Consider the following 57,001-nt stretch of genomic DNA (forward strand, 5'->3'; position numbering starts at 1 on the left):
CAAGGACACGTCCCCCGTCCGGCTGCTCGACGCGATCAGGGTGGTCGCCGCGGGCGAGGCGCTGCTGGCACCCAGCGTCACCCGTCGGCTCATCGCCGAGTTCACCCGGATGCCGGCGGCCCGACGGGTGCCGGGACGGCTCGACGGGGTGACCCCGCGGGAGCGGGAGGTGTTGACGTTGATCACCCGTGGGATGTCCAACACCGAGATCGAGCAGCACCTGCACCTCAGCCGGGGCACCGTCAAGACGCACATCGGCCGGTTGCTGACGAAGCTGGGCGTCCGCGACCGGGCGCAACTGGTGATCGCGGGCTACGAGTCGGGGCTCGCCGACCGGTGAGGTGACGTCGACCGTCGCGCACGCCGCGCCGGCCCGGCGGGGTCGGCGTCCGATCCCGTCGCGTTGACCTGGGGACCGGGGGTGTGGCAGCATTCGCGGCCTGACGGCAGTGAAGGAAGCCGGTGTGATTCCGGCGCGGTCCCGCCACTGTCACCGGGGAGCGATCCCCCCTCGTGAGTCACGGCCGTGCGTGCGCGGTTGGAAGACCGGGGGTGAGCGTCGATCCGGGAGCCAGGATACTTCGGCCGTCGGGAGTGACCCCAGGGCGTGGATACCCGAGGAGGACCCGATGACGCACCGCGTCTCCGCCATCGACGATCATCGTCGCATCGTGCCCGGCCGCGCCAGCGCGCCGGCGAGCAGCCGCGTTTCCGTAGCCCCGTCCGGCCGCCGCGCCGCGCGTCCGGCCGGCCGTGGTGTGCCCGCCCCCGGCCGCCCCGCAGCGGTCGGACGCGTCGCCCGTCCCTGACGCCCGCACCGCGCCGCCCGATCCCGCCGGCCCGCCGGTGAGCCGCTTCCCGGCCCGCCGTACCCGCTGAACCGCGCCCACCCCTCGTACCGCCCGATCGTCCTCGCGTCGATCCGGGCGTCACTCTCCGGAGCCGTCCGTGCGCATCCTGCTGCTGTCCACCGCCGACACCGACCTGCTCGCCGCCCGCGCCAGCGGCGCCGACTACCGCCTCGCCAACCCCGCCCGGGTCGCCGCCGACGCCGTGCCCGCGCTGCTCGACGGCGTGGACCTCGCGGTCGTACGCCTGCTCGGCGGCCGGCAGGCGTGGCCGGACGGGCTCGCCACGGTGCTGGCCTCCGGCGTGCCCACGGTCGTGCTCAGCGGCGAGGCCCTGCCGGACGCGGAACTGATGGCGGCCTCCACCGTCCCCGCCGGGGTGGCCACCCAGGCGCTGGCCTACCTGGTCGAGGGTGGCCCCGGGAACCTCGCCCAGCTCGCCCGGTTTCTCTCCGACACGGTGCTGCTCACCGGGGAGGGGTTCGCCCCGCCCGCGCCGACCCCGACGTACGGCGTCCACGGTGACCGTCCCGTGCGGCCCGACCGGCCGACCGTCGGGATCGTCTTCTACCGGGCGCACGCCCTCGCCGGCAACACCGGCTTCGTCGACGCCCTCGCCGACGCCGTCGACGCGGCCGGCGGCAACCCGCTACCGATCTTCTGCGGCTCGCTGCGCGGCCTCACCGCCGGCGCGGGACCGCTCGGGCTCTTCGGCCGCTGCGACGCCCTGCTGGTCACCGTGCTCGCCGCCGGCGGCACGGTCGCCGCCGACGCCTCCGGCGGGGGCGACGAGGACGCCTGGGACGTGGGGGCGCTCGCCGCCCTCGACGTGCCGGTGATCCAGGCGCTCTGCCTCACCAGCACCCGCGAGCAGTGGGCCGGCAGCGACGCCGGACTGTCCCCGCTGGACGCCGCGATGCAGGTGGCCATCCCCGAGTTCGACGGCCGGATCGTCACCGTGCCGTTCTCGTTCAAGCGGATCGACGCCGACGGGCTCTCCAGCTACGTCGCCGACCCGGAGCGGGCCGCCCGGGTGGCCGGCATCGCCGTGCGGCACGCCCGGCTGCGGCACGTGCCCAACGCCGACAAGCGGCTCGCGGTCGTGCTCAGCTCCTACCCGACGAAGCACTCCCGGGTCGGCAACGCCGTCGGCCTGGACACCCCGGCCTCGGCCGTCCGGCTGCTGGCCGCCCTCGCCGAGGCCGGCTACCACCTCGGCGACGCCCCGGTGCCCGACGACGGGGACGCGCTCATCCACGCCCTCATCGCCGCCGGGGGACACGACGTCGAGTGGCTCACCCCGGAACAGCTCGCCGCCGCCGAGGCGCGGGTGCCCGGGGGGACGTACCGGCGCTGGTTCGACCAGGCGCCGGCGGAACTGCGGGAGCGGATGCTCGCCCACTGGGGGGAGCCGCCCGGCGGGCTCTACACCGACGGCGGGGACATCGTGCTGGCCGGGCTGCGCTTCGGCAACGTGGTGCTGCTGATCCAGCCGCCGCGCGGCTTCGGCGAGAACCCGATCGCCATCTACCACGACCCGGACCTGCCGCCCAGCCACCACTACCTGGCCGCGTACCGCTGGCTGGCCGCGCCCGCCACCGACGGCGGCTTCGGCGCGGACGCGGTGGTGCACCTGGGCAAGCACGGCACCCTGGAGTGGCTGCCCGGCAAGGGTCTCGGGCTGGCCGCCGACTGCGCCCCCGACGCCGTCCTCGGCGACCTGCCGCTGGTCTACCCGTTCATCGTCAACGACCCCGGCGAGGGCACCCAGGCCAAGCGCCGCGCGCACGCCGTCGTCGTCGACCACCTGGTGCCGCCGATGGCCCGCGCCGAGACGTACGGCGACCTGGCGAAGCTGGAGCAACTCCTCGACGAGTACGCCACCGTGCAGGCGCTCGACCCCGCCAAGGTGCCCACCGTGCAGGCGCAGATCTGGGCCCTGGTGCGCGCCGCCGAGCTGCACCACGACCTGCACGCCGAGGACATGCCGGCCGCCGAGGACTTCGACGACTTCGTGCTGCACCTCGACGGGTACCTCTGCGAGGTCAAGGACGTGCAGATCCGCGACGGCCTGCACATCCTCGCCGCCGCGCCCACCGGCGAGCCCCGGGTCAACCTCGTCCTCGCCGTGCTGCGCGCCCCGCAGGTCTGGGGCGGCGCCCGCGCCCTGCCCGGCCTGCGCCAGGCCCTCGCCGCCGCGTACGGGCTCGACGAGCAGGCGCTGCTCGCCGCGCCGGGCCAGCGGCTGGCGCTGCCCGAGGCGCTGACCGACACCGTCGACGGGCCGGCCGGCACCGCCGCCGACGCCGTCGACCTGATCGAGGCCCTCGCGCGCCGGCTGGTCGTCGGCATGGAGACCCTCGGCTGGGACGCCGACAAGGTCGACGCCGTGGTCGAGGAGGTCACCGGCCGGGCCGTCCCGGACGCCGCCGCCGTGCTCCGCTTCGCCGCCACCGAGCTGGTGCCCCGGCTGGACCGCACGACCGACGAGATCGACCGGGTGGTGGGCGCGCTCGACGGGCGGTTCGTGCCGCCCGGCCCGTCCGGCTCGCCCACCCGGGGCCTGGTCAACGTGCTCCCCACCGGCCGGAACTTCTACTCCGTCGACCCCAAGGCGATCCCCAGCCGCAACGCCTGGGACGTCGGGGTGGCCCTGGCCGACTCGCTGCTCGCCCGGCACCTCGCCGACACCGGCGAGTACCCGCGCTCCGTCGGCCTGACCGTCTGGGGCACCAGCGCCATGCGCACCCAGGGCGACGACGTCGCCGAGGTGCTCGCGCTGCTCGGCTGCCGCCCCACCTGGGACGACCGCTCCCGCCGGGTCACCGGCGTCGAGGTGGTGCCGCCGGCCGAGCTGGGCCGCCCCCGCGTCGACGTCACCGTGCGGATCTCCGGCTTCTTCCGGGACGCCTTCCCGCACGTGGTCGCGCTCATCGACGACGCGGTGCGGCTGGTCGCCGCCCTGGACGAGCCGGCCGAGCAGAACTTCGTCCGCGCACACGTCGCCGCCGACCTCGCCGAGCACGGCGACGAGCGGCGGGCCACCGCCCGCGTCTTCGGCTCCAAGCCGGGCGCGTACGGGGCCGGGCTGCTGCCGCTGATCGACTCCCGTAACTGGCGCAGCGACGCCGACCTCGCCGAGGTGTACGCCGTCTGGGGCGGCTACGCCTACGGCCGGGGGCTGGACGGGCGGGAGGCGCGCGCCGACATGGAACGCTCCTTCGCCCGGATCGCGGTGGCGGTGAAGAACCAGGACACCCGCGAGCACGACATCGTCGACTCCGACGACTACTTCCAGTACCACGGCGGGATGGTGGCGATGGTCCGTCACCTCACCGGCGCCGCCCCGGCCGCGTACGTGGGGGACTCGGCGATGCCGCACGACGTGCGCACCCGCACCCTCGGCGAGGAGACCCGGCGGGTGTTCCGGGCCCGGGTGGTCAACCCGAAGTGGATCGCCGCGATGCGCCGGCACGGCTACAAGGGCGCGTTCGAGCTGGCCGCGACCGTGGACTACCTGTTCGGCTACGACGCCACCGCCGGCGTCGTCGACGACTGGATGTACGAGCACCTCGCCGCCGCGTACGTCTTCGACGAGACCACCCGGGAGTTCCTGGAGCAGTCGAACCCGTGGGCGCTGCGCGGCATCACCGAGCGGCTCCTCGAGGCGGCCGACCGGGGCCTGTGGGCCGCGCCCGAGCCGACCACCCTGGACCGGCTCCGCGAGACGTACCTGGCCAGCGAGGGCGACCTGGAGGACCGCTCATGACCACCTACCCGTTCAGCGCGGTGCTGGGCATGGACGACATGCGGCTCGCCCTGCTGCTCAACGCGGTCTCCCCGGCGATCGGCGGGGTGCTCGTCCGCGGCGAGAAGGGCACCGCCAAGTCGACGGCCGTGCGGGCCCTGGCCGCGCTGCTGCCGCCCGTGGACCGGGTGGCCGGCTGCCGCTTCGCCTGCGACCCCGCCGCCCCCGACCCGTCCTGCCCGGACGGCCCGCACCCCGACGGGCCGGCCGCCGAGCGGCGTCCCGCCCGGCTGGTGGAGCTGCCGGTCGGCGCGGCCGAGGACCGGGTGGTCGGCTCGCTCGACCTGGAGAAGGCGCTCGGCGAGGGCGTCCGCGCCTTCGAGCCGGGCCTGCTCGCCGCCGCCCACCGCGGCGTGCTCTACGTCGACGAGGTCAACCTGCTCCACGACCACCTGGTGGACCTGCTCCTCGACGCCGCGGCGATGGGCCGTTGCCACGTGGAGCGGGAGGGCGTCTCGGTCAGCCACGCGTCCCGGTTCCTGCTGGTCGGCACGATGAACCCGGAGGAGGGGGAGCTGCGCCCGCAGCTGCTGGACCGGTTCGGGCTGACCGTGGAGGTCGGGGCCAGCCGCGACCCGGCCGTACGCGTCGAGGTGGTCCGCCGCCGGCTCGCCGCCGACGCCGACCCGGCCGGCTTCGCCGCCCGCTGGGCCGACGCCGACGCGCAGGTCGCCCGCCGGGTCGCCGCCGCCCGGCAGCGGCTGGAGCGGGTGCTGCTGCCCGACGCCGCACTGCGCCGGATCGCCGAGGTGTGCGCGGCGTTCGACGTGGACGGCATGCGCGCCGACATCGTCACCGCCCGCACCGCGCTGGCGCACGCCGCCTGGCACGGCCGGGACGTGGTCACGGTGGAGGACGTCCGGGTCGCCGCCCGGCTGGCGCTGCCGCACCGCCGCCGCCGCGACCCGTTCGACACGCCCGGACTGGACGAGAAGCGCCTCGACGAGGCCCTGGACCGGGCCGGCGACGACGATCCCGACGACCCGGGCGGCCCCGGCGGTCCCGGCGACGGCCCGTCCGGCGGACCCGACGGTCCCGGCCCGCACGGCGGCCGGGGCGGCCCCGGCCGCACCCCGGACGACGGCGGCTCCGGCGGGACACCGCCGGCCGGTCGCGACGAGCCGGCCCCCGGGCGCGGCGAGGCCGCCGACGGGGACGGCGGCGACGGCCCGGTGCCCGACAGCGGCGACCCGGCGCAGGGCCGGTACGACGACGACCCGCCCGGCCCGGCCGACGGAGGCCCGGTCGACGGCGGCGGTCCCGGGCCGACCGGCTCGGCGGACGGCCGGCCCGGCGCCGGCGGGCAGGCGGTGGCCGTACCCCGGCAGGGGCTCAAGGCACGGCTACTGACCGCGCCCGGGATCGGCGACGGGGTGCCCGGCCGACGCTCCCGCGCCCGCACCGGGCGGGGCCGCACCACCGGGGCGCGGGTGCCGGCCGGCCGGGCCGGCGTGCTGCACCTGCCGGCGACCCTGCGGGCCGCCGCCCCGCACCAGGGCGCCCGGGGGCGCGTCGCCGGGCCGCTGCGGCTGCGCCCCGACGACGTCCGCGAGGCCGTCCGCGAGGGACGCGAGGGAAACCTGGTGCTCTTCGTGGTCGACGCCAGCGGCTCGATGGGCGCCCGGGCGCGGATGGCCGCCGTCAAGGGCGCCGTGCTCGCCCTGCTCACCGACGCCTACCAGCGCCGGGACAAGGTCGCGGTGGTCGCCTTCCGGGGAGCCGCCGCACAGACCCTGCTGCCGGCCACCTCCTCGGTGCTCGCGGCCTCGACGCGGCTGGCCGAGCTGCCCACCGGCGGGCGTACGCCGCTGGCCGAGGGGCTGCTCGCCGCCGCCGACCTGCTGCGGGTGGAGCGGCTGCGCGATCCGCGCCGCCGCCCCCTGGTACTGGTCGTCACCGACGGCCGCGCCACCGCCGGGGAGCGCCCGCTCGACCGGTCGGCCCGCGCGGCGGCCGTGCTCGCCGCCACCGGCGCCCCCTGCGTCGTCGTGGACTGCGAGAGCGGCCCCGTCCGCCTCGGCCTGGCCCGCCGCCTCGCCGCCCAACTCGGCGCCGACCACCACCGGCTCGACGAGGTCGCCACCGCCCCCCTCACCGACCTCGCCGCCGCCACCGCCGTGGCGCAGAACAGGAGTGTTGCCTGATGCCGCAGGGAAAGCCGTCCCACGTGCCCGCCGACGGGTTGACCACGCGGCAGCGACGCAACCGGCCGCTGCTGCTGGTCCACACCGGACAGATGAAGGGGAAGTCGACCGCCGCGTTCGGGCTGGCGCTGCGCGCCTGGACCGCCGGGCTGCCGATCGGGGTGTTCCAGTTCGTCAAGAGCGCCAAGTGGCGGGTGGGCGAGGAGAACGCCTTCCGCGCCCTCGGCGAGGTGCACGAGCGCACCGGGCAGGGCGCCCCGGTGGCCTGGCACAAGATGGGCGAGGGCTGGTCCTGGATCCAGCGTGGCGGCGAGGCCGACCACGCCGCCGACGCCCTGGAGGGCTGGCGGCAGATCCAGCGCGACCTGGCCGCCGAGCGCTACGGCCTGTACGTGCTCGACGAGTTCACCTACCCGATGAAATGGGGCTGGGTGGACGTCGACGAGGTGGTCGACACCCTCGTGAACCGCCCCGGGTTCCAGCACGTCGTCGTCACCGGCCGCGACGCCGACCCGCGCCTGGTCGACGCCGCCGACCTGGTCGCCGAGCTGACGAAGGTCAAGCACCCGATGGACGCCGGCCAGAAGGGCCAGAAGGGCATCGAGTGGTGACGGTCGAGCCGGGGGCGCCGTGGGCGCTGCCCCGGGTGGTGGTCGCCGCACCCGCCAGCGGGCACGGCAAGACCACCGTCGCCACCGGGCTGCTCGCCGCGCTGCGCCGCCGTGGCCTGGCCGTCAGCCCGCACAAGGTCGGCCCGGACTACATCGACCCCGGCTACCACGCGCTCGCCGCCGGTCGCCCCGGCCGCAACCTCGACCCGTGGCTGGTCGGCGAGGAGCGGATCGCGCCGCTGCTGCGGCACGGCGCCGCCATCCCCACGCCCGCCGACATCGCCGTGGTCGAGGGGGTGATGGGGCTGCACGACGGCGCGGTCGGCCGCCGCGGGTACGCCTCCACCGCGCACGTCGCCCGGCTCGTCGACGCGCCGGTGCTGCTGGTGCTGGACACCACCGCGCAGGGCCGTTCCGCCGCCGCGCTCGCCCTGGGCATGGCCGCGTTCGACCCCGGCGTGCGGATCGGCGGGGTGATCCTCAACCGGGTCGGCTCTCCCCGGCACGAGTCCCTGCTGCGCGACGCCCTCGCCGAGGTGGGCGTGCCGGTGCTCGGGGCGGTCAGCCGCGCCGCCGAGGTCGCCGCCCCGGCGCGCCACCTCGGGCTGGTGCCCGTCGCCGAGCGGGCGCCGGAGTCGCTGGCCATCGTGGCCGCCCTCGCCGATCTCGTGGCGTCCACCGTGGACCTCGACGCGGTGCTCGACCTGGCCCGCACCGCCGGGCCGCTGACCGCGCCCGCCTGGGACCCGGCCGCCGCCGTCGGCGGCCCCGCCGGCGGCGAGCGTCCGGTGGTCGCGGTCGCCGGTGGGCCCGCCTTCACCTTCTCCTACGCCGAGACCGCCGAGCTGCTCGCCGCCGCCGGCGCCGCCGTCGTCCCCTTCGACCCGCTGCGCGACGCCGGCCTGCCCGCCGGCACCCGCGCGGTGGTCGTCGGCGGCGGCTTCCCCGAGGCGTACGCGCCGCAGCTCGCCGACAACGCCACGCTCCGCGCCGAGCTGGCCGGTTTCGACGGACCGGTCGTCGCCGAGTGCGCCGGGCTGCTCTACCTCGGCCGGTCCCTCGACGGCGTGCCCATGTGCGGCCGGCTCGACCTCACCGCCCGGATGACCGACCGGCTCACCCTCGGCTACCGGGACGCCGTCGCCGTCACCGGCTCCCCGCTGCACCGTCCCGGCGACCCGGTACGCGGCCACGAGTTCCACCGCACCGCCACCGACCCGGGGCACGGCGACCGGCCGGCGTGGCGCTGGGACGGCGCCGACCACGGCTTCGTCGCCGGCCGGGTGCACGCCTCCTACCTGCACACCCACTGGGCCGGGCACCCGCACGCCGCCCGCCGCCTGGTCGAGGCGGCGAGCCGGTGAGCGCGCAGGATCACGGCGAGCGGGTGGCCGGGCACGACGGCGGCGAGCCGGTGTGCGCGCGCGGCGGGACGCCGGGCGGGGACGGCTGCACCGCGACGCTGACCGGGGTGGGGGTCGGTCCCGGCGACCCGGAACTGCTCACCCTCCGGGCGGTCCGGGTGCTGGCCGAGGCCGACCTCGTGTTCGTACCGGTGATGGACCGTCTCGCCGCGGACGGCGACGCGCCGCCCGGGCGGGCCGAGACCACCGTGGCCGCGCACGTCGCGCCGGACCGGCTGCGCCGGCTGCCGTTCGCCCTCGACGACCGGGGCGGGGTGACCGCGCGCCGGGAACGGGCGTGGGACGAGGCCGCGCGGGCCGTGGTGGAGGCGGTCGACGGCGGCGCCCGCGCCATCGCCTTCGCCACCATCGGCGACCCGAACGTCTACTCCACCTTCGGCTACCTGGCGCAGACCGTCCGCGCCCGCCGCCCGGCGGTCGAGGTGCGCACGGTCCCCGGGATCACCGCCATGCAGGACCTGGCGGCGCGCAGCGGCGTCCCGCTCTGCGAGGGACGGGAGCCGCTGACCCTGCTGCCGGCCACCGCCGGGCTGGCGCTCTTCGCCGACGCGCTCGCCGGTCCCGGCACCGTCGTGGCCTACAAGGGCTGGCGGCGGCACGCCGATCTGGTCGCCGAGCTGCGCCGGCAGGGCCGCCTGGGCGATGCCGTGCTGGGCCGGGGCCTCGGGCTGCCCGACGAGCGGATCGGCCCCGTCGCCGACGCCGCCGACGACCTGCCGTACCTGTCGACGCTGCTGGTCCCCGCCCGCCGGGACCGTAGGGGAGGAAAGCTTTGACCACCGAGCCGATCACGGACCGCGCCGACGACGGCGGGCCGACCAGCACGGGCAAGGTGTGGTTCGTCGGGGCCGGCCCCGGCGCGGCCGACCTGCTGACCCTGCGCGCCGCCCGGGTGATCGGCGCGGCCGACGTGGTGGTCTGGGCGGCCAGCCTGGTGCACGCCGACGTGCTCGCCCACGCCCGCCCCGACGCGGAGATCGTCGACTCGTCGCGGCTGCCGATCGAGGGGGTGCTGCCGCTCTACCGGCGGGCCGCCGCCGAGGGGCTGACCGTGGCGCGGATCCACTCCGGCGACCCGGCGCTGTGGGGCGCGGTGCAGGAGCAGCTCGACCTGTGCCGGGCGCTCGGGCTGGCCGTCGAGATCGTCCCGGGCGTCTCGTCGTTCACCGCCGTCGCGGCGATCGTCGGTCGGGAGCTCACCATTCCCGAGGTCGCCCAGTCGGTGATCCTGACCCGGCTCGAGGGCGGCAAGACCCCGATGCCGCCGGGCGAGCGGGTCCGCGAGTTCGCCCGGCACGGCACCACCATGGCGCTGTTCCTCTCCGCCGCCCGCTCCGGGCAGGCGCAGGCCGAGCTGCTGGCCGGCGGCTACCCGCCCGACACCCCGGTCGTGGTGGCGTACCAGGCGACCTGGCCGGACGAGTTGGTGGTGCGGTGCGCCCTCGGCGACCTGGAGGCCACGGTCAAGGAGCACAAGCTCTGGAAGCACACCCTCTTCCTGGTCGGCCCGGCGCTCGCCGCCGCCGGCACCCGCTCGCACCTCTACCACCCCGGCCACTTCCACACGTTCCGGCGGGCCGAGCCGGCCGCCCGCGCCGACCTGCGCCGCGCCCGGGCCACCGGCGGGACGGCGGGGGACGGACACGCCGGATGACGTACGCCGAGCCGCCGCTGCGCGAGCCGGACCTGCCGCGTACGGCGAAGGTCCGGCCCACCGCGCTGCGCACGGGCTGGACCACCGGCGCCTGCGCGACGGCGGCGGCGAAGGCGGCGGTGACCGCCCTGGTCACCGGCGTGCCGCAGCGGGAGGTGGAGATCGGGCTGCCCGCCGGCCGCCGGGTCCGCTTCCCGGTGGCCCGCTGCGAGGTCCACGCCGGCACGTCGGCGGAGGCCGTGGTGGTCAAGGACGCCGGCGACGACCCCGACGTCACGCACGGCGCCGAGCTGACCGTCACCGTCGGCTGGCGGGACGTGCCCGGGCTGCGGCTCGACGGCGGGCCGGGCGTCGGCACGGTCACGAAGCCGGGTCTCGGGCTGCCCGTCGGCGGGCCGGCGATCAACGAGACCCCGCGCCGGATGATCGGCCAGGCCGTCGCCGAGGTGGTCGACCTGGCCGAGGTGGGCGTCCGGGTGGTGGTCAGCGTGCCGCGCGGCGAGATCATGGCCCGCAAGACCACCAACCGGCGGCTCGGCATCCTCGGCGGCATCTCCATCCTCGGCACCACCGGCATCGTGCGGCCGTTCTCCACCGCCTCCTGGCGGGCGAGCGTGGTGCAGGCGGTGCACGTGATGGCCGCCCAGGGGGAGCGGACGGTGGTGCTGTGCACCGGCGGGCGTACCGAGCGGGCCGCCCGCGCGCTGCTGCCGGAGCTGCCCGAGGTGTGCTTCGTCGAGGTCGGCGACTTCACCGGCGCGGCGGTCACCGCGGCCGTCGGCGACCGGATGACCGGGGTGGTCTTCGTCGGGATGGCCGGCAAGCTGGCGAAGCTCGCCGCCGGCATCCTGATGACCCACTACACCCGGTCCAAGGTGGACCTGTCCCTGCTCGGCGACGTCACCGCCGAGGCGGGCGGCGACCCCGACCTGGTGGCGGCGGTCGCCGCGGCGAACACCGGGCGGCACGCGTACGAGCTGTGGGAGGCCGCCGGGTTGCTCGATGCCGCCGGTGACCTGCTCTGCCGGCGGGTACGCCAGGTGCTGCTCCGGTTCGCCGGGAACGCGGTCACCGTCGACGTGGCGATGGTGGACTTCGCGGGCGACCGGGTCGTCGCCTCGTCGGGCCGGTGGGCGGCGTGACCGGAAGCCCACCCGCCGGGGGCACCGGGCCGGCCGTGACCGTGGTGGGGATCGACGCCGGAGGGGGGCCGCCGCACCCCGCCGCCGCGCCCGCGCTCGCCGGGGCCCGGCTGGTGGTGGGCGCGGCCCGGCACCTGGCCGCCGTACGCCTGCCGGCCGGCGCCGACACCGTCGCCCTCGGGCCGCTCGCGCCGGCGCTGGACCGGCTGGCCGCCGCCGTCGCCGCCGGAACGGACGCGGTCGTGCTGGCCAGCGGGGATCCCGGGCTGTTCGGCGTCGTCCGGCGGCTGCGGGCGGCCGGGCTGCCGCTGCGGGTGCTGCCGGCCGTGTCCAGCGTGGCCGCCGCGTTCGCCCGCGCCGGGCTGCCCTGGGACGGCGCGGCCGTGGTCACCGCCCACGGCCGGGACCCGCGACCGGCGCTGAACGCCTGCCGGGCGCTGCCCGCCGTCGCGGTGCTCACCGCCCCCGGCGCCGGGGCCGCCGAGCTGGGCGCCGGTCTGGACGGCTGGGCCCGCCGGCTGGTCGTCGCCGAGCACCTCGGCACCGACGCCGAGCGGCTCACCGAGACCACCCCCGAGATGGCCGCCGCCCGCGCCTGGGCCGACCCGCACGTGCTGCTCAGCCTCGCCGGGGAGCCCGGGGCCGCCGGGATGCGGGCGGACAACCAGCCGGCCGCCGCGCCGGCCGGCGGGTGGGCGCTGCCCGAGTCCGCCTACGCGCACCGCGACTCGATGATCACCAAGTCGGAGGTACGCGCCCTCGCCGTGGCCCGGCTGCGCCCCCGCCTCGGCCGGCTGGTCTGGGACGTCGGCGCGGGCAGCGGCTCGGTCGGCATCGAGTGTGTCCTGCTCGGCGCGGCCGTGGTCGCCGTCGACCGCGACCCGGCGGCGCCGGTCCGCGCCAACGCCGCCCGGCACGGCGTCGACGTCAGGGTGGTGGTCGGCGCCGCCCCCGGGGCGCTGCGCGGGCTGCCCGACCCGGACGCCGTCTTCGTCGGGGGTGGCGGCACCGACGTGCTCGCCGCCGTGGCGCACCGCCGGCCGGACCGGGTGGTGGTGACCCTCGCCGCCGTCGACCGGGTCGCCCCGGCGGTCGGGCTGCTGCGCGCCGGCGGCTACGCCGTGGAGGGCGTCCAGCTCTCCGCCGCCCGCCTCGCCGACCTGCCCGGCGGATCCATTCGACTCGCGGCCACCAACCCGGTGGTCGTCCTCACCGGGGAGCGCCCGTGAACCATCCGACCACCACCACGGACCAGCCGACCCGGATCGGCCTGGTCGCCGCCACCGCCGCCGGGCGGCGGCACGCCCGTACCCTCGCCGACGCCTGGCCGCAGGCCCGCCTGGTCACGGCGGACACCGTCGCGGACGCGCTGCGCGCCGCCTGGGCCGAGTGCGACGCGGTGGTGGCGTTCCTGGCCACCGGGGCGGTGGTGCGCATCCTCGCGCCGCTGCTCGGCGACAAGCACACCGACCCGGCCGTGGTGGTGGTCGACGAGGCGGCCCGGCACGCGGTCGCGCTGCTCGGCGGGCACGCCGGGGGCGCCAACGACCTCGCCGGGCGGGTCGGCGCGGTGCTCGACGCGCGGCCGGTGGTCACCACCGCCAGCGACGCCGTCGGCCTGCCCGGGCTGGACACGCTCGGCTGGCCCGTCGAGGGCGCCGTCGCCGCCGTCGGCCGCGCCATCCTCGACGGCGAGCCGGTCACCCTCGTCGCCGACGCCGCCTGGCCGCTGCCCGCCCTGCCCGACAACGTGCGCCCCGCCCCGGCGCCGGTCGCGCCCGCCGACCCGGCCCCGCCGGCCGCCCCGCCCGGCCCCGGTGCGCCGGTCGGCCCGGCCGGGTCAGGGGAGGCGGCCGGCGGCGGGTACCGCCTGCTGGTCACCGACCGGGTGGTGCCGCTCGACGACCGAACGGCCGTGCTGCGGCCCCCGTCGCTGGTCGCCGGGGTGGGGGCCAGCCGGGGCGTGCCCGCCGCCGAGGTGCGCGGCCTGCTCGACCGGGTGCTCGCCGAGGCCGGCCTCAGCCCGGCCAGCCTGCGGCACCTGGCCAGCGCCGACATCAAGGCCGACGAGGCGGGCATCCGGGCGACCGCCGACGCGCTCGGCGTACCCCTGGTGACGCATCCGGCGGCGGAGCTGGCGGCGGTCGACGTGCCGCACCCCAGCGAGGTGGTCCGCGCCGCCGTCGGCACCCCCAGCGTCGCCGAGGCGGCGGCGCTGCTCGGCGGCGACGCCGCGCTGCTGGTGCCGAAGACCGCGACGGCGATGGCCACCGTGGCGGTCGCCCGGCACGCCCCGCGCGGCCGGCTGGCGATCGTCGGCCTCGGGCCCGGCGCGCCCGACCTGCGCACCGCCCGCGCGGTGGCCGAGCTGCGCCGCGCCGCCGTGGTCGTCGGCCTCGACCAGTACGTCGACCAGGTCCGCGACCTGCTCCGCCCCGGGACCCGGGTGCTCGCCAGCGGCCTGGGCGCCGAGGAGGAACGGGCCCGGGCCGCCGTCGCCGAGGCCGTGGCGGGTCACGCCGTCGCGCTGGTCGGCTCCGGCGACGCCGGCGTGTACGCGATGGCCAGCCCCGCCCTGGAGTACGCCGACGAGCGGATCGACGTGGTCGGGGTGCCCGGGGTGACGGCCGCCCTCGCCGCCGGCGCCCTGCTCGGCGCGCCGCTCGGCCACGACCACGCCTACCTGAGCCTGTCCGACCTGCACACCCCGTGGGAGGTCATCGCGCGCCGGGTGGCCGCCGCGGCCGAGGGCGACTTCGTGGCGCTGCTCTACAACCCGCGCAGCCGCGCCCGCGACTGGCAGCTCGGCGCGGCGCTGGAGGTCTTCGCCGCGCACCGGCCGCCCGACACCCCGGTCGGGGTGGTGCGCAACGCCAGCCGACCCGACGAGCGGGTGCACCTGGCCACCCTGGCCGACCTCGACCCGGCGCTGGTCGACATGTACAGCGTCGTGGTGGTGGGCAGCAGCCAGACCCGGGTGGTCGCCGGCCGGATGGTCACCCCTCGGGGGTACCGGTGGCGGCGGTGACCATCGGCGCCTGCCAGGGCTGCGGCGCCTGCCTGCTCACCTGCCCGACGCACGCCATCCGACCGGTGCCCGGCGGCCTCGCCGTCCGCGCGGACCGCTGCACCGGCTGCCTGGAATGCCTGGAGATCTGCCCGGTGGACGCCATCCGCGCCACCGGCACCGACGAACGTGGAGGAAGCCGATGAGTTCGACCGCGGTCAGCGCCGCACCCCCGGCCGGCCGGTGGAGCCGCGCCGAGCGGGTACGCCTCGGCGGCATCGTGCTCGCCGTCGCCGTGCTGCACGTCGCCGGCTGGAGCCTCTACCTGTACTGGAACAACCAGCCCGCCGCGGCCGGCGGCCTCGCCGGGGCCGGCACGCTGGCGTACCTGCTCGGGGTGCGGCACGCCTTCGACGCCGACCACATCGCGGCGATCGACGACACCACCCGGCTGATGCTGCTGCGCGGTCGGCGCCCGGTCGGCGTCGGCTTCTTCTTCGCCCTCGGGCACAGCGGGGTGGTGCTGCTGCTGGCGCTGGTCGTCGGCCTCGCCTCGGCCAACCTCGCCGGCCCCGGGCTGGCCGAGGCCCGCGAGGTGGGCGCGACCGTCGCGGTCCTCACCGCCACGCTGTTCCTCGCCCTGGTCGCGGTGCTCAACGCGGCGGTGCTGGCCGGCCTGGCGCGGCTGTGGCGGCGGCTGCGCCACGGCGACCTGGACGAGCGCGAGCTGGACCTGCACCTGCTCAACCGGGGGCTGGTGCAGCGGGTGCTCGGCTCCCGGGCCCGCGCGCTGGTGCGCTCCTCCTGGCACATGGCGCCGGTCGGGTTCCTCTTCGGTCTCGGCCTGGAGACGGCCAGCGAGGTGACCCTGCTCGCCCTGTCGGCGAGCACCGCCGCCGCCGGCGGGCTGCCCGTGCTCGCCCTGCTCACCCTGCCGCTGCTCTTCGCCGCCGGGATGTCCGCCATGGACACCGCCGACAGCCTGCTGATGAGCCGCGCCTACTCGTGGGCGTACCGGCACCCGGCCCGGCGCCTCTACTACAACCTGGCCACCACGGCGGTGACCGTGCTGGTCGGCGGTCTGGTCGCCAGCGTCTACGCCGCCGGCCTGCTGGTCGACCACCTCGGGCTGTCGGCGCTGTCCTGGTACGCGGGGATCGCCGACCACTTCGAGCAGCTCGGGTACGCCGTCGTGGCGCTCTTCGTCTTCGCCTGGGCCGGCGCGGTGGCGCTGTGGAAGCTGCGCCGCTACGACGAGCGCTACGGTGCCGGGGCGGTGCGGCCGTGAGCCGGGTCGTGCACCCCATCGAGCGGGAGTCGTACCGGATCCTGCGCTCCCGGGTGGACCTCGCGCACCTGCCGCCGCTGACCCGGGCCGTCACCGAGCGGGTGGTGCACGCCAGCGCCGACCTCGACTACGTCACCGACCTGGTCTGCGACGAGGCGGCCCTGGCCGGCGGGCTGGCCGCCCTGCGCGCGGGCGCGCCGGTGGTCACCGACGTGGCGATGGTGGCCGCCGGCATCACCGGTCGGCAGACGGTCTGCCCGGTCGCCGAGCCGGCCGCCGCCGACCTGGCCCGCGCGGCCGGGATCACCCGGTCGGCGGCGGCGGTGCGGCTCGCCCTGGAGCGGGTCGGCCCCGGCGCGGTGTGGGTGGTCGGCTGCGCACCGACCGCGCTGGAGGAACTGATCACCCTGGACGCCCGGCCGGCGCTGGTCGTCGGGTTGCCGGTGGGCTTCGTGGGCGCCGCCGAGTCGAAGGCGGCGCTGCGGGCCAGCGGCCTGCCCGGGGTGTCCAACCGGGGCGAGAAGGGCGGCTCGGCGGTCGCCGCCGCCGCCCTCAACGCCCTGCTGTACGTGGAGGAGGAGGAGCATTGACATGCTCCCCCGCCCAAAGGCGGGGGATTCCCACCCCCGCGGGTTGGGGTTCCTGGTTCACCGCAGACCGCACGGAAGGAGGTCCTTCGTGTCTGACGTCCGCTCCGCAGGCGTTTTGCGTCTCGACCAGCCCGGCCGCGACGGCGATGTTCTTGGCGGCGTTGACGTCCCGGTCATGCCGGGTGCCGCAACTCGGACACGTCCAGTGGCGTGTGCCGAGGGAGAGTGTGGCGAGCAGGTGCCCGCACGCCGAACACATCTTGCTCGATGGGTACCAGCGGTCCACGACGGCGAGGGTACGGCCGTCGCGGTGGGCCTTGTAGGTGAGCAGGGTGCGGAACTCGGCCCAGCCGGTACGGCCGATCGCTTTGGCCAGGGACCGGTTGCGGACCATGTTCGCCACCGCCAGGTCCTCCACGGCGATGGCGGAGAACCGACGCACCAGGGTGGTGGACTGCTGGTGGAGGAAGTCCCGGCGGGCGTCGCGTACCCGCGAATGCGCTCGGGCGACCTTCCGTTTGGCTTTGGCGCGGTTGGCGGAGCCTTTCTGTCGGCGGGCCATCATCCGCTGATACCGCTTGAGCCGGCGTTCACGCCGTTCCATATGCCTCGGATGCGGGATGCGTTCGCCGGTGGACAACACCGCAAAATCGGTCAGGCCGAGGTCGACACCCACCGCCCCGCCCGTCGGTTCGGGTGCGGCGGGTGTGTCGATGTCGACGGCGAAGGTCACGAACCAGCGGCCGTCCGGGTCACGCGACACCGTCACCATCGTCGGATCCAACCCCGCCACGTCCACGCCTGGCCACGACCACACGAACCGCAACACACCCGGTGTCTTCCCCAACGACAGGTTCCCGCTACGGAGGCGGAACGCCGACCGGGTGAAACTGGCGGACTGGCGGCCGTGCCGCGACTTGTAACGCGGATACCGGGCCCGCTTGGCGAAGAACGCGGTCATGGCGGTGTGCTGGTGCCGCAGGGTCTGCTGCAACGGCACCGACGACACCTCACCCAGAAACGCCAGGTCGGGCTGCTTCTTCATCCCGGTCAGCGCCCGATCCGTCTCCGCGTACGAGGTCGATCTGCCCTCAGCGCGGTAACGAGCATGACGGGCGGCGAGAGTGCGATTCCAGACCACGCGTACAACCCGAACGTGCGGTTCAGTACCACAGCCTGCTCCGGGGTCGGGTACGCCCGACACCTGTACGCCGTCCGCACACGACCAGTCATACCAGAAAGGACAGTCATGGTTGACAACGCATCCGCCGTTCCTCCCCGCCCTGATGGACGGGGCATCCTGGCGGTGATCCGGTGACCGCTCTGGTCATCGTCGGGCACGGTACGCGCAGCGCGGCCGGGGTCGACCAGTTCGTGGCGTTCGTGGAGCGGGTCCGCCGGCGCGCCGCCGGCGCGGTCGGCGACGTCGAGGGCGGCTTCATCGAGTTGTCCCGGCCGCCGCTGACCGACGCGGTGGGCGCGCTCGTCGACCGGGGACACCGGTCGCTGGTGGCGCTGCCGCTGGTGCTGACGGCCGCCGGCCACGGCAAGGGCGACATCCCCGCCGCGCTGGCCCGCGAGCGGCAGCGCCACCCCGGGCTCAGCTACGCCTACGGCCGGCCGCTGGGCCCGCACCCGCTGCTGCACACCGCCCTGGAGCAGCGCATCGACGCCTCGCTGGCGAGCGCCGACCGGGCCGGCACCTGGGTGGCGCTGATCGGGCGCGGCTCCACCGACCCGGACGCCAACGCCGAGGTGGCAAAGGTGGCCCGGCTGCTCTGGGAGGGGCGCGGCTACGCCGGCGTCGAGCCGGGCTTCATCTCGCTCGCGGAGCCGTCGGTGCCGGCGGTGCTGGACCGGCTGCGCCGGCTCGGCGCGCGGCGCATCGTCGTCGCGCCGTACTTCCTCTTCGCCGGCGTGCTGCCCGACCGGATCGTCGCCCAGTCGGCCGACTTCGCCGCCGCCCACCCCGAGCTGGACGTGCGGGTGGCCGACCTGATCGGCGACTGCGACGCCCTCGCCGACCTCGTCCTCGAACGGCACGCCGAGGCGCGCCGCGGCGACATCCGGATGAACTGCGACACCTGCGCGTACCGGGTGCTGATGCCGGGCTTCGCCGACAAGGTGGGCCGGCCGCAGACCCCGCACGACCACCCCGACGACCCGGTCGACGGCCACGGCCACCACCATCACGGGGACCACCACCACGGTGGCGGTCACCACCACCACCACGACCAGCGGCCCGGCCTGCGCCCGGGACAGGTCGCGGTGGTGGGCGGCGGCCCCGGCCCCGACGACCTGATCACCGTACGGGGGAAGGCCCTGCTGGACAGCGCCGACGTGGTGGTCGCCGACCGGCTCGCCCCGCAGGGGCTGCTCACCGGGCTGCGCCCGGACGTGGTGGTGGTCGACGCCGCCAAGGTGCCGCGCGGGCCGTCGATGCCGCAGGACACCATCAACGACACCCTGATCGCGTACGCCCGCGCGGGCAAGCGGGTGGTCCGGCTCAAGGGTGGCGACCCGTACGTCTTCGGCCGGGGCCACGAGGAGGTCCAGGCGTGCGCCGCGGCCGGGGTCGAGACCGTGCTGGTACCCGGGGTGAGCAGCGCGGTGGCCGTGCCGGCCCTGGCCGGCGTCCCGGTGACCCACCGGGGCGTCGCCCACGACGTCACCGTCGTCTCCGGGCACCTGCCGCCGGGGCACCCCGACTCCCTGGTGGACTGGGTGGCGCTGGGCCGGTCCCGGGGCACCGTGGTGCTGCTGATGGCGGTGGACACCATCGCCAAGATCGCGGCGGTGCTGGTGGAGCACGGCCGCGCCCCGGACACTCCCGTGCTCGTCGTCGCCGACGGCGGTCAGCCGGGGCAGCGCACCTGGTCGTCGCGGCTGGACGAGGTGGGCGGGTTGGCCGCGCGGGAGGACGTCCGGCCGCCGGCGGTGTTCGTGCTCGGACCGGTGGTGCGGCTGCGGGAGACCGGCCCGGCCGCCGGTCAGCCGGTGGCCGCGCGGGCGAGGGCGTAGCCGGCGGTGGCCGCGGCGAGGCCGGCGGCGACGCTGAGGGCCATGTTGGCCAGCGCGGCGTGCCGCCGTCCCGCCCGGGCCAGCCGCAGCGTCTCGTAGCTCAGGGTGGACCAGGTGGTCAGCGCCCCGCAGAAGCCGGTGCCGACCAGCGCCGTGAGCGCGGGGTCCGCCGGCAGGCCGGTGACCGCGCCGAGCAGCAGCGACCCGAGTACGTTGACCGTCAGCGTGCCCCACGGGAACCCGGTGCCGAAGCGGGCCTGCACGGCCCGGTCGGTGAGGTAGCGCAGCGGGGCGCCGAGCGCCGCGCCGAGCGCCACGAGCAGGGCGGTCACCGGCCGCTCCGGGTGAGCAGCCGCCCGGTGGCGGCCTCGCCGGCCCAGACCGCGAGCAGCGCGCCGACCAGCGTGGCGCCGAGGGCGGCCAGCGCGGTGCCGGGGGCGCCGGCGAGCAGCGCCTGGTGCGCGTCGACGGCGTAGGTGGAGAAGGTCGTGTACCCGCCGAGCACGCCCACGCCGAGGAACGGGCGGGCCAGCGGTCGGCCGCCGCCGGCGTGGGCGAGCACCGCCATCAGGCCACCGATCAGCAGGCATCCGCTCACGTTGACGCCGAAGGTGGCCCAGCCGAACGTGGCGGGGGAGTGCGGGACGGCGGCCTGCAGGCCGGCCCGGGCCAGCGCGCCGAGCGTACCCCCGGCGGAGACGGCGGCGAGCACCGCCGCCGGGTGAGCGGTGAGTTCGTCGCGGTCGGCCGGGACCCGCAGGTCGACGTCCGGGTCGACGCGCGACGGCTCGGACGGGCCGGTCACGTCTCCTCCCACGGTGCCGTCGGCCGCCATCCGGCCGTCGCCGCAGCATAACGCCGGGCCGGCCGCGGACGGCCGACCCGTGCCGTCGTGCGCCGGCGTCAGCGCACCCCCGCGACGGCGGCGTCGGCGCCGCCGCGCCAGACCACGCCGGCCTCGGTGAAGCCGGCGTCGGTCAGCGCCGCCAGGTGCCAGGAGGCCGGCGGGTTCCACTCCGGGCTGTGCCCGGTCGGGTAGATCTCGCGCCGCCGTTCCACCAGTGGGGCGAGCGCCGGGTCGGCCGCCGCCCGCTCCCACCAGTCCGACCAGGAGAGCACGGCGCCGCTGGCGTACCGGGCCTCGCGCCGGGTCCGCGCGCTGTCCAGCAGGCGCTTGGTCAGCTCCGGCAGCGCGTCGTCGGGCATGTGGTCGGCGTTGAGCAGGATCCCGCCCGGGCGCAGCACGCCGTGCAGCTCGGCGTAGAGGCGGGCCAGCCGCTCGCCCGGCAGCCAGTGCAGCGCGGTGGCGGTGAGCACCGCGTCGTACTCCCGCGCCGGCAGCGCGGCCGTCCACTCCGGCTGCCCGAGGTCGGCCTCGACCACGGTGACCCGGTCGCCGAACGTCGACCTGGCGATGGCCAGCAGCGCGGGATCGAGGTCGACCAGGGTGATCTCGGCGTCGGGGAAGCGGCGCAGCGCCCGGGCCGAGATGGTGCCGGTGCCGCCGGCCAGGTCGAGCAGGCGGGGTCGCCCGCCGTCGAGGACCGCCTCGACCGCGTCGAGCATCGCGGTGAACCGGTGCTCCCGGTCCGGCAGGTACGCCTCCTGCTGCCGGTCCCAGCTCTCCTGCCAGGCGGCGACGTTGCTGATGTAAGGACTCATAACGATGAGGCTAGTTACCGTCCCGGAGCGCTGTCCAGACCTTGTTGCCAATAATTTGCAACAGCGAGAAGATCGCAAGCGCACCCTCGCCGCGCTGCACGGCCTCATCGAGGCGTCCCTGGAACGCGCGCTCCAGGCCGGGCACCAGCTCTCCGTGGTCGAGTACACGGTGCTCGACGCGCTCTCCCGTCAGGACGGCTGGCACATGCGGATGCGGCAGCTGGCCCGGGCCGCCGCGCTCTCCGACAGCGCCACCACCCGGCTGGTCACCCGCCTGGCGGACCGCGGCCTGCTCACCCGGGTCCTCTGCGCCGACGACCGGCGCGGCATCTACACCGAGCTCACCCCCGCCGAGTGTGAGCTGCTCGCCCAGGCCCGGCCCACCCACGACCGGGTGCTGGCCGAGGCGCTGGCCGAGGCCGAGGCCGCACCGGAGCTCGCCCCGCTGGTCGACGCGCTGCACCGGCTCCCGGCGTCCCGCTGACCCGCCGCACGCCACGCCGACCCGCCGTTTCGGCAGCGCCGAGCCGGGGCACATGCCCGACAGGGGATTGTCGAGAGGGGGTCGTGATGGCGGATACGACGACGCCAGCCCACGTGCGTCCGGCCGGTCCAGCGCCCGACGGGGGAGGTCCGCGCCGCAACGCCAGGCGGGCCGGGGGGCCGCCGTTCCGCAAGCCGCGCTGGCCCCGGGCGTACGCGTTCGCGCTGGTGACCGGGGCGCTGTTCCTGTTCTCCTGGATCGGCCAGTTCGTCTTCCAGGCGGTGGCGGAGGGCAACGAGGCGAGCCAGCACGGCCAGTCCTTCGCCTGGGCGGACTTCCTGCCGCAGTTCCTCGCCTCCACCTTCGAGAACTGGCAGTCCGAGTTCCTCCAGCTGATCTGGCAGGCCGCCGGCCTGGCCCTGTTCTACTACTGGGGCTCCTCCCAGTCCCGCGAGTCCGACGAGCGGATCGAAGCCAAGCTGGACGCGCTGCTGCGCGAGCGCGACCTGGACCCGGAGAACCCGTGACGTGTGGGCGGCGCCACGACGCCGCCCGTTGACCTCAACCCGGCTTCACCTCAGAGGCTTGACCACGTCGGCGAGCGATGTGGAGGGTGACGTGCGGGTGATCGAGGTGGCGACGTTCGGCGGGCCGGAGGTGCTGGCCCTGACCGAGGCCCCGGAGCCGGTGCCCGGCCCGGACGAGGTCGTGGTCGAGGTGTCCGTCGCGGACGTGCTCTGGGTGGAGACGATGATCCGGCGCGGGCGGGGCGGCGAGTACTTCCCCGTCCGGCCGCCGTACCGGCCGGGGGTCGGGGTCGCCGGCACCGTCGGCGCGGTCGGCGCGGGGGTCGACCCGGGCTGGACCGGCCGGCGGGTGGTCACCAGGACCGACGAGCGGGGCGGCTACCTGGAACGCGCCGTGGTGCCCGCCGAGGGGCTGGTGCCGGTGCCCGACGGGGTCTCCCTGCCGGACGCGGCGGCGCTGCTGCACGACGGGACGACCGCGTTCGGCCTGCTCGACCTGGTGCCGGTCCGTCCCGGGGACCACGTGCTGGTCACCGCCGCCGCCGGCGGCCTCGGCGTGCTGCTCGTACAGGAGGTCCGCGCCCGGGGCGGGTTCGTCGTCGCGGCGGCCCGGGGCGCGGCCAAGCTCGACGCGCTGCGCCGGCTGGGCGCCGACGTCGTGGTGGACTACGCCGAGCCGGACTGGACGCTGCGGGTCCGGGCCGCGACGGACGGCCCGCACGTCGTCTTCGACGGCGCCGGCGGCGACTACGGCCGGACGGCGTTCGACCTGGTGCGCGACGGCGGCCGGTTCTCCGCGCACGGCACCCCGGCCGGGGAGTTCGCGGTGCCCGCCGCCGAGGCCGCGCGCGCCCGGGGCATCACCGTCACCGGCATCGGCGACGTCCAGTTCACCCCCGAGCAGGCGCGCCGGCACCTGCGGGCCGCGCTCGACGCCACGTCGGCGGGGCGGATCGCGCCCCTGGTCGGCCAGACCTTCCCGTTGCACCGGGCCGCCGACGCCCATCGGGCGATCGAGGAGCGTGCCGCGATCGGCAAGACGCTGCTCACCGTCTGACCGCCGGGCCCGCCGGCCGTCCCGGCCGCCGGTGGTGCCGCGCCGCCGACCGGCGTACGGTACCAAGATCGGCGGGCGGGGCGGCCCGGTTCCGGGGCGACCCGGACGTGTCGGTACGCGACCCCCGCCGCCGCGCCAGCGTGACGTGCAGGAGGCACCGATGCAGGACCGCACCCCGCGCCCCGAGGACCTGGAGCCGATCGAGCGAGCGAGCGTCGACGAGCTGCGGGCGGTGCAGCGGGAGCGGCTGCGCTGGTCGCTGCGGCACGCGTACGACAACGTGCCGCACTACCGCCGCGCCTTCGACGCCGCCGGGGTGCACCCCGACGACTGCCGGGACCTGGCCGACCTGGCCCGCTTCCCGTTCACCGGCAAGGCGGAACTGCGGGAGAACTACCCGTTCGGCATGTTCGCCGTGCCGCGCGAACGCATCGCCCGGCTGCACGCCTCCTCCGGCACCACCGGCCGGCCGACGGTGGTCGGCTACACCGCCGACGACCTGCGGACCTGGGCCCGGCTGATGGCCCGGTCGATCCGGGCCGCCGGCGGCCGCCCCGGCGACCGCGTGCACGTCGCGTACGGCTACGGGCTGTTCACCGGCGGGCTCGGCGCGCACTACGGCGCGGAGGAACTGGGCTGCACCGTCATCCCCGTCTCCGGCGGGATGACCGAACGTCAGGTGATGCTGATCCGGGACTTCGAGCCGGAGGTCATCATGGTGACCCCCAGCTACATGCTCGCGATCGTGGACGAGATGGAGCGGCAGGGGATCGACCCGCGCGCCACCTCGCTCCAGGTCGGTGTCTTCGGCGCGGAGCCGTGGACCGAGGACATGCGCCGGGAGATGGAACAGCGCCTCGACATGCACGCCGTGGACGTCTACGGCCTCTCCGAGATGATGGGCCCGGGCGTGGCCAACGAGTGCGTGGAGACCAAGGACGGGCCGCACCTGTGGGAGGACCACTTCTATCCGGAGATCGTCGACCCGGTCACCGGGGAGGTGCTCCCCGACGGCGAGCGCGGCGAGTTGGTGCTCACCTCGCTCACGAGGGAGGCCATGCCGGTCGTCCGCTACCGGACCCGCGACCTGACCCGGCTGCTGCCCGGCACCGCCCGCCCGATGCGCCGGATCGAGAAGATCACCGGGCGCAGCGACGACATGATGATCGTGCGCGGGGTGAACGTCTTCCCCACCCAGATCGAGGAGCTGATCCTGCGTACGCCGCAGCTCTCGCCGCACTTCCAGTGCGTCCTCGGGCGGGAGGGGCGGATGGACACGCTGACCGTCCGGGTGGAGCGGCGGGCGGGGGTGGCCGTCGAGGCCGCCGAGCGGGCCGGCGGGGCGCTGGTCGGGCTGGTCAAGAACACGATCGGAGTGAGCGTGGCGGTCGAGGTGGTCGCCCCGGACGGGGTGGAGCGGTCGATGGGCAAGATGCGGCGGATCGTCGACCAGCGGCGGGGCGGCTGACATGGCGGGGCGCAACGCCGCGTACGACATGTTCGACGCCGACGCGGCGTCGAAGGGGCTCGGCATCGAGCTGGTGGACGCCGCCGACGGGGCGGCGGTGGCCCGGATGCGGGTGACCGGCGCGATGGTCAACGGCCACGCGATCGCCCACGGGGGCTTCGTCTTCCTGCTCGCCGACACCGCCTTCGCGCTGGCCTGCAACAGCCACGGTCCGGTCACCGTCGCGGCCGGCGGCGAGATCACCTTCGTCCGTCCCGCCCGCGAGGGCGACCTGCTGACCGCCCGCGCCACCGAGCGCACCCGTTACGGCCGCAGCGGCATCTACGACGTCACCGTCACCCGCGACGGCGGCGAGGTGGTCGCCGAGTTCCGGGGCCGCAGCCGCACCCTGCCGCCGCCCGCCGGCTGAGCCTCGCGCCGGCGCCGATGCGTCCGACCTCGCCGCCCCCACGGGCGTTACCGGCGCGGCTAGCATCGGGCGGTGCGAGTGCTGGTGGTCTCCGCGCCGTTGATCGGGCACGTCTTCCCCCTGCTGCCGCTGGCCGCCGCGCTGCGCGATGCCGGGCACGAGGTGCTCGTCGCCACCGCCGCCGACGGCCTGCGGGCGGAGCAGTCCGGGCTGCCGGTGCGTGATGTCGCGCCGGCGTTCGACTTCGGCCGGATCGCCCGGGGCGTCATGCTGCGCCATCCGCTGATCGCCCGGGCCGAGCTGGCCGGCACGGCCGGCACCCGGGGCGCGGCACTGCTCTTCGGCGCGGTCAACGACCAGATCGCCGACGGGGTGGTCGCCGTCGCCGCGCGGTGGAAGCCCGACCTGGTGATCCACGAGCCGTTCGCGGTGGCCGGGGCGCTCGCCGCCGCGACGCGCGGCGTGCCCGCCGTACGCCAGGAGAACGCCCTCTTCGACGGCCGGGAGCTGGTCCGGGTCACCCTCGCGCGCCTGGGCGGGGCCCTGCGCCGGCACGGCCTGACGGAGCTGCCGCCCCCGGCCGCCGCGATCGCCGTCGCCCCGCCCAGCGTGCGGCACCAGGACGGCTGGCCCATGCGCTACGCCGCCCACGCCGGCGGCGGCGACTTGCCGGGCTGGCTGCGCGAGCCGGGGGAGCGCCCGCGGGTGCTGGTCAGCCGCAGCACCGTCGCCGGCCCCGGCAGCGCCGGGCCGATGCCGGCGGTCGTCGCCGCCGCCGACCGGGTCGACGCCGAGTTCGTCCTGGTCCGCCCGGACGCGCGGCTGGCCCGCCGGGCGCTGCCCGGCAACGTGCGCACCGTCGACTGGATCCCGCTCGCCGAGGCCCTGCCGGCGAGCGCGGCGCTGGTCCACCACGGCGGCGCGGGCAGCGTCTTCACCGCGCTGACCGCGGGGGTGCCGCAGCTGGCCACCGTCGGGCCCGGCGACCGGCGGCACAACGCCGAGCTGGTGGCGGCGCGCGGCGCAGGAATCGCGGTCCGGGCCCGCGACATCACCGCCGACACCCTGACCCGGCTGGTCGGCGATCCGGCGCTGCGCGACGCGGCGAGGCAGGTCAGCGCCGAGATCGCCGCGATGCCGGGGCCGGCGGAGCTGGTGCGGCGGCTGGAGTCGCTGGTCTGACGCCGTCGCGCCCGCGCGGCGGCCCGTTCCGGTCGGGGGCGTGGGGCAGGATGCCGCCATGGGACATGTCGTGCTGTTTCACTCCGTCTACGGGCTGCGGCCGGCCGTGCTGACCGCCGCCGACCGGCTGCGCGCCGCCGGGCACACGGTCGTCACGCCCGACCTCTACGGCGCGCCGGCCGCGGACACGGTGGAGGACGGCTTCGCCCTGCTCCGCAAGATCGGCCAGGAGGCCGTGCTGGACCGGGCCCGGGAGGCCCTGCGCGGGGCGCCGGCCGACGCGGTGCTGGCCGGCTTCTCGATGGGCGCGGGGGTGGCCGGCGCGATGCTCGCCGAGCGCCCCGACGCGGCGGCGCTGCTGCTGCTCTCCGGCGTCGGCGGCGAGCCGGAGTCGGTCCGGCCGGGCCTGCCGGTGCAGCTGCACCTCGGCGACCCGGACGACTACGACGCGGAGCCGGAGGTCGCGCAGTGGCGGCGGGCGATGACCGACGCCGGCGCGGAGCTGTCCGTCCACCGTTATCCCGGCGTCGGGCACCTCTACACCGACCCGTACCTGCCCGACCACGACGCGACGGCCGCCGCGCAGACCTGGGAGCGGGCCATCGCCTTCCTCGCCGACCGCTGACCGGACTCATGCGGGGCGGGGCTGCCGGCCCGCTGAGCCGCCCCGGGCCGGAGCAGACCGCTCCGCCAGCCGAGGCGGGCCAGACCGCTCCGCCCAGCCGAGCCCGACGGGGCCGTTCAGCCGAGGCGGGCCGCGCCGGCCGGGCCCTCAGCCGAGGCGGGCCAGGTCGTCGGCGGAGAGCCGGATCGCGCCGGCCGCCACGTTCTGCGCCAGGTGCTCCGGGTCGCCGGTGCCGGGGATGGCCAGCACGTGCCGCCCCCGGTGCAGCGTCCAGGCCAGGCGGACCTGATGCGGGGTCACCCCGTGGGCGCGGGCCACCGCGCGCACCGCGTCGTCGTGCTCGCCGGTCGCGCCCGCCTCCCGCCCGGCGCCGGCGATCGCGAAGAACGGCACGAAGGCCACCCCGCGCTCGCCGCAGACCCGCAGCAGGTCGTCGGCCCACCGGTTCGCGTCGAGGGCGTACGCGTTCTGCACGCAGACCACCGGCGCGACGGCCTGCGCCTCGTCCAGGTGGTCCACCCGCACGTTGGACAGGCCGAGGTGCCGGATCAGCCCGGCGTCGCGCAGTTCGGCGAGGGCGGCGAAGCGCTCCGCCACCGAGTCCCGCCCCTCGCGCCGGACGATCCGCAGGTTGACCACGTCCAGGTGGTCCCGGCCGAGGCGGCGCAGGTTCTCCTCCACCTCCCGGCGCAGCTCGGCCGGGGTCAGCTCCCGGTGCCGGTTCGCCGCGTCGAACGACGGCCCGACCTTCGTGGTGATGACCAGGTCGTCCGGGTATGGCGCGAGCGCCTCCCGGATGAGTTCGGTGGCGTACCGGCGCGGGCCGGTGCCGACGCCGAGCGGCCCGCCCGGCGAGACGTAGAAGGCGGCGGTGTCGATGTGGTTGACGCCCAGCTCGACCGCCCGGCGCAGGACGCGGACGGCGCGCGCCCGGTCCGGGTCGACGGTCAGCCGCATCGATCCGAAGCCCATCCGGTGCACGGTGCGGTCGCCCAGGGTCCAGGTGCCGGCGGCGGAGGCGGTGATCTCTTCGACAGGCATCGGACGAAGCTAGCCAAGGGGACCCGGCCCGCGCACTCGGTCAGCCGCCCGATACCGCCGGGGCCGGAACCGGCTTAATGTGGATCGTGGGGGAGAGACGGCCCCTCCGTCACGCCGCCGCCGGCGCCCCGCGCGGCAGCCCCCACGTCGACCTCCATTCGCGGCGCTTCCGCCAGTCCGACCGTGCCGGCCCGGCCGACGGGGCGCGGTCGCGTCCGACGGGCGCGCCAGGGTCGGCCGCCCACCCGGATGGGTCCACCACCCGGACGGCCCCGGAACGTCCTGCCCGGTCCGTCCGCGCGCGTGCGTGGGCCAAGCCCGACCCGGTCGGCCGGGGGGCGCCGGAGGTGGTGGCGGGGCCGGCGAGCGGCTGCCGACCGACGGCGCGCGCGCCGACCGGGCCGACGGGCGCGGCGGAGGACGGGGCGGCCTCCGACACGGGTACGGCCGCCGCGGCGAGCCGGCGAGCCGGCGCCACCGCATCCGACGGCTGCCCGGCCCACCCGGCGATCGCGGCCCGCACCGCCCTCGGCAGCCGGGCGTACGCGACCTCGCGCAGCACCGGGTCGGCGACCGCGTACCCGCCGCCGGCGCGGCCGACCAGCAGGCCCGAGGCGGCGAGGGCCCGCAGCTCCGGCGCCGCCCGGGCGGGCGACCAGCCGAGCAGGCGCCCCACCGCCGACGCGGTGACCCCCGCGCCGAGGGCCGCGACGCCGAGGGCCGCCACCGCCGTCAGCGCCGCCCGCCGGACGCCGTCGAGGCGGTCCAGCCGGGCGTCCACCTCCCGGCGCACCGACTCGGGCACCGGCAGCAACGCGGTCGGCGCCACGTCGAGCGATGCCACGTCGAGCGACGCCACGTACGCGGCGGCCCGGCCGGGGTTGCCCTCGACCAGCGGCAGCAGGCGCGCGGCCGCCGCCGCCGGCCGGTCGGCCCGGCGCAGCAGGTGACGCAGCAGCCGGCCGGTCTCCACCGGGCGCAGCGGCGGCACGTCCAGCCGGTGCCGGCGGTCCCGGGCCCCGGGCAGCACGTCCGCCCACTCGGGACGGTGCAGCGCCACGACCGCCAGCGGCAGGGACCGGGCGGTGGCCGCCGCGAAGAGCCGGTGCAGGAAGCGGTGCAGCTCCCCGGTGGCCCGGTCGAGGTCGTCCACCGCCACCACCAGCGGCTCCCGGGCGGCGAGCGACAGCAGCACCTCCCGCGCCACCTCGGCGCCCCGCGCGGCCTCGCGGGTGGCGTCCGGACTTGCCAGGAGTCCTTCCAGCGCGGACACCGTCTCGGTTAGGCCGGCGGGCGGCACCAGGCCCGCGAGGGCGGCGGCGAGCCGACGGCGTACGACCGCAGGTGGGTCGTTCGCGCGGAGGCCGGCGGCCCCACGCACCAGGTCGGCGACGGGCGCCAGGGCCTCCGGGCACGGCGGGCAGTGCGCGACGCACCAGCGCACCGGCACGTCGTCCACGGTCGGGACGGCGCGCCGCAGCTCGTGCAGCAGCCGGCTGCGCCCGCTGCCGGCGGGACCGACCAGCGACAGCCAGCGCGGGCTGCGGTCCCGCACGGCGCGGACGATCAGGTCCCGGGCGGTCGCCAGTTCCCGCCGTCGCCCGACCAGCGGGCCCTCGTGCGGGGTCGGGGCCGGCCGGGTGGCGCCGGTGGCGTGCCACACGTCCACCGGCAGCGCTTTGCCGGCGAGGGCCACCGGCGGCACGCGGCGCTGGTCGATCAGCCCCACGGTGGCCCGGTGGGTGGCCGCGCAGAGCGCCACGCCGCCCGGCGGGGCGTACTCCTGCAACCGGGCGGCGGTGGTGGTCACCGCGCCGCTGGCCGCGCCGTGCCCGCCGTCGTGTGTCGCGGCGAGGTCCACCAGCGCCTCGCCCGTGGCCACCCCGACCCGGACCCGCAGCCGCGGCGCGCCGGGCACGGGACGCCGGTCGAGGGCCCGCTGGATGTCCAGCGCCGCCCGCACCGCCCGGTACGCGTCGAACCCGTCGGACTCGCGCGCCCCGAACAGCGCCATGACCGCGTCGCCGACGTACTTCTCGACCACCCCGTGCCACCGGCGCAGCACCCCGGCGACGGTGGCGAAGTAGGCGCGCTGCAGGGCCCGTACGTCCTCGGGGTCGAGCCGGTCGACGAGCGCGGTCGACCCGACGATGTCGGCGAACAGCACGGTGACCATGCGTCTCTCCTCCGGCACCGGCCAGCCTGCCGACGCGACACGTTGCGGACCGGCGACGATGGTGAGCATGGGCATCGCACCCGCCTTTCCCCCCGTTGCCTGCCGACGCCTCGGAGACTGTCACCTGTGGGCCGACGGGGGATCTGCAGAACGACGTATGTCGGCCGGCCGCAACCTCCGGTCGCAATGTCGACGCGACGAGTACCACAGGGGCAGAAGACCCGTAGAACGGTGCGCGGACGGGTGACTAGGCTGCGTGCCATGGCCAGCGATGTGGACGCCGCACCGCTCGTCGGCCGGGCCGACCTGGTGACGACGGTACGGTCCGCGCTGCTCGACGAGGTCGCGCAGGGGCACACCGCCGCCGTCTTCCTCACCGGCGAGAGCGGCGTGGGCAAGAGCCGGCTGCTGCGCGAGGTGGGCGCCCGGCTGCGCGACGCGGGCGCCCTGGTGCTCACCGGCTCCTGTCTGGACATCGGCGACGCGTCGCCGCTGCACCCGCTGTTGCAGGCGTTGCGCCGCTTCGACGCCGAGCTGACCGGCTCCCACGCCCGGACGTCCTCGGCCGTCCGCGGCCTCCTGCAGATGTTCGCCGACGAGACCGCCGGCCCGGACGGCGCCGGGGCGCTGCTGGAGCGGGTCTCCCGGGGGCTGCACCTGATCGCCGAGGGGCGTCCGCTGGTGCTCGTGCTGGACGACCTCCAGTGGGTCGACCGCAGCACCCGGCAGCTGCTGCTCTATCTGCTCGCCGGCCTCGGCGACCTCCAGTTGTCCGTGCTCGCCGCGGTGCGGGCCGAGTCGTTGCAGGGCGCGCACCCGCTGCGCCGGGTGCTCACCGAGCTGCGTCGGCTGCGCTCGGTGCGGGTGCTCGACCTGGTCCCGTTGGACCGGGCCGGCACCGACCAGCTCGCCGCCGCCGTGGTCGGCCGACCGCTCGCGCCTGAGGCGGCGGAGCTGGTGTGGCGGCGCAGCGGCGGCAACCCGTTCGTGGTGGAGGAGTTGGCCCGCGACCTGCGCGACGGCCGGGACGGCCTCTCCGACACGCTGCGCGAGATCTTCCTGGCCCGGGTCGACGCGCTGCCCCAGCACGCGCACGCCGTGGTGCACGCGGTCGCGGCCGGCGTCGAGCCGGTGGAGCACTGGCTGCTGGCGCGGGTGACGCGGCTGCCCGAGGACGAGCTGATCGAGGCGGTCCGCGCGGCCGTCGCGCACCGGCTGCTGGTGGGCGCGGACGACGGCTACCGGCTGCGGCACCGGCTGGTCGCCGAGGTGCTGGAGCACGAGCTGCTGCCCGCCGAACGGGCCGCCCTGCACCGCCGCTACGCCGAGGCGCTCACCTCGGCCCCGGCGGAGCTGCACCAGGCCCGCCTGGCGCACCACTGGCGACTGGCCGGTGAGCCGGCGCGGGCGCTGCCGGCGGCGACGGCGGCGGCCCGGGAGGCCGAGCGGCTGCACGGCTGGGCCGAGGCGCACCGGCACTGGTCGGTGGCGTTGCAGCTGGCCGGCTCGCCCGGCATGGGTCCGCTGGACGTGGACCGGGTGACCCTGCTGGAGCGCGCCGCCGAAGCCGCCCACCACTGCGGCGAGCACGCCCGCGCGCTGACCCTGATCGAGGAGTTGGCCGGCTCCGGCGCCGACCGGTCGACCTGTGCGCTGCACATCCGGCGGGCCCGCTACCTGGCCGCCGCCGGCCGGTCGGCGCTCGCCGAGGCGGAATACCGGCGGGCCCTGGAGGCCGCCGACTGCACGCCCCGGGAACGCGCCACCGCCGCCGCCCACCTGGCCGAGCTGCTGCTGCACCTCGGCCGGTACGCCGACGCCGGCCGGCGGGCCCGGGAGGCGCTGAAGCTGTCCGCCGCGGTCGAGGGCTCCACGTCGGAGGTCGTGCTGGCCAGCGCGGCCCTCGGGTTCTCCGAGGCGTACCTGGAGGATCCGGACGCCGGGCTGGCGGTGATGCGCCGGGCGCTGGAGACCGCCGAGCGCTCCGGCCGCCCCGAGGACGTGGCCTGCGCGTACCTGCACCTGGCCGAGCTGTTGACCGGGCCGCTGAACGTGCTGGAGGAGGGCGTCGTCGTCGCCCGCCGGGGTGCCGAGCGGGTGGCCGAGCTGGGCCTCGGCCGCACCTGGGAGACCCGGCTGCTGGCCATCGCCACCAACGGGCTGTTCCGCGTGGGCCAGTGGGCGGAGGCCGAGAAGGTCGTCGCGGCGGCGCTGCGGCACCGCCCCTCCGGCGCGGACGCGGTCGAGCTGCTGCTGGCCCGCTGCCGGCTGTCGGTGGGCTACGGCGACATCGCGGCCGCCGACCGCGACCTGGACGCCGTGGCCACGGTGCTCGCCGGCGGCGGGGCGCGGCACGTGATCCCGTTGCTCACGCTGCGGGCGGGGCTGGCCATGTGGCAGGGCCGGCACGACCTCGCCCGGCAGGCGGTGCAGCGCGGCCTGACCGAGAGCCGCTCCGACGACGTGGGCATCCTCGCCGCGCTGGTGTGGCACGGCCTGCGGGCCGAGGCGGAGGCGCACGCCAGCCGGACGATCGCGGTGGACGAGACCGCGGTGCGGCGGCTGCGGGAGGTGGCCGACCGGGTGGCTCGCAAGAGCGAGCACGCGGCCCGCCCGGTGCGCGACGTGGTCGACGGGTTCCTGGCGTTGTGCGCCGCCGAGGTGAGCCGCCTGGAGAGCAGCGATCCGGAGCTGTGGGCCCGGTCCGTGGCGCAGTGGGACCGGCGCCTCCACCCCTACCCGGCGGCCTACTCGCGGCTGCGGCAGGCCGAGGCGCTGCTGGCCCGGCGCAAGCGCAGCGCCACGGCGGGCAAGCTGCTGCGGCAGGCGTACCAGGTGGCGCAGGGGCTCGGCGCGGTGCCGCTGACCTCGGAGATCCGGACCCTCGCGGGCCGGGCCCGGGTGGCGCTGGAGGACCGGCCGGTCGCGGGCGAGCCGACCGCCGGCCCGGACGGCGACGAGTTGGCGGCGCTGACCGCGCGGGAGCGGGAGGTGCTCGCCGCCGTCGCCGAGGGGCTGACGAACCGGGAGATCGGCCAGCGGCTGTTCATCAGCGAACGGACCATCGGCGTGCACGTCTCGCACATCTTCGACAAGCTCCAGGTCCGCACCCGGGTGCAGGCCAGCGCCATCTTCCTGCGTAACCGGCCCGCCTGACGCGCGTACGGATACGTCGTTCTACTGATCCGGCCGACGGTCGTCGGCTGGCAGGCTGTGCAGCGTCGCCGACGGCACGGGGTGCCGGGAACCACTGTGGAGGAGAGATGACGGAACCGGTGTGGGGCCCGGTGCATCGGGACGTCGTCGACCTGCTCGCCGACCACCCCGCCGACGTGCCGGCGGTGGTCGACCACCTCACCAAGCTCCAGGACCTGCTGGTCCGGCTGCCTCCGTTGGAGGCGAGCTGCCCGCTGGCCGACTTCAACAAGCTCTATCTGACGATCACCGAGAGCGTGCTGAACGGGCTCTACGACGACCGGTTCTCCGACCCGGTGTTCCTGTCGCGGCTCGACGTGGAGTTCGCCGCGCGCTACTTCGACGCGATGCGGCTGTGGACCGACTCCAGCCCGGGCACGCCGAAGGCCTGGACGTGCCTGTTCGAACGGATGCGCGGGCCGGACGCCCGTCCGCTGCCGTCGGCGGCCGCCGGGGTGAACGCGCACATCAACTTCGACCTGCCGTTCGCGCTGGTGACCACGTTCGACAGCCTGGAGTCGGAGCCGGTCGACGGCACCGAGCAGCACCGCGACTACCTCGAGATCAACAACATCTTCGCGGACAAGATCCCCGGCCTGCGGCGCGGCTACCTGGAGCGGTGGCAGCTGCTCATCGACATGCTCAACGGTGACATCGACGACTGGTACCAGGGGGAACTGGTCGAATACACCCGCGACGTCGCCTGGCGCAACGCGCAGAAGATCTGGCGGTGCCGGCACGACCCGGCCGCCCACGAGTGTGAGCGCGCGCGGTTGGACGACACCGCCGCGGCGCTCGGCCGGCTGCTGCTCTCGCCCCTCGGGGCGTTCCTGCAGTAGCCGGGACGGGGGGTCCCCGCGCTCCGCACCGGCACACGGCGGAGCGCGGGGACGCGTCCGCGCCGCCGGTCGCTCCGCCCCGCGTGCACGGCCGCCCGTCGCCGCCCGCCATCCGTCGAGGCCGGTCGGGCGCGCGCCGCCGACCGCGCCGGGTGGCGCGGTCAGGGGCGTTTCGACCTGCTGCGGTACGCCGCGGCGGCTGCCCGGTTGGTGCACAGCTCGCAGCAGAAGCGCTGCCGGGCCGACCTGGTCCGGTCCAGGTAGGGCGCTCCGCACCCGGGCGCCGCGCACACGCCGAACCGGTCGGCGCCGCCGATGACCAGGGCGCGGGCCAGCGCCCCGGTGACCAGGGCGGCGAACGGCCCGACCGGCACCGGAGCGGGCGTCGGCGCGACGCGCAGCCCGCCGTCGGCGTCCCCCTCGACGGTCATGCCGCCGCTGACCTCGCCCAGCACCGCGTTGAGCGTCGCCACGCGGGCGGCCGGGTCGGGCGCGGCGAACACCGCGTGGAGCCGGTCCCGCAGCGCCCGCAGGTGCGGCAGGTCGTCGTCGCGCAGGCTCGCCGCGACCTCCGGGAAGCCCAGCTCGCGGGCGGTGGCCCGGGTGGCCGGGACGGTCAGCCGGTCGGCCGGCTCCTGGAGCACCCAGTGGCTGTGCAGCAGCGAGATCGCCAGCCGCAGCGCCGGCTCCAGGGGCGGGACCGGGCTCACCGCCCGCTCCGTCGCGTCGCCACCATGCCCGCCGCACCTCCACCTTGACCGATCGCCCGTCCGCATCCTAACGTCGTCAGGTGTAAAGGCGATTTAACAACTGACGGAGGTGGCATGTGCGACGACTGTCCGCACTCCTGTCGACGGCCCTGCTGCTGGCCGCCGGGCCGCCCACCGGCGCCTCGGGCGCCCGCGCCGGCGATCCCGCCGATGCCCCGGACGCCGCCGTCTCGGCCGCCCGGGGCGTGCTGATCCGGGACGTCGAGATCGCGGTGCCCGGGCAGCGGCCCGTCCGGGCGTACGTGGTCCGGCCGGCCGGCCCGGCCCGCCCGGGCTCGCTCGCCGGCGTGCTGCACCTGCACTGGTACGCGCCGGGCGCGGCCAACCAGGACCGCACCGAGTTCCTCGCCGAGGCGACCGCGCTGGCCGGCCGCGGCGCGGTGGCCGTGCTGCCCCAGTTGACCTTCCCGTGGACCGCCGACCCGCTCGGCGACGCCCGGGACCGGGTGTCGGTCGCCGCGCAGGTCGACGCGGTGCGGCGCGCGTACGCCCGGCTGCTCGCCGAGCCGGGGGTGGACCGCGACCGGACGGCGGTGGCCGGCCACGACTACGGTGCGATGTACGCCCTCGCCCTGACGGCGCGGGAGCCGGGGCTGCGCGCGGCGGTGCTGGTGGCGCCCGACGCCACCTGGGCGAACTGGTTCGACACCTACTGGCTCGACCTGCCCGAGGGGGAGAAGGCCGGCTACCGGGCGGTGTTCGCCGGGCTGGACCCGGTGGAGCTGGTGGGGCGGCTGGGCGACGACGCGTACCTCCAGTTCGCCGGCGCGGACCGGTTCGTCGGCCCGGCGACCCGCGCCGCGTTCGCGGCGGCCGCGCCGGAGGCCCGGGTGTCGCTCTACGAGGGTGCGCGGCACGACCTCGGTGGCGCCGACACCCGGGACGACCGGGCGGCCTGGCTGGCCGGGCGGCTGGCACTGGCCGGCTGAGGACGGCGCCGACGGCGGCCGGGCCCGGGGGCGCCCGGCCGAAGTCGTCGCACGGCGGCCGGGCCCGGGGGGTGCCCGGCCGCCGTGGCCGCCCGGCGGGCGGGCCGTGGTCGGGGGTGGGGAAGGGCCGGCCGGCCCGGGGGGTGCCGGCCGGTCCGCGCGGGGTACGCCCGCGCCGGCCGGTGGCGGACGGCCCGGCCGGCGCCCCCGGTCGGTCCGTCCGTCCGGGAGGGCCGCCCGCCTCGGCGGAAGGGCGTTCCGGGTTCGCCGTTCCGGCGGGCGGCCGGCGGGAGACCGCCTACGGTCGGGTCAGGACGGCCGAGGGGCGGGGACGGGGGATGGCTGACGAGCACGGGGCGGGGTCGCGGCGCACGCGCGGCCGCCGCCCGCCGCCCGCCGGAAGGGACCGGGAACTGCGCGCCGCGCGCGATCCCACCCGCCCCGGCCGCCGCGCCGGTCGCCCGGTCGCCGTCCCGGAGGTCGTGGCCAGCCCCAGCCGGCCGGCGGCGCCGCCCAGCCCGCTGCGACGGTGGCTGTTGATGCACCGGGTGCAGCCGGTGGGCCCCGAGTCGGCGGAGGGCCAGGCCCGCTCGCACGCCTGGTGGCAGGTCATGTGCCTGACCGGGGTGGACTACTTCTCCACCCTGTCGTACCTGCCGGGGATTGCGGCGGTCGCGGCGGGGGCGCTCTCCCCGCTGGCCACCCTGCTGATCGTCGCGCTGACGCTGCTCGGCATGCTGCCGATGTACCGGCGGGTGGCCCGGGAGAGCCCGCACGGGCAGGGCTCGGTGGCGATGCTGGAACGGCTGCTGCCGTTCTGGCGGGGCAAGGTCTTCGTGCTGGTCCTGCTCGGCTTCGTGGCCACCTCCTGGATCATCACGATCACCCTCTCCTCGGCGGACGCCACGGTGCACCTGCTGGAGAACCCGCTGCTGCCCGAGGATGTCGACGGAACGGGGGTCGCCGTCGGCGTCACCGTCGTGCTGCTGCTGGTCCTCGGCGGCGTCTTCCTGCTCGGCTTCCGGGAGGCGGTGGCGGTGGCCATCCCGCTGGTCGCCGTCTTCCTGGCGCTGAACGCGGTGGTCGTCGCGGTCTCGGTGGCCGAGATCGCGGCGGACCCGGGGACGCTGGCGGGCTGGACCTCGGCGCTGAGCGCGGGCCGGGGCCCGGGCGAGGTGGCGGTGACCGCCGTGCTGGCCTTCCCGCTGCTGGTGCTCGGGCTCTCCGGTTTCGAGACCGGGGTCAGCATGATGCCGCTGGTGGCCGGGGACGGGCCGGACGGCGCGGCCCGGTTGGCGGCGCGGATCCGCAACACCCGGCGGATGCTCGCCACCGCCGCCCTCGTCATGTCGGTCTACCTGGTCTCGACCTCGCTCGTGACCACGGTGCTGATCCCTCCCGGTGAGTTCGGGCCGGGCGGGGCCGCCAACGGCCGGGCGCTGGCGTACCTCGCCCACGAGCACGTCGGCGAGGTCTTCGGCACCGTCTACGACGTCAGCAGCGCGCTCATCCTCTGGTTCGCCGGCGCCTCCGCGATGGCCGGCCTGATCAACATCGTGCCCCGCTACCTGCCCACCTACGGCATGGCGCCGGAGTGGGCCCGCGCGGTGCGGCCGGTCGTGATCGTCTACACGCTGGTCAGCATCGCGATCACCGTGGTGTTCCGGGCCGACGTCAACGACCAGGCCGGGGCGTACGCCACCGGGATCCTCGCCATGATGGTCTCCGCCGCCGTGGCGGTCACCATCTCCGCGGCCCGCCGCCGGGAGCGCGTCGCCGCCGTCGGCTTCGCCGTGCTCACCCTGGTCCTGCTGTACGCCCTGGCCGAGAACGCCATCGCCAAGCCGGACGGCATCACCATCTCGGTCCTGTTCATCCTCGGCATCGTCGCGGTCTCGCTGGTCTCGCGGGTGAGCCGGACCACCGAGCTGCGTACGGAGCGGATCGAGTTCGACGAGCCGGCCCGACGGTTCGTCGCCGACTCGCTGGCGCACGACGGCCGGCTGCACCTCATCGCCCACAAGCGGGCCCGGGGCGCGGTGAAGGAGTACACGATCAAGGAGCGGGCGCAGCGGGGGATGAACCCGGTCCCCGGCGAGGGCGACATCCTGTTCCTGGAGATCGAGGTGGTCGACCCGTCCGAGTTCAGCCAGGTGCTGCGGGTCCACGGCGTGGAGGTCGGGGGCTTCCGGGTGCTGCGGGCCAGCAGCCCGGCGGTGCCGAACGCCATCGCGGCGATCCTCCTGGCGCTGCGCGACGCCACCGGCGTCCGCCCGCACGCCCACTTCGAATGGTCCGAGGGGAACCCGATCGCGCACCTGCTGCGTTATCTCATCCTCGGTCGGGGCGACACCCCGCCGGTGGTCCGGGAGATCCTCCGCAAGTCCGAGCCGGACCCGGCCCGCCGGCCGGGCATCCACGTCGGCGGCTGACCCCGGCATCCCGTGCCGGCCTCGGGCCGCACGGCAGGTATCAACCTTCTCAAGATGAATCGTACCTTTATTCATCTTCGACTGACTTGCCCGAGTTTCGCTCGTATTGTGGCCTTCGGTGGCTGTCGGGATGTCAGCCACCCCGCGCCCGCTTTCGGGCCGGCCGTGTCATGCACCGAGAGGCAGGGGAAGGCTGATGTCGACGTATCAAGGGAACCGGCGAGCGGCGCCAACCAGGCGGCGGTCCCGGTGGTTCTTAGCGGGTGGCCTCGTGGCGGGCACCCTGGTGGCCGGGGTGGCGGGCGGCGTCGCGGTGGCCGCGGGAGCGCTGCCCGCCGCGCCGGACACATCGTCCCTGGTGCTGCGCGGCGACGACTCCGGCGCGGAGCACCGCGACGACCGCCGCGAGCAGGGCCGTGCCGCCCTCGGCGGGCAGCCCTCCGGCGACCCCGCCGGGGAGCCGTCCGGCAATGCCGCCGGGGAGCCCTCCGGCGACTCCGCCGGGGAGCGATCCGGGGACTGGTCGGGCGACTCCGCCGGGGAGCGCCGGGGCGGGGAGGAGGGCAGGACCCGGGGGCCCGGAGGCGGGCACCGAGGGGAGGTCGCGGTGCCGTGCGACTCGTCGAAGCTCATCGCCGCGCTGGTCCGGGCCAACGCCGAGGGCGGCGCCCACCTGCGGCTCGCGCCGAAGTGCACGTACGAGCTGACGCACGCCTTCCAGCAGCCCGACGACTACGACGGCGGGATCCGGGACGCCCGGGAGGCGGCCGACAGCGCGGAGAACCCGGGCGACGCCGAGGCCCCGCCGCGCAACGCGCAGCACGACAGGGCGGGGCTGCCGGTCATCTACCACCCGATCACGATCCGGGGCGAGGGCGCCACCATCGAGCGGGACGTGCACGCCGAGGCGTTCCGGTTCTTCACCGTCCGCGACGGCGGGGAACTGACCCTCTCCGACGTCGTGCTGCGCAACGGCCTCTCCGCCGCCGAGGGCGGCAGCATCCACGTCGTGCACGGCGCGTCGGCCGTGGTCGAGCGCACCGCCGTCGTCGGCAGCACCTCCCTCTCCGCGGAGGGCGGCGGTGGCGGGATCTTCAACGACGGCAACATGGTGGTCGCCGACAGCACCTTCGTCGGCAACCACGCCGCCGGCAAGGCGGGCAAGGGCGGGGGCCTGCTCAACGGCGGCGTGCTGAGCCTGCGCACGTCGGACTTCCGGAACAACACCGCCGTCGCGTACGGCGGCGGCCTCGGCAACTACCGCGGGGCCGCCGAGGTGCAGAAGAGCACCTTCGCGCACAACAACGCGGCGCAGGGCGGCGGCATCGCCAGCTTCTCGGCCCGCACCAGGGTGGCCGACAGCAGGGTGCTCGGCAACACCGCCCAGACCGGTGGGGGCATCGCCAACTCGGACGCCCTGATCTTCCTGCGCGGCATGGAGGTGCGCGACAACACCGCCACCGGCAACGGCGGCGGCATCTCCACCTCCCAGGGCCTGCTTCCGCTCGACGACAGCGTCGTGGCCGGCAACACCGCCCGGGGCGCCGGCGGCGGGATCTACGCCGCGAAGTCCAACCTGCTGGTCCGCAACAGCGCGGTCGACGGGAACCACGCCGTCGGCGCCGCGTCGACGGGCGGCGGAATCTTCGCGACCCAGGGTCAGGTCTCCCTCTACCGCAGCCGGGTGAGCGACAACACCGCCACGGGGAGGCCGGGCGGTCTCTTCGCCGACAAGGCCCGGGTCAGGGTCGACGACGAGACCGACATCGTCGACAACGAGTCCACCAACTGCGAGGGCAGCCGGGTGCCGGTGGCCAACTGCTTCCGCTGACCGGCCGCCCCGAGGGGCGCAGCCGGCCTGCTCCCGACGATCGTGAGGATCCTCGGCGGCGCGGGCCGGGTGCGCCCCTCGTCGCGTGCCCGCCGTCCGGACGGCGCCCCTCCGTTCGCCGTCCGGCCGAGCCCGCCTGCGCGAGCTCGGCCGCTGGGCCCTCCCACGACGGCCTGGCGGATCGTCTCCCGCGGTCCGTACTCTCCGCGGCCAGCTTGTGGCCGGCCCTCGTCCCGGTGCTCCCGTGGCCTGTTGCCGTGGAGCGACGCCCGTTCCCGCCGCCCGCTCCGGCAGACGTGCCCCGCCTCCGGCACGGGTTCGGTCCGTCGACCTGACAGCCCATCCTCCTAGGATGCCTTAGGGGATGTGGGGCAGGCGGACGGCGTGGTTGACCCTCGGAGGCCCACCCGTCGCCCAGCCCGGTGACGTTCCTCGGCTGCTCCACGGCCGTCGTCGCTGCCACGCCCGCGCCGCCGGCGGTTATCGCGTTGACGAATGCTCCGCGCCGTCACTAGGGTCTGCGTCGTGTCCAGCCCCGAGGCGTCCAGACGCCAGCCACCGGTGTCCGGTGGCTGGCCCTCGTTGACGTCGCACTAGGCGCTGTCGGAACCGGACAGCGTCCCTCGGGCGTCCCCGCCACCGATCGCCGTCGTACCGGCTGCTCCCGGGCGTCACCCGCGCGTCACCACCGTCGCGCCGCGTCCACGTACCCGGGAGGACCTCGCGCGGTGGTCTCCGTGCGCCCGGCTGGACGGTTGTCCCGTGCGCCGCCCGGCCGTGGTCCGCCGTGACCCACCCGCGTCCTCTTCATCCATCCACGACGCGGAATGTGGAGTGTCATGCCGTTCGCCATCTACCTGCTCGGACTGGCGGTTTTCGCCCAGGGAACGTCTGAGTTCATGCTGTCCGGTCTGGTGCCGGACCTCGCCCGGGACCTGCACGTGCCCGTCCCGGCCGCCGGCGCGCTGACGTCGGCCTTCGCGGCAGGAATGATCATCGGAGCGCCGCTGATGGCCGTCCTCAGTCTGCGGTGGTCCAGACGTCGGGCGCTGCTGGTCTTCCTGACCGCCGTCGTCGTCGTGCACGTCGTCGGGGCGGTCACCGACAGTTTCGGCGTGCTGCTGGCCACCCGGGTCGTCGGAGCGCTGGCGTACGCCGGGTTCCTCGCGGTGGGCCTGGCCACGGCGGCCGACATGGCCGGACCCGGGGCCAAGGGCCGGGCCGCCTCCGTGCTGCTCGGGGGTCTCACCCTCTCCTGCGTCGCGGGGGTGCCGGCCGGGGCGTTCCTCGGCCAGCTGTGGGGATGGCGCTCGGCGTTCTGGGCGGTGGCCATCGTCTCGCTGCCCGCCGTCGTGGCGATCCGGCGCGCGGTCCCGGCCACGCCACCGGACGCGGCCGTACCGGGCGCGCGGCACGAGCTTCGGGCGCTGCGCCGTCCCCGCCTGCTCGTGACCCTGCTCCTGGGCGCCCTGGTGAACGGGGCGACCTTCTGCACCTTCACCTACCTGGCGCCGCTGATCACCGACGTCAGCGGTTACGACCGGAGGTGGGTGCCGGTCCTGCTGGCCCTCTTCGGCCTGGGGTCGTTCGTCGGTGTGACGGTCGGCGGTCGCGTGTCGGACTCGCAGCCCATGCGGGTCCTGGTGCCAGGTGGGGTGGCCCTGCTCGTCGGCTGGCTCCTGTTCGCGGCCACCGCCGCCAGCGCGCCCGCCGCGTTCCTGCTCGTCTTCGTCCAGGGGACGCTCTCGTTCGCGGTCGGCTCCACGCTGATCACCCGGGCGTTGTACGCGGCCGTCGACGCGCCGTCCCTGGGCGGTTCCTTCGCGACCGCCGCCCTGAACGTGGGCGCGGCAGTCGGCCCCCTGCTGGGCGGGGCGGCCATCGGCGCGGGGCTCGGCTACCGGTCCCCGCTGTGGGTCAGCGCGCTGCTGGTGGCACTGGCGTTCGTCGCCGCCGTACCCACCTGGACGGTGTGGCGGGATGCCGGGACGGAGTCGCCCACGCGGATGGTCGCTTCCTAGCCCGCGTCGCGCTCCCCGTCGCCGCACGAGGCCGTCCACGGGTCCGGCCCGCGCATCCGCCAGGCGCGGGCCGGGGCCCGTCCTACTCGGAGGGCTGGGGCAGCTCGCAGTCGACCTTCGGGTTGGCGCCGATGTAGTTCAGCGGCCCGGCCACGATGGTCACCAGGATGGTGCCCGCCTCGGCGCAGTTGGTGTCGTCGCCGTTGTAGTAGCCGCGCTGGCCGGCGGCGACCGCGCCGATGATCAGCCAGATGACGACGATGACTCCGAGTATCGACGTGCCGCGCATCGCTGCCTCCAGAAAGGGGTGTGGTGGTTCGAGGTGTCGAAGTTGTACCCAGTCGCGTGGAACGGCTAACGACGCCGCTGCTCGGCCGGGTCGGCGGTGTCCCGGGCGCGTCGGTCGACAGTCCCGCCCGGCAGGCCCGCCGGCCTGACGGCACGCCCTGGCCGACCGCCCGGAACGGGGCGCGCCGGTGCGCTATCGGATCGCCGACCGACGGCCGCGCGCGGCGGCCCGGCGGGCGTACAACTGCGTCAGAGCACAGTGCAGGAGGACACCATGGACGCCCCGACCCCGCACCTGTTCGTCGACCGCCCCGAGGACGTCGCCGTCGCGGCCCGCGCACTGGCCGGGGGCGCGGTGGTGGCGGTGGCGTTCGGGAACTTCTACGCGCTGGTGACCCGGCCGGACGCCGCCACCGTGCGCCGGGTCAACGTCGCCAAGGGCCGGCCGGCCGACCAGGTCGGCAGCATCACCACCGTCTTCGGGCGGATCCCCGCGATGTTCGACTGGGCGCGGCTGCCGCACCGGCTGCCCGCGCGCCGGGTGCGGCAGCTGATGGGCGTCCTCTACGGCGCGGGCCCGTTCGGCTTCCGCGGTCCGGCCGTCGACCGGCTGCCCGCCCACCTCACCCGGCACGACCGGGGCGTACGCACCACGCAGGTGATCGCGCCGGGGCTGGCCTGCCCGTCGAACGTGTTCTTCGCGCGGGCGGTCGCCGAGATCGGGGTGGACCACCTCCACATCACCTCGGCGAACCGCTCGCGGCACCTGACCGGGGTCGCGGAGGAGCCGGCGCACTGGAAGGCCGAGGGCATCGCCGAGGACTTCGCCCACCTCGACGACCTGGTGGTGCTCGCGCACCGGGACGAGGCGGCGGCCCGGGCCGCGCACCCCGGGCACCTGCCGGCCTCGGTGACGCTGTTGTCGTTCCACGCCCCGGCCGGGGAGCCGGAGGAGCCGCCGGTGCTCACCGTCGACCGGCACGGCTCGCTGCACGTCGACGATGTGCGCCGGGCCGCCGCGCCGCTCGGCCTCCAGGTGCGGCTCGGCCCCACCGCCGGTCGGCGTCTGCGGGTCCGGGGGTACGCGGAGGCCCTGGTCTGACCGGGCGCCGGATCGGGCGAACGGTGTCCGGCTCCCACGGCCGCCGCCCGGTGGCTGGTCGGCCTCCGTCCGGAATGCCCGACGTCGCGGCGTCCGGGTGAGCGGACGTCGCGACGTCGGTGGCATCAGGCGGATCGTGTCGTGGCGCCGCCCCGGCTCGCGGGGAGCGCCGTCCGGCGCTGCCGTCCTTGTGGCGGCCCCGGGGTCAGGCGTCGTCGCCGCCGGTCGGCAGGGCGGCGGCCGCCTCCTGCGCGGCGCCCGCGAGCACCTTCGCCTGCTGGGGCCAGGTCGCCAGGCTCGGCGCGGCCCGCAGGCCGGCTCCCCGGATCGTCTCCCGCAGCGCGGCCTCGTCCAACTCCGCGAGCTGCCCGTACGTGCGGATGCCGGCGGCCTGCAGCGCCGCCGCCATCTTCGGGCCGACACCCTGGATGCGGCGGAAGTCGTCGGCGGCGTCCGCGTCGGCCGCGGACCGCACCGGCGGGGTCGCCGCCGCGCCGCGCGCGGCGGGCACGACCGCCGGTTCGGCCGGCTCGTCCGCCGGTTCGGCCGGCTCGTCCGCCGGTTCGGCCGGCTCGTCCGCCGGTTCGGCCGGCTCGTCCGCCGGCGTGGTCGCCGCCGGCGTCGCGTCCGGCTCGGCCGGGGCGGCGGGGGTCGGCTCCGCCGGGCCGGCGGCTGCGGGGACCGGCTCGGCCTCGGGCTGCGCCTGGGCGGGGACGGCGACGGCCCGGACGGGTTCCGGCTCGGCGGCGGGGACGGGCTCCGCCCCGTCGGCGCGCGCGGGTTCCGGCTCGGCGGTCGGGGCCTCGATCGGGGCGGCGGTGGCCGGCACCGGCTCCGGTTCGTTCACGGCGACGGGCTCCGGCTCGGCGGCGGTGGTCGGCTCCTCGGCCGGCTCGCGGTCGACGGGGCCGGTCACCCCGGCGGCGGCCGGCAGCACCACCTCGGCGTCCGGCCGGTGATCCGGGGCGGTGTCGCGCGGCGTGGCGGTCGCCACGGGGTCGGTGTCGGGCGCCGGCACCGGGTCGCCGGTGAGCGCCATGTCGGCCGGGTCGACCTTGCCGGCCGGCCCGGCGTCGGTGGCGACGACGGTGACCGGGGCGGCGTCGGCGTCGGCCGGGCCGTCGGGGGCGGGCACGGGGTCGGCGACGGCGTCCGGGGCCCGGTCGAGGGTCATCTCGGGGCGTACCTCGTCGGTGGTGGCGGCGGGCGGCGGGTCGACCACCACGGCGGTCATGCCGGCGACCCGGTCACCCTCCACCGTGGGCGAGCCGTGCCCGGCTGCCGCGCCCTGCCGGCCGCGCCAGAACCAACCGGCCGCCAGACCCACCAGCAGGGCCACGATCAGTATCAGCCAGTGCCCGAAAGACCACGCCACGGCGGACCTCCTATTCGTTCGCGTCGAAACTCCGAGAAAAACTCGCCGCAGCTTCGCACACGCGCCGCACGGGCGGCAGGCAGGATCGGCCGGTAACGGCGCATGTGGGACGGGTTGCACCGGGGGTGTCCGCCGGGCGACGGACCGTCGTCGCCGGGCGCCGTCCGCGCACGTGCGGGGCGGGCACGCGGGGACCCCGGCGCCGGGTGGGCGCCGGGGTCCGGGTCGGACGGTCAGTCCTCCTCGCCGCGGTAGGTGTAGAAGTCGTTGACGAACTTGCGCGCCAGTCGGGGCACCCGGCTGGTGACGCCGAAGTAGCCGCGTGCGCCGAGCAGCGCGAGCCGGCCGACGACGGGTTTGTACATCCGGTCGTCGCCGTTGGTGCCGCTGCGGTTGAGCGAGTCGGCGACCCGGGCGAAGCCGTACGGCACCATCGCGGCCTCGTAGTCGGCCACGGCCTGGAGCAGCGTCTTGTCGCCGGCCGCGGCCAGCCGGAGCTGCCGGCAGAGCAGGGCGGCGTCGCGTAGCGCGGTGTTGGCGCCCACGCCGCGCCCCGGGGTCATGGTGTGGATGGCGTCGCCGAGCAGGGTGACGGTGCTGCTCTTCCACGGCGGCACCGGCTCGCTGGTGGAGACCCGGATCGGCAGGGCGCTGCCCGGGTCGCTGCGGGCGAGCAGTTCGCGCAGGTGGGGGTGCCAGTTGCGGGTGAGTTGGAGGGCGAGCAGGACGAGGTCCTCGCCGCGGCGCTGCATGACGTCAGGCGGGAACCGGCGGGCGGTGCTCCAGATGACCAGGTTGATGTTGTCGCGGGTGGTGTCGTGGCGCAGCCCGGGCCAGTCGCGCAGCAGCGCGGCGTCGGCGGGGTCGACACCGGGTTTCAGCGAGCCGTCGCCGTTCCACTTGAACTCCATCACGTGCAGCACGCCCATCATCCCGCCGGTGCCGAAGATCAGCGAGATGCCCTGCTCGATCCGTTCGGGCAGCAGTTGGCGGGTGTGCGGGGTCAGGGGGATGCGGGTGGCGATGTTGACTGTGCCGGCGTCGCGGGTGACCGCGTGCGGCAGGTACTGGCGGCGTACGGCGGAGTGGGTGCCGTCCGCGGCGACGAGCAGGTCGCCGGTGGCGGTGCTGCCGTCGGCGAAGTGGGCGGTGACGGTGGCGTCGTCGCGTTGCTCGTACCGGGTGAAGGTCTTGTCGAAGTGGACCACGTCCTCCATGCCGGTGAGCAGGACCTGGCGCAGGGTCATCCGGGCCACGGACCGTTCGGTGTCCACCGGGTCGGTGTCGGGGCGCAGGGGGAACGAGGCGGTCTGGCGCATCCGCTGGGTGATGACGTTGAAGTAGCGGGGGGATCGGGCGCAGGTGGCCAGGTAGGTGCCGAACAGCCGTGGCGGCAGGCACTCCCGCAGGGCGCGGCTGCCGGTGGGGCCGATGCCGACGCGGTAGCCGAGCAGTCCCTCGCCGCGGGTGCGGTACTTCTCGTAGACGGCGACGCTGATCCCGGCGCGGCGCAGGCCGTGGGCCAGGCACAGCCCGCCGGTGCCGGCGCCGATGATCAGGACGTGGGGTGGCCTGGGTGACATGGGGCCGCCTCCGTTTCAGCCGGCCGCGTGCGGGGACGGCGCGTCGGCGGAGTCCCAGCGGTAGAAGCAGCCGGCGATAGCGTCGCGTGGCGAGCGCCAGGTCGGCAGGTACGGCGAGGTGTGCGCGGACAGGCGCTCGTTGACCTGGCGGTACAGCGGGTGGTTGCGGGCGCCGGCCAGGGCGTCCGGGTCGACGTCCGCGGTCTCCATCAGGTGGACGCACAGGTCGTGCAGGCAGTACAGGGACCGGTGCCGGACCCCGGTCAGGGCGGGCAGTTCAGTCGCGTCGGATTCGGCGAAGATCTGCGCGACGCGACCCTCCGCGCCCGGGATGATCCTGCTGACGATCAGTAGACGGCTCATGGGACCCCTCTCGCCGGTGGCGCTCCGCGAGCGGTGTCGGAGACCACGGACTGTTGTGCGGCCCACCCTGCCCGGGCGGCTGTCACCTGCCCGTCACGCGTGCGGCTGCGCCGGTGACGCCGGTTCAGCGGGCGCGGGGCGCGACCCGGGCGGACGGCGTGCGCCGCGGCGGCGTCGGGGTGTCCCGGGTGGCCTCCCGGATGGGCGCGAGGGTGTCGTCGAGCAGCGCGGTCATGGCTGCGGAGGGTTCGAGCCGGAGTTCCCGCAGCAGCAGGTCGCGGTAGACGTAGAAGGCGTGCACGGCCTCGAAGGCGTTGCCCTCGGCGAGGTGGATGCGCACCACCAGCCGGTGCGGGGTCTCGCGCAGCGGCTCGGCGGCCATCGCCTCGAGCGCGGCCTCCAGGGCCTGCCCGTGCTGGCCCGCCGCCAGGTGTTGGCCGGCCAGTTCCTCCAGCATGTGCAGCCGCAGCTGGCGCAGCCGCTCCCGGTCGGCGAGGACCCAGTCGTCGTACCAGCCGGGGAGCAGGTCGTGTCGGCCGGCGGCGAGGGCGGCGGCGCACGGGGCGTCGCCGTCGCGCACCCGCGCGGCCGTGCCGATGAGGGCGTCGACGTCGACCCGGACGGTGGGGCCGAGGCGTACGGTGTCGCCGGCGGTGGTGAGCGGGCAACAGGGGTCCTGGCGTAGCCGCCACAGCGCGGTCCGCAGGGACGACAGCGCCCGGTCCTCGGGGGCGTCGGGCCAGAGCAGCCCGGCGAGGTGGCTGCGGGTGGCGCCGGGGCGCAGGCCGATCAGTGCGATGACCCGTTGCAGGCCGCGCGGCACCACGACGGGGGTGTCGCCGTGCAGCAGCCGGAAGCCGCCGAGCAGGTGCAGCGATATCTGCGTGCCGGTGCGGCGCCCGGTGGTCGGCGTCGACGGATCAGCGGCCACGGCGGCACCCCCTGCGGAACGCTCGTCCCGACTCCTCTGCTGTCCCGGCGCGGCTGCCCTTGACCCACTGTCGGGTCGCACCGCCGCGGCGCGGCGGTGCGCGCCGCGGTCGCCGGGCTGACCGTGACGAAGATTATCAATCGCGGTCACTCTCGGTCAATGTTTCGGACGAGATCGGACTGCCGGTGACGTGTCCACGAAAACGGTTCTGAACTGCGGATAGTCCATCGCGGTGGGAGGTGTTGTACAGCGGATACACAGCCTGCGTCAACGCAGCGTCACGAAGTGGCGTTGTCGGGCGGCGGGCCGCGGTGACGCCGCCGTGACGCCCGTGGCCGCATCGTGTCGCCAGTCGTCCGGCTCGGCCGGCGCCGTCGTCACCGACGTCGGACGCCGTGGAGGGAGGTCCACCCATGGACCGTTCGCTGATCGTCGCGAAGGTGGTGCCGAGCGCCGAGGCGCGCGTCGCCGAGATCTTCGCCGAGTCCGACGCGACGGAGCTGCCGCACCTGGTCGGGGTACGGCACCGGTCGTTGTACCGGCTGGGTGACCTCTACGTGCACCTGCTGGAGACGGACGCGCCGGCCGGGGCGGCGGTCGAGGCGGCCCGGGGGCACCCCGAGTTCGTGCGGGTGAGCGCCCGGCTGCGCCCGTACGTCTCGCCGTACCTGCCGACGTGGCGGGAGCCGCGCGACGCCATGGCCCGGTGCTTCTACCGCTTCGACGCCGCGCCCGCCGGGCGGCCGTCGTGACCGCCACCGCGCCCCGGGAGGGGCAGCTCTGGTCCCGCTGCGGCGGCTGCGCCACCCTGCTGTACCGCAAGCGGCTGCGCCGCAACCTCGACGTCTGCCCCGAGTGCGGCACGCACGCCCGCCTCGACGCGCCGGAGCGGCTGCTCCAGCTCGTCGACCCGGGGTCGTTCACCGCCCTGCCGGACCGGCCGGCGGAGGTCGACCCGATCGGTTTCGTCGACCTGCTGCCGTACCCGCACCGGCTCACCGCCGCCCGGGCCGGCACCGGGCTGGCCGAGGCGGTCGTCTGCGGCACCGCCACCATCGGCCGGCATCCGTGCGCGCTCGCGGTGATGGACTTCCGCTTCCTCGGCGGCAGCCTCGGCTGCGCCGTCGGGGAGCTGATCACCCGGGCCGCCGAGCGGGCGCTGGAGGACGGCACGCCGCTGATCCTGGTCACCGCCTCCGGCGGCGCGCGGATGCAGGAGGGCGTCCTGTCGCTGATGCAGATGGCCACGGTCAGCCAGGCGATCGCCGCGCTGCGGGAGGCGGGGCTGCTCACCGTCAGCGTGCTCACGGACCCGACGTACGGGGGAGTGGCGGCCTCGTTCGCCACCAACACCGACGTGGTGATCGCCGAGAGCGGGGCGCGGATGGGCTTCGCCGGTCCCCGGGTGATCCGGCAGGTCACCGGCCGGCCGCTGCCGGAGGGCTTCCAGACGGCCGACTTCCTGCTGCGGCACGGGCAGGTCGACATGGTGGTGCCCCGGCACGCCCTGCGGGGCCGGCTGGCGGCGCTGCTCGCCGCGGCCCGGGCGGGACGTCGGCCGGCGGCGCGTCCCGCCGTACCCCGGCAGGAGCCGTCGCCGGGCGTGGCGCGGCCGGCCGGCGAGGCGGGTGACGCGACGGCGCCGGGCCCGGCCGACCCGCCGGGCGGCGACGCCTGGGAGACGGTGCGGCTGGCCCGGCACCCGGGCCGGCCGACCACACTGGACTACCTGGAGACCGCGTTCGACGGCTTCGTCGAGCTGCACGGCGACCGGCTCGGCGCGGACTGCCCGGCGGTGGTCGGCGGACTGGCCCGGCTGGACGGCCGGCCCGTCATGGTGATCGGGCACCAGAAGGGCCACACCACCGCCGAGCTGGTCGCCCGCAACTTCGGCATGGCCAGCCCGGCCGGGCACCGCAAGGCGCTGCGGCTGATGCGGCTGGCCGCCCGCCTCGGCCTGCCGGTGGTGACCCTGGTCGACACGCCCGGGGCGGATCCCGGCGTGGGCGCCGAGGAGCAGGGGCAGGCGGCGGCCATCGCGGAGAACATCCTCGCGCTCGCCGTGCTGCCCACCCCGGTCGTCGCGGTGATCACGGGGGAGGGCGGCAGCGGCGGCGCGCTGGCCCTCGCGGTGGCCGACCGGGTGCTGATGCTCCAGCACGCCGTCTACTCGGTGATCAGCCCGGAGGGCTGCGCCGCCATCCTCTGGCCGGATCGGGGGGCCGCCCCGCAGGCGGCGCGCGCGTTGCGGTTGACCGCGCCCGACCTGTGCCGCCTGGGGGTGGTCGACGATCTCGTACCCGAGCCGGCCCCGGCCGCGCACCACGACCCGGAGGCGGCCGCGCGCGCGTTGGGCGCGGCGGTGTCGGCCGCCCTGCTGCCGCTGCTGGACGTGCCGCCCGCCACGCTGGTCCGGCGCCGCCGGCAGCGGTTCCGGCGCTTCGGCGCGGCCCGCCTCGGCGCCCGGGCGGGTGTCCGGTGAGCGCGGGCGGCGCCCCGGTCGACACCGCGCCGGCCGGCGCGGAGTCGGCGTCCGGGGTGGACGCGGTGCTGGCCGGGCTGCGGCGGCACGCCCGGGACCTCGTCGCCGAGCTGGCCGGCCCGGTCCGCCGGGTGCGGCTGCGCAGCGGCGACACGGTGCTGGAGGTGGAGTGGCACGGCGGGCCGCCCGCGGAGGCGCCGGAGGCGGTGCCCGTCGCGGCCCGGCCCGCGCCGCCGCCCGTGGTCGACGGCGAGCCGGGCCGGTACGCGGTGCGCTCGCCCATCGTCGGCACGTTCTACCGGGCTCCGGAGCCGGGCGCCGCGCCCTTCGTCGCCGTCGGCGACCTGGTCCGCCCCGGCCAGGTCATCGGCATCGTCGAGGCGATGAAGCTGATGAACGAGGTGACCGCCGACCGGGGCGGCCGGGTCGCCGAGGTCCTCGCCGCCGACGGACAGCCGGTCGAATACGACCAGCCGCTCGTCGCGCTGGACCCGGTCTGAGGCGGTGCGTGATGTTCGAGAAGGTGCTGATCGCCAACCGGGGTGAGATCGCCCTGCGGGTGCTGCGCGCCTGCCGCGAACTGGGGGTGCGTACCGCCGTCGTCTACTCCACGGCGGACGCCGACTCCGCCGTGGTGCGCCTCGCCGACGAGGCCGTCCTGATCGGTCCGCCGGCCAGCCGGCGCAGCTACCTCAACGCCGCCGCGATCGTGGAGGCGGCCCGGCAGGTCGGCGCGCAGGCGGTGCATCCCGGCTACGGGTTCCTCTCCGAGGACGCCGACTTCGCCGAGATCTGCGCCGACAACGGGCTGACGTTCATCGGTCCGCCGCCGGAGGTGATGGCCGCGCTGGCGGACAAGTCCTCGGCGCGGGCGCTGATGCGCCGGGCCGGGCTGCCGCTGCCGCCGGGCAGCGTCGCGCCGGTGCCCACCGCGGCCGCGGCGGCGGAGGTGGCCGCCGAGGCGGGCTACCCGGTGATCGTCAAGGCGGCGGCCGGCGGCGGCGGCCGGGGCATGACCGTGGTCGCCACCCCCGCCGAGCTGCCCCGGGCGTACGCGCGGACCAGGGCCGCCGCGCAGGCCGCGTTCGGCGACGACCGGGTGTACGTGGAGCGGTTCCTGACCGGCGCCCGGCACGTCGAGGTGCAGCTGCTGTGCGACTCCCACGGCAACGGGGTGCACCTGGGCACCCGGGACTGCTCGGTGCAGCGCCGGCACCAGAAGCTGGTGGAGGAGGCGCCCGCCCCGGCGCTGTCCGCCGGCACCCTGGAGGCCATCGCGGAGTGCGCCCTGCGCGGTGCCCTGTCCGCCGGTTTCACCGGGGCCGGCACGGTGGAGTTCCTCGTCGACCCCGACGAGCGGTTCCACTTCCTGGAGATCAACTGCCGGATCCAGGTCGAGCACCCCGTGACCGAGATGGTGACCGGGATCGACCTGGTGCACGAGCAGCTGCACATCGCCGCCGGGGTGCCGCTGCGCTGGCGGCAGGAGGACGTCCGCCCGCACGGGGTCGCCATCGAGTGCCGGGTCAACGTGGAGGACCCGGACCGCGGGTTCGCGCCGACCCCCGGCCGGCTGGACCGCTTCGTCCCGCCCGGCGGCCCGTTCACCCGGGTCGACACGCACGGCCACGCCGGCTACCTGTTCGGCCCGTACTACGACTCGCTGCTGGCCAAGGTGGCGGTGTGGGCGCCGGACCGGGAGCTCGCGCTCAACCGGCTGGAACGCGCCCTCGACGAGTTCGACATCGCCGGGCCCGGGGTCCGCACCACCATCCCGTTCGTCCGGCGGGTGCTCGACGACGCCGGGTTCCGCAAGGGCCGCTACTCCACCGGCCTGGTCGACCAGTTGCTCGCCGGCCCGTCCGACGCACACCACAGGAGGCTTTGATGACCGTCACCCATGGCCGTCCGCTGACCGCCGAGATCACCGACATCCTGGTGGCCAACTGCGGGCTGGACGCCGAGGCCGCCGCCCGCGCCCCGGCCGCGTCCCTGGAGGAACTCGGCATGGACTCGCTGGCGCTGCTCGAACTCTCCGCCGTGGTCGCCGACCGGTGGCAGGTGCGGATCCCCGAGGAGGCCGGGCAGCTCAGCATCGCCGGTGTCGCCGAGCTGGTGGCCCGCCGCGCCGACCCGCCGGGACACACCGAGAACAGTGTGCTCATCGCCGCGCCGCTGCCGCTGGTCTGGGACGTCACCAACGACGTCGCCGGCTGGCCCGAGCTGTTCACCGAGTACGCCCGGGCGGAGATCCTGGACCGCGACGGCGACACGGTGCGGTTCCGGCTCACCATGCACCCCGACGAGAACGGGGTGGCGTGGAGCTGGGTCAGCGAACGCACCGCCGACCCGGCCACCCGGCAGGTGCGCGCCCGGCGGGTGGAGACCGGGCCGTTCGAGTACATGCGCATCCACTGGAGCTACGCGGAGGAGCCCGGCGGCACCCGGATGACCTGGGTGCAGGACTTCGCGATGAAACCGACCGCGCCGGTGGACAACGCCGGCATGACCGACCGGATCAACACCAACAGCGCCGTGCAGCTCGCCGTCATCAAGGAGAAGATCGAACGCCTGGCCGCCGCCGGCGGCGGGGCGACGGGAGCCGGCGATGAGTGAGGACAGCCTGCGGCTGGTGGCCGCCGCCGACGTCGCGCCCGACGGCCGCCGCGGCGGCGAACTGCGGGTGCTGCTCGGCCCGAAGACCGTCGGCAGCACCTCCGGCTTCATGGGGGTGGCGACGCTGCGCCCCGGGGAGCGGATCGCCGAGCACTACCACCCCTACAGCGAGGAGTTCCTGTACGTCGTGCGGGGCACGATCACCGCCGACCTGGACGACGAGGCGGTGCCGCTGGCCGCCGGGGAGGCGCTGTTCGTGCCGCGCAACGTCCGGCACCGGCTGCGCAACACCGGCGACGAGGCGGCCGAGGTCGTCTTCCACCTGGGGCCCCTCGCGCCCCGGCCGGAACTGGGCCACGTCGACACCGAACTCGTCGAGCAGCGGGGCGGGTCGTGAGCGCGAGGAGTGAGCCGGGGTTGCGAGCCCCGCAGTCGCGAACCGAGGTGGCGTCGTGAGCGCGAGGAGTGAGCCGGGGTTGCGAGCCCCGCAGTCGCGAACCGAGGTGGCGTCGTGACCGGGCGCCGCACGGTCGTCACCGGCGTCGGGGTGGTCGCGCCGGGCGGCGCCACCCGGGGCAGCTTCTGGAAGACCGTGACCGAGGGGCGTACGGCCACCCGACGGATCACCTTCTTCGACCCGTCGCCGTTCCGCTCCCAGATCGCCGCCGAGTGCGAGTTCGACCCCGACGCGGCCGGCATCACCCTCGCCGAACGGCAGCGCGCCGACCGGTACGTGCAGTTCGCGCTGGCCTGCTCCATCGAGGCGCTCGCCGACAGCGGCCTGGAACCCACCGACGCCGAGCGGGAGGTCACCGGCGTGGTGCTGGGCACCGCCGTCGGCGGCACCATGGCGCTGGAGCAGGAGTACGTGCGGGTCAGCGAATCCGGCCGGCGGTGGCTGGTCGACCACGCCCTCGGCGGGCCGTACCTGTATCCGGCGCTGGTGCCGAGCAGCCTCGCCGCCGACGTGGCCGTCCGGCACGGGCTGCACGGCCCCGCCCAGGTCGTGTCCACCGGCTGCACCTCCGGCATCGACGCCATCGGCTACGCCCACCAGCTCATCGTCGACGGGGAGGCCGACATCGTGCTGGCCGGGGCGTCGGACTCGCCGATCTCCCCGGTCACCGTCGCCTCCTTCGACGCGATCAAGGCGACCAGCCCGGACAACGACGACCCGGCGCACGCCTCCCGCCCGTTCGACGCCGACCGCCACGGCTTCGTCCTCGCCGAGGGCGCGGCGGTGCTGGTGCTGGAGGAGTGGGAGCACGCCCGCCGCCGGGGCGCGCACGTCTACTGCGAGCTGGCCGGGTACGCCAGCCGCGCCAACGGCTTCCACATGACCGGGCTGCGTCCCGACGGGGTGGAGATGGGCCTGGCGATCACCGACGCGCTGCGTCAGGGCCGGCTGTCCCCGCAGGACGTCTCCTACATCAGCGCGCACGGCTCCGGCACCCGGCAGAACGACCGGCACGAGACGGCGGCGTTCAAGCGGGCGCTCGGCGAGGCCGCGTACGGGGTGCCGATCAGTTCGATCAAGTCGATGGTCGGGCACTCGCTCGGCGCGATCGGCTCGATCGAGATGGCCGCCTGCGCCCTGGCCATCGAGTACGGCGTGGTGCCGCCCACCGCCAACTGGGCCACCCGGGACCCGGAGTGCGACCTGGACTACGTGCCCAACGTGGCCAGGGAGACCCCGGTGGACGTGGCGCTGTCGGTGGGCAGCGGCTTCGGCGGCTTCCAGTCCGCGATGGTGTTCCGGCGGCTGGCGGCGGCGGCGTGAGCGCGCGGGCCGTGGTCACCGGCATCGGGGTGGTGGCCCCCAGCGGCATCGGCGCCGACGCCCACTGGCGCACGGTCGCGGCGGGGACCCGGTGCACCGGCCCGATCACCCTGTTCGACCCGGCGGACTACCCGACCCGGGTCGCCGGGGAGGTGCCCGGCTTCGAGGCGGCGGCGTACGCCGACACCCGGCAGCTCGTGCAGACCGACCGCTGGACGCACCTGGGCTTCGCCGCGACCAGGCTGGCGTTGGCCGACGCCGGGCTGCCCGAGCGGGCCCCCGAGCCCTACGGCTGGGCGGTGACGCTGGCCAGCTCGTCCGGGGGGAACCTGTTCGGGCAGCGGGAACTGCAACGGCTGTGGGGCGGCGCCACCCGCACGGTGGGGGCGTACCAGTCGATCGCCTGGTTCTACGCCGCCAGCGTCGGGCAGCTCTCCATCCACCACCAGTTCAAGGGGCCGTGCGGGGTGCTGGTCGCCGAGTCCGCCGGTGGGCTGGACAGCCTCGCCCACGCGGTGCGCACCGTGCGCCGGGGCACGCCGGTGGTGATCGCCGGGGCGACCGAGTGCCCGCTGAGCCCGTACGCGCTGACCTGTCAGCTCCGCTCCGGGCTGCTCAGCGACGTGGCCGACCCGGAGGTGGCGTACCGGCCGTTCGACCGGTCGGCCGGCGGCTACGTGCCGGCGGAGGGTGGGGCGGTGTTCGTGGTGGAGGAGTTGGGGCACGCGCTGGCCCGGGGCGCCCGGGTCTACGGCGAGGTGACCGGCTGGGGCGCCACCCACGACGCCGCGCACACCGGCCCGGACGCCGGCGGCGACTCCGCCCGGTACGCCCGGGCGATGCGGCTGGCCCTGGACCGCTCGGGGGTCGCCGCGGACGAGGTGGACGTGGTGGTCCCCGACGCCCTCGGGGTGCCCCGCTTCGACCGCGCCGAGGCCGAGGCGCTGCGCGCGGTCTTCGGCGACCGGCTCCCGCCGGTGAGCACGCACAAGGCGCTGACCGGCCGCGCCCACCAGGGTGGCTCCGCGTTGGACGTGGCCACCGCGCTGCTCGCGTTCCGCCACGACACGCTGCCCGCCTCCGCCGGTCCACGCGAGCCGGCGCCGGGCTGCGAACTGGACTTCCTGCGGGCGCCCCGGCAGCCGCGCAGCCGGCTGGCGCTGGTCTGCGCCCGGGGGTTCGACGGTTTCAACAGCGCGTTGGTGCTGCGCGGAGCGCCACCGGCACCGAGGGGAGCAGCGGAATGAGCGGGGCACGGGCTCGGGTCGTCTTTCTCGTGCGGGTGGCCGAGGATCGGACGGCGGACTTCCTGCGGGCGTACGAGGCGGTGCGGCACCTGGTCGCCGACGGTGTGCCGGGGCACCTGGTCGACCAGGTGTGCCGGTCGGCGGCGGACCCGGAGCAGTGGCTGATCACCAGTGAGTGGGAGTCCCTGGCCGACTTCGAGGCGTGGGAACGCAGCCCCGGGCACCGGGATCTGGTGCGGCCGATGCGGGAGTGTTTCACCGACGCCCGCTCGCTGCGTTTCGTCGTCCACGCGCAGACCCCCGAGGGGGCGCGCGTCTGACCGCCCGGCGGCACGCCGTGCCCCGGCACGGCGTGCCGCAGGATCACCGGCATGGCGTACGTCTTCCTGCTTCTCGCGATCTCCGCCGAGGTCCTCGGCACCAGTCTGCTCAAGGCGACCGACGGGTTCACCCGGCTCTGGCCGACGCTCGGCCTGGCCGTGGCGTACCTGGCCGCCTTCGGGATGCTCTCCCTCGCGGTGCGGGACATCCCGGTCGGCGTCGCGTACGCCATGTGGTCCGGGCTCGGCACGGCCGCGATCGTGGCGATCGGCGCGGTGTTCCTCGGCGAGCCGTTGAGCGTGACCAAGGTGGTCGGCGTCGGCCTGGTCATCGCCGGGGTGGTCGTGCTCAACGTCGGCGGCGCGCACTAGGGCGACGCGCGACGGAACCGCAGGGAGCGCGCCGCGCAACGCCCGTCGGTCGGGCAGGTCCCGGACGCCTGCGCGTAGGCGGGCCCCCGGGTGGTCGCCGGGGTCCCGTCGCCAGGTGAGGCCCCACCCGACCGGTGGGCCTGCATGCCGTGCGGACGGGCGGTGGGCCGGCGCCGATCTGCGGACGCACCTCACCCGTGGTGAGCGGTGCGCTGCCGTACGCGCTCGATACTGCCTGTCCGATCGAGGGTCTGCAATCCGGCCAGCCGCTTTTTTTGATCTAGCCATTTGCATCTAGTAATGGTTCTCGCGGCTGTCGTAGTGTTCCGGCAGCACCCCGAAAGATGCACCCTTTGG

Annotated in this window: 50 protein-coding genes, 1 pseudogene and 1 riboswitch (1 of these 52 cut by a window edge); of the genes and pseudogenes, 38 read left to right on the forward strand and 13 right to left on the reverse strand. The window is 76.3% G+C overall.

What is annotated here, in order from left to right; all coding sequences use genetic code 11:
• From ABT006_RS17215 to ABT006_RS17275, 13 genes and pseudogenes are all read left to right on the forward strand, one after another.
• On the forward strand, positions 1 to 340 hold the 3' portion of the coding sequence (locus ABT006_RS17215; protein ID WP_350707406.1) for a response regulator. Its footprint begins 317 nt before the window's first position; 340 of the gene's 657 nt are visible here — the last part of the coding sequence; the start codon falls outside the window, past its left edge; its stop codon occupies positions 338 to 340.
• 112 nt (positions 341 to 452) lie between these two features.
• Positions 453 to 582: riboswitch (cobalamin riboswitch) on the forward strand.
• Positions 583 to 948: 366 nt separating this feature from the next.
• Positions 949 to 4,617: a cobaltochelatase subunit CobN gene (gene cobN / locus ABT006_RS17220; RefSeq protein ID WP_350707408.1), complete on the forward strand. Its 3,669-nt coding sequence runs from the start codon at positions 949 to 951 to the stop codon at positions 4,615 to 4,617.
• Positions 4,614 to 6,800, forward strand: a complete 2,187-nt coding sequence (locus ABT006_RS17225) for a VWA domain-containing protein (RefSeq protein ID WP_350707410.1) — start codon at positions 4,614 to 4,616, stop codon at positions 6,798 to 6,800. The genes cobN and ABT006_RS17225 overlap by 4 nt, the downstream gene beginning before the upstream one ends.
• Entirely contained in the window at positions 6,800 to 7,411 is a 612-nt protein-coding gene (gene cobO, locus ABT006_RS17230) for a cob(I)yrinic acid a,c-diamide adenosyltransferase (RefSeq protein ID WP_350707412.1), read from the forward strand. The genes ABT006_RS17225 and cobO overlap by 1 nt, the downstream gene beginning before the upstream one ends.
• Positions 7,408 to 8,775, forward strand: coding sequence for a cobyrinic acid a,c-diamide synthase CobB (locus ABT006_RS17235; protein ID WP_350707414.1), 1,368 nt, complete (start codon positions 7,408 to 7,410; stop codon positions 8,773 to 8,775). The genes cobO and ABT006_RS17235 overlap by 4 nt, the downstream gene beginning before the upstream one ends.
• 50 nt (positions 8,776 to 8,825) lie before the next feature.
• Positions 8,826 to 9,611 (forward strand): precorrin-2 C(20)-methyltransferase, encoded by a 786-nt coding sequence (cobI, locus tag ABT006_RS17240; protein WP_350707659.1) that lies wholly within the window; start codon positions 8,826 to 8,828, stop codon positions 9,609 to 9,611.
• On the forward strand, positions 9,608 to 10,489 hold the full coding sequence (gene cobM, locus ABT006_RS17245) for a precorrin-4 C(11)-methyltransferase (RefSeq protein WP_350707416.1): 882 nt from the start codon (positions 9,608 to 9,610) through the stop codon (positions 10,487 to 10,489). Before cobI ends, cobM begins: the two co-directional genes overlap by 4 nt.
• Complete coding sequence (locus ABT006_RS17250) at positions 10,486 to 11,631, forward strand: cobalt-precorrin-5B (C(1))-methyltransferase (RefSeq protein WP_350707417.1); 1,146 nt, start codon at positions 10,486 to 10,488, stop codon at positions 11,629 to 11,631. The genes cobM and ABT006_RS17250 overlap by 4 nt, the downstream gene beginning before the upstream one ends.
• Positions 11,628 to 12,860 carry a precorrin-6y C5,15-methyltransferase (decarboxylating) subunit CbiE gene (gene cbiE / locus ABT006_RS17255; protein ID WP_350707419.1) on the forward strand — a complete coding sequence of 411 codons (1,233 nt, stop codon included), beginning with the start codon at positions 11,628 to 11,630 and terminating at the stop codon, positions 12,858 to 12,860. Before ABT006_RS17250 ends, cbiE begins: the two co-directional genes overlap by 4 nt.
• Positions 12,857 to 14,659 (forward strand): precorrin-3B C(17)-methyltransferase, encoded by a 1,803-nt coding sequence (gene cobJ, locus ABT006_RS17260; protein ID WP_350707421.1) that lies wholly within the window; start codon positions 12,857 to 12,859, stop codon positions 14,657 to 14,659. The genes cbiE and cobJ overlap by 4 nt, the downstream gene beginning before the upstream one ends.
• Positions 14,647 to 14,870 (forward strand): annotated as a pseudogene (locus ABT006_RS17265) (DUF362 domain-containing protein); the annotation flags it as partial. The gene cobJ and the pseudogene ABT006_RS17265, both read left to right, overlap by 13 nt.
• A 63-nt stretch (positions 14,871 to 14,933) precedes the next feature.
• The gene (locus ABT006_RS17270) at positions 14,934 to 15,926 is read left to right on the forward strand and encodes a HoxN/HupN/NixA family nickel/cobalt transporter (RefSeq protein ID WP_502890996.1); all 993 of its coding nucleotides are present in this window, start codon (positions 14,934 to 14,936) and stop codon (positions 15,924 to 15,926) included.
• Positions 15,923 to 16,516 (forward strand): precorrin-8X methylmutase, encoded by a 594-nt coding sequence (locus ABT006_RS17275; protein WP_350707425.1) that lies wholly within the window; start codon positions 15,923 to 15,925, stop codon positions 16,514 to 16,516. Before ABT006_RS17270 ends, ABT006_RS17275 begins: the two co-directional genes overlap by 4 nt.
• On the opposite strand, the gene ABT006_RS17280 is transcribed toward ABT006_RS17275, so the two are convergent.
• Positions 16,479 to 17,657: an RNA-guided endonuclease InsQ/TnpB family protein gene (locus ABT006_RS17280; RefSeq protein WP_350707427.1), complete on the reverse strand. Its 1,179-nt coding sequence runs from the start codon at positions 17,655 to 17,657 to the stop codon at positions 16,479 to 16,481. The two genes, ABT006_RS17275 and ABT006_RS17280, sit on opposite strands and share 38 nt — an antisense overlap.
• The gene (locus ABT006_RS17285; protein WP_350707661.1) at positions 17,567 to 17,815 is read right to left on the reverse strand and encodes a helix-turn-helix domain-containing protein; all 249 of its coding nucleotides are present in this window, start codon (positions 17,813 to 17,815) and stop codon (positions 17,567 to 17,569) included. Before ABT006_RS17285 ends, ABT006_RS17280 begins: the two co-directional genes overlap by 91 nt.
• Positions 17,816 to 17,830: 15 nt before the next feature.
• Here ABT006_RS17285 and cobA point away from each other — a divergent pair, with 15 nt between their 5' ends.
• Positions 17,831 to 19,537 (forward strand): uroporphyrinogen-III C-methyltransferase, encoded by a 1,707-nt coding sequence (gene cobA, locus ABT006_RS17290; protein ID WP_350707429.1) that lies wholly within the window; start codon positions 17,831 to 17,833, stop codon positions 19,535 to 19,537.
• On the opposite strand, the gene crcB is transcribed toward cobA, so the two are convergent.
• The 3 genes from crcB to ABT006_RS17305 form a co-directional block, all read right to left on the reverse strand.
• The gene (gene crcB / locus ABT006_RS17295; protein WP_350707431.1) at positions 19,507 to 19,869 is read right to left on the reverse strand and encodes a fluoride efflux transporter CrcB; all 363 of its coding nucleotides are present in this window, start codon (positions 19,867 to 19,869) and stop codon (positions 19,507 to 19,509) included. The two genes, cobA and crcB, sit on opposite strands and share 31 nt — an antisense overlap.
• On the reverse strand, positions 19,866 to 20,372 hold the full coding sequence (locus ABT006_RS17300; protein WP_350707433.1) for a fluoride efflux transporter FluC: 507 nt from the start codon (positions 20,370 to 20,372) through the stop codon (positions 19,866 to 19,868). Before ABT006_RS17300 ends, crcB begins: the two co-directional genes overlap by 4 nt.
• Positions 20,373 to 20,440: 68 nt before the next feature.
• A complete protein-coding gene (locus ABT006_RS17305) occupies positions 20,441 to 21,199 on the reverse strand; it encodes a methyltransferase domain-containing protein (protein WP_350707435.1) in 759 nt (252 codons plus the stop codon).
• A gap of 55 nt (positions 21,200 to 21,254) precedes the next feature.
• Between ABT006_RS17305 and ABT006_RS17310 the strand changes: the two genes are divergently transcribed.
• The 7 genes from ABT006_RS17310 to ABT006_RS17340 all read left to right on the forward strand — a co-directional run bounded on the left by ABT006_RS17310 (position 21,255) and on the right by ABT006_RS17340 (position 26,951).
• Positions 21,255 to 21,683, forward strand: a complete 429-nt coding sequence (locus ABT006_RS17310) for a MarR family winged helix-turn-helix transcriptional regulator (RefSeq protein ID WP_350707436.1) — start codon at positions 21,255 to 21,257, stop codon at positions 21,681 to 21,683.
• Between the two features lie 86 nt (positions 21,684 to 21,769).
• Positions 21,770 to 22,210 carry a DUF6766 family protein gene (locus tag ABT006_RS17315; protein WP_350707438.1) on the forward strand — a complete coding sequence of 147 codons (441 nt, stop codon included), beginning with the start codon at positions 21,770 to 21,772 and terminating at the stop codon, positions 22,208 to 22,210.
• A gap of 58 nt (positions 22,211 to 22,268) precedes the next feature.
• Positions 22,269 to 23,267 (forward strand): zinc-binding dehydrogenase, encoded by a 999-nt coding sequence (locus ABT006_RS17320; protein ID WP_350707440.1) that lies wholly within the window; start codon positions 22,269 to 22,271, stop codon positions 23,265 to 23,267.
• Positions 23,268 to 23,427: 160 nt separating this feature from the next.
• Positions 23,428 to 24,735, forward strand: a complete 1,308-nt coding sequence (gene paaK, locus ABT006_RS17325; RefSeq protein WP_350707441.1) for a phenylacetate--CoA ligase PaaK — start codon at positions 23,428 to 23,430, stop codon at positions 24,733 to 24,735.
• A gap of 1 nt (position 24,736) precedes the next feature.
• Positions 24,737 to 25,144, forward strand: a complete 408-nt coding sequence (gene paaI, locus ABT006_RS17330) for a hydroxyphenylacetyl-CoA thioesterase PaaI (protein ID WP_350707443.1) — start codon at positions 24,737 to 24,739, stop codon at positions 25,142 to 25,144.
• 72 nt (positions 25,145 to 25,216) lie between these two features.
• A complete protein-coding gene (locus tag ABT006_RS17335) occupies positions 25,217 to 26,326 on the forward strand; it encodes a nucleotide disphospho-sugar-binding domain-containing protein (protein WP_350707445.1) in 1,110 nt (369 codons plus the stop codon).
• 58 nt (positions 26,327 to 26,384) lie between these two features.
• A complete protein-coding gene (locus ABT006_RS17340) occupies positions 26,385 to 26,951 on the forward strand; it encodes a dienelactone hydrolase family protein (RefSeq protein WP_350707447.1) in 567 nt (188 codons plus the stop codon).
• Positions 26,952 to 27,098: 147 nt separating this feature from the next.
• On the opposite strand, the gene ABT006_RS17345 is transcribed toward ABT006_RS17340, so the two are convergent.
• Positions 27,099 to 27,992, reverse strand: a complete 894-nt coding sequence (locus tag ABT006_RS17345; protein WP_350707449.1) for an aldo/keto reductase — start codon at positions 27,990 to 27,992, stop codon at positions 27,099 to 27,101.
• Between the two features lie 109 nt (positions 27,993 to 28,101).
• A complete protein-coding gene (locus ABT006_RS17350; protein WP_350707451.1) occupies positions 28,102 to 30,168 on the reverse strand; it encodes an AAA family ATPase in 2,067 nt (688 codons plus the stop codon).
• A 261-nt stretch (positions 30,169 to 30,429) separates the two neighbouring features.
• On the opposite strand from ABT006_RS17350, the gene ABT006_RS17355 reads away from it, so the two are divergent.
• Positions 30,430 to 33,324 (forward strand): helix-turn-helix transcriptional regulator, encoded by a 2,895-nt coding sequence (locus tag ABT006_RS17355; protein WP_350707453.1) that lies wholly within the window; start codon positions 30,430 to 30,432, stop codon positions 33,322 to 33,324.
• A gap of 107 nt (positions 33,325 to 33,431) precedes the next feature.
• Positions 33,432 to 34,202, forward strand: a complete 771-nt coding sequence (locus ABT006_RS17360) for a DUF5995 family protein (protein WP_350707455.1) — start codon at positions 33,432 to 33,434, stop codon at positions 34,200 to 34,202.
• Between the two features lie 161 nt (positions 34,203 to 34,363).
• Here the strand turns inward: ABT006_RS17360 and ABT006_RS17365 are convergent, their stop codons facing one another.
• Positions 34,364 to 34,912, reverse strand: coding sequence for a CGNR zinc finger domain-containing protein (locus ABT006_RS17365; protein ID WP_350707457.1), 549 nt, complete (start codon positions 34,910 to 34,912; stop codon positions 34,364 to 34,366).
• Between the two features lie 116 nt (positions 34,913 to 35,028).
• Between ABT006_RS17365 and ABT006_RS17370 the strand changes: the two genes are divergently transcribed.
• The 4 genes from ABT006_RS17370 to ABT006_RS17385 all read left to right on the forward strand — a co-directional run bounded on the left by ABT006_RS17370 (position 35,029) and on the right by ABT006_RS17385 (position 42,185).
• Complete coding sequence (locus ABT006_RS17370) at positions 35,029 to 35,901, forward strand: alpha/beta hydrolase family protein (protein WP_350707458.1); 873 nt, start codon at positions 35,029 to 35,031, stop codon at positions 35,899 to 35,901.
• 338 nt (positions 35,902 to 36,239) lie between these two features.
• Entirely contained in the window at positions 36,240 to 38,333 is a 2,094-nt protein-coding gene (locus tag ABT006_RS17375) for an APC family permease (protein WP_350707460.1), read from the forward strand.
• Between the two features lie 196 nt (positions 38,334 to 38,529).
• Positions 38,530 to 40,164: a right-handed parallel beta-helix repeat-containing protein gene (locus tag ABT006_RS17380; protein WP_350707462.1), complete on the forward strand. Its 1,635-nt coding sequence runs from the start codon at positions 38,530 to 38,532 to the stop codon at positions 40,162 to 40,164.
• Between the two features lie 839 nt (positions 40,165 to 41,003).
• Positions 41,004 to 42,185, forward strand: coding sequence for a Cmx/CmrA family chloramphenicol efflux MFS transporter (locus ABT006_RS17385; protein WP_350707464.1), 1,182 nt, complete (start codon positions 41,004 to 41,006; stop codon positions 42,183 to 42,185).
• Positions 42,186 to 42,267: 82 nt separating this feature from the next.
• Here the strand turns inward: ABT006_RS17385 and ABT006_RS17390 are convergent, their stop codons facing one another.
• The gene (locus ABT006_RS17390) at positions 42,268 to 42,474 is read right to left on the reverse strand and encodes a hypothetical protein (RefSeq protein ID WP_350707466.1); all 207 of its coding nucleotides are present in this window, start codon (positions 42,472 to 42,474) and stop codon (positions 42,268 to 42,270) included.
• Positions 42,475 to 42,747: 273 nt separating this feature from the next.
• Between ABT006_RS17390 and ABT006_RS17395 the strand changes: the two genes are divergently transcribed.
• Positions 42,748 to 43,575 carry a hypothetical protein gene (locus ABT006_RS17395; RefSeq protein WP_350707467.1) on the forward strand — a complete coding sequence of 276 codons (828 nt, stop codon included), beginning with the start codon at positions 42,748 to 42,750 and terminating at the stop codon, positions 43,573 to 43,575.
• A gap of 205 nt (positions 43,576 to 43,780) precedes the next feature.
• Here the strand turns inward: ABT006_RS17395 and ABT006_RS17400 are convergent, their stop codons facing one another.
• From ABT006_RS17400 to ABT006_RS17415, 4 genes are all read right to left on the reverse strand, one after another.
• Positions 43,781 to 44,950 carry a helix-hairpin-helix domain-containing protein gene (locus tag ABT006_RS17400; RefSeq protein ID WP_350707469.1) on the reverse strand — a complete coding sequence of 390 codons (1,170 nt, stop codon included), beginning with the start codon at positions 44,948 to 44,950 and terminating at the stop codon, positions 43,781 to 43,783.
• Between the two features lie 233 nt (positions 44,951 to 45,183).
• Positions 45,184 to 46,533, reverse strand: coding sequence for an FAD-dependent oxidoreductase (locus ABT006_RS17405; RefSeq protein WP_350707471.1), 1,350 nt, complete (start codon positions 46,531 to 46,533; stop codon positions 45,184 to 45,186).
• A 15-nt stretch (positions 46,534 to 46,548) separates the two neighbouring features.
• Positions 46,549 to 46,896 (reverse strand): TcmI family type II polyketide cyclase, encoded by a 348-nt coding sequence (locus tag ABT006_RS17410; RefSeq protein WP_350707473.1) that lies wholly within the window; start codon positions 46,894 to 46,896, stop codon positions 46,549 to 46,551.
• A gap of 124 nt (positions 46,897 to 47,020) precedes the next feature.
• A complete protein-coding gene (locus ABT006_RS17415; RefSeq protein ID WP_350707475.1) occupies positions 47,021 to 47,827 on the reverse strand; it encodes an AfsR/SARP family transcriptional regulator in 807 nt (268 codons plus the stop codon).
• 413 nt (positions 47,828 to 48,240) lie between these two features.
• Here ABT006_RS17415 and ABT006_RS17420 point away from each other — a divergent pair, with 413 nt between their 5' ends.
• From ABT006_RS17420 to ABT006_RS17465, 10 genes are all read left to right on the forward strand, one after another.
• Entirely contained in the window at positions 48,241 to 48,579 is a 339-nt protein-coding gene (locus ABT006_RS17420; RefSeq protein ID WP_350707477.1) for a TcmI family type II polyketide cyclase, read from the forward strand.
• Positions 48,576 to 50,309 carry an acetyl-CoA carboxylase carboxyltransferase subunit alpha gene (locus ABT006_RS17425; RefSeq protein ID WP_350707479.1) on the forward strand — a complete coding sequence of 578 codons (1,734 nt, stop codon included), beginning with the start codon at positions 48,576 to 48,578 and terminating at the stop codon, positions 50,307 to 50,309. The genes ABT006_RS17420 and ABT006_RS17425 overlap by 4 nt, the downstream gene beginning before the upstream one ends.
• Complete coding sequence (gene accB / locus ABT006_RS17430; protein ID WP_350707481.1) at positions 50,306 to 50,809, forward strand: acetyl-CoA carboxylase biotin carboxyl carrier protein; 504 nt, start codon at positions 50,306 to 50,308, stop codon at positions 50,807 to 50,809. The genes ABT006_RS17425 and accB overlap by 4 nt, the downstream gene beginning before the upstream one ends.
• An 11-nt stretch (positions 50,810 to 50,820) precedes the next feature.
• A complete protein-coding gene (locus tag ABT006_RS17435; protein WP_350707483.1) occupies positions 50,821 to 52,197 on the forward strand; it encodes an acetyl-CoA carboxylase biotin carboxylase subunit in 1,377 nt (458 codons plus the stop codon).
• Positions 52,197 to 52,925, forward strand: a complete 729-nt coding sequence (locus ABT006_RS17440; RefSeq protein WP_350707485.1) for an SRPBCC family protein — start codon at positions 52,197 to 52,199, stop codon at positions 52,923 to 52,925. Before ABT006_RS17435 ends, ABT006_RS17440 begins: the two co-directional genes overlap by 1 nt.
• Entirely contained in the window at positions 52,918 to 53,322 is a 405-nt protein-coding gene (locus ABT006_RS17445; RefSeq protein WP_350707487.1) for a cupin domain-containing protein, read from the forward strand. The genes ABT006_RS17440 and ABT006_RS17445 overlap by 8 nt, the downstream gene beginning before the upstream one ends.
• A 114-nt stretch (positions 53,323 to 53,436) precedes the next feature.
• A complete protein-coding gene (locus ABT006_RS17450; RefSeq protein ID WP_350707488.1) occupies positions 53,437 to 54,705 on the forward strand; it encodes a beta-ketoacyl-[acyl-carrier-protein] synthase family protein in 1,269 nt (422 codons plus the stop codon).
• The gene (locus ABT006_RS17455; RefSeq protein WP_350707490.1) at positions 54,702 to 55,952 is read left to right on the forward strand and encodes a beta-ketoacyl synthase N-terminal-like domain-containing protein; all 1,251 of its coding nucleotides are present in this window, start codon (positions 54,702 to 54,704) and stop codon (positions 55,950 to 55,952) included. Before ABT006_RS17450 ends, ABT006_RS17455 begins: the two co-directional genes overlap by 4 nt.
• Entirely contained in the window at positions 55,949 to 56,272 is a 324-nt protein-coding gene (locus ABT006_RS17460; protein ID WP_350707492.1) for an antibiotic biosynthesis monooxygenase family protein, read from the forward strand. The genes ABT006_RS17455 and ABT006_RS17460 overlap by 4 nt, the downstream gene beginning before the upstream one ends.
• A gap of 51 nt (positions 56,273 to 56,323) precedes the next feature.
• Entirely contained in the window at positions 56,324 to 56,644 is a 321-nt protein-coding gene (locus ABT006_RS17465) for a DMT family transporter (RefSeq protein WP_350707493.1), read from the forward strand.
• Positions 56,645 to 57,001 lie beyond the last annotated feature (357 nt).

The organism is Micromonospora sp. NPDC002717 (assembly GCF_040295705.1).
GTDB lineage: Bacteria > Actinomycetota > Actinomycetes > Mycobacteriales > Micromonosporaceae > Micromonospora.

Excerpts from the sequence above, each read along its gene's own strand:
- ABT006_RS17445 (WP_350707487.1), top strand. The coding sequence starts at position 52,918 with ATGAGTGAGGACAGCCTGCGGCTGGTGGCCGCCGCCGACGTCGCGCCC.
- ABT006_RS17340 (WP_350707447.1), top strand. The coding sequence starts at position 26,385 with ATGGGACATGTCGTGCTGTTTCACTCCGTCTACGGGCTGCGGCCGGCC.
- ABT006_RS17460 (WP_350707492.1), top strand. The coding sequence starts at position 55,949 with ATGAGCGGGGCACGGGCTCGGGTCGTCTTTCTCGTGCGGGTGGCCGAG.
- ABT006_RS17385 (WP_350707464.1), top strand. The coding sequence starts at position 41,004 with ATGCCGTTCGCCATCTACCTGCTCGGACTGGCGGTTTTCGCCCAGGGA.
- ABT006_RS17305 (WP_350707435.1), bottom strand. The coding sequence starts at position 21,199 with ATGAGTCCTTACATCAGCAACGTCGCCGCCTGGCAGGAGAGCTGGGAC.
- ABT006_RS17440 (WP_350707485.1), top strand. The coding sequence starts at position 52,197 with ATGACCGTCACCCATGGCCGTCCGCTGACCGCCGAGATCACCGACATC.
- ABT006_RS17380 (WP_350707462.1), top strand. The coding sequence starts at position 38,530 with ATGTCGACGTATCAAGGGAACCGGCGAGCGGCGCCAACCAGGCGGCGG.
- ABT006_RS17315 (WP_350707438.1), top strand. The coding sequence starts at position 21,770 with ATGGCGGATACGACGACGCCAGCCCACGTGCGTCCGGCCGGTCCAGCG.
- ABT006_RS17410 (WP_350707473.1), bottom strand. The coding sequence starts at position 46,896 with ATGAGCCGTCTACTGATCGTCAGCAGGATCATCCCGGGCGCGGAGGGT.
- ABT006_RS17250 (WP_350707417.1), top strand. The coding sequence starts at position 10,486 with ATGACGTACGCCGAGCCGCCGCTGCGCGAGCCGGACCTGCCGCGTACG.
- ABT006_RS17435 (WP_350707483.1), top strand. The coding sequence starts at position 50,821 with ATGTTCGAGAAGGTGCTGATCGCCAACCGGGGTGAGATCGCCCTGCGG.
- ABT006_RS17420 (WP_350707477.1), top strand. The coding sequence starts at position 48,241 with ATGGACCGTTCGCTGATCGTCGCGAAGGTGGTGCCGAGCGCCGAGGCG.
- paaK (WP_350707441.1), top strand. The coding sequence starts at position 23,428 with ATGCAGGACCGCACCCCGCGCCCCGAGGACCTGGAGCCGATCGAGCGA.
- ABT006_RS17285 (WP_350707661.1), bottom strand. The coding sequence starts at position 17,815 with ATGCCCCGTCCATCAGGGCGGGGAGGAACGGCGGATGCGTTGTCAACC.
- ABT006_RS17355 (WP_350707453.1), top strand. The coding sequence starts at position 30,430 with ATGGCCAGCGATGTGGACGCCGCACCGCTCGTCGGCCGGGCCGACCTG.
- ABT006_RS17395 (WP_350707467.1), top strand. The coding sequence starts at position 42,748 with ATGGACGCCCCGACCCCGCACCTGTTCGTCGACCGCCCCGAGGACGTC.
- ABT006_RS17350 (WP_350707451.1), bottom strand. The coding sequence starts at position 30,168 with ATGGTCACCGTGCTGTTCGCCGACATCGTCGGGTCGACCGCGCTCGTC.
- ABT006_RS17405 (WP_350707471.1), bottom strand. The coding sequence starts at position 46,533 with ATGTCACCCAGGCCACCCCACGTCCTGATCATCGGCGCCGGCACCGGC.
- paaI (WP_350707443.1), top strand. The coding sequence starts at position 24,737 with ATGGCGGGGCGCAACGCCGCGTACGACATGTTCGACGCCGACGCGGCG.
- ABT006_RS17375 (WP_350707460.1), top strand. The coding sequence starts at position 36,240 with ATGGCTGACGAGCACGGGGCGGGGTCGCGGCGCACGCGCGGCCGCCGC.
- ABT006_RS17225 (WP_350707410.1), top strand. The coding sequence starts at position 4,614 with ATGACCACCTACCCGTTCAGCGCGGTGCTGGGCATGGACGACATGCGG.
- ABT006_RS17300 (WP_350707433.1), bottom strand. The coding sequence starts at position 20,372 with ATGGCGGCCGACGGCACCGTGGGAGGAGACGTGACCGGCCCGTCCGAG.
- ABT006_RS17345 (WP_350707449.1), bottom strand. The coding sequence starts at position 27,992 with ATGCCTGTCGAAGAGATCACCGCCTCCGCCGCCGGCACCTGGACCCTG.
- cobO (WP_350707412.1), top strand. The coding sequence starts at position 6,800 with ATGCCGCAGGGAAAGCCGTCCCACGTGCCCGCCGACGGGTTGACCACG.
- ABT006_RS17390 (WP_350707466.1), bottom strand. The coding sequence starts at position 42,474 with ATGCGCGGCACGTCGATACTCGGAGTCATCGTCGTCATCTGGCTGATC.
- ABT006_RS17360 (WP_350707455.1), top strand. The coding sequence starts at position 33,432 with ATGACGGAACCGGTGTGGGGCCCGGTGCATCGGGACGTCGTCGACCTG.
- ABT006_RS17465 (WP_350707493.1), top strand. The coding sequence starts at position 56,324 with ATGGCGTACGTCTTCCTGCTTCTCGCGATCTCCGCCGAGGTCCTCGGC.